Raw genomic sequence first — 57,671 nt, 5'->3', positions numbered from 1 at the left:
GCCGTTGACGGAGGTGACGACGCTGCCCTCGTCGGCACCGAGCAGTTTGTCGTGCGTGATTCCGCCCCGGTGGGTGTGGAACTCCTTGCCCGCCTCGAGCACCACCGTGTAGTGGCGGCCCTTCCCGTCGGTGAGCTGGACTCGATCTCCGACGCGGAACGGTCCGCTGCGGGCGGGTCCGGTCGGTACCGACTCGACCGGCACGTCGTCATCGGTCGCGAGAGCTTCGTCGAGTTCGATTTCGTCGACAGTTGCGGTGACCACTTCGTCCGCACCGATGACCGGGGCATCGACGATCGCGTCGACCTCGGGCCCGTCGGTCGACGCGGACGCGGAATCACCGAAGGACACAGCATCACCGGACGGCACAGCGGAACCTGCTTTCGTAGCTCTGTTCGGTGCCCGACCTGTTGCGGTCCGACACCCGGGACGACTCGACGTGCCAGACTACGGCCTTGACCGAAGATGTCGGACCAACGGCATAGGGTCGCAGTCGTGAGTATTTCCGCGTCGACGCCCGTCGACTTGCCTCTACTCGATCTCGGCGACAGCGAGCAGACGTCGCCGGCGACGTCCGGCTCCCGCAGTACACCGGCGTTGTCGCCTTCGCGCGCAGGTGATTTCAAGCAGTGCCCACTCCTCTATCGCCTGCGTGCCGTCGACCGGATTCCCGAGGTCTCCACCGAAGCTCAGGTGAAGGGAACTGTGGTGCATGCCGCATTGGAGGCCCTGTACGCGTTGCCCGCACAGGATCGTGTTCCGGCCACTGCGCGAGAACTCGTCGATCCTGCGTGGGAGCGAGTGGTCGCTCGGTCACCCGACATCGAGAGTCTGGTTCCGGCGGACGAAAGACCGGCGTTTCTCGACCGGGCTCGCGCGCTGGTCGCCGGGTACTACGAGCTCGAAGACCCCACTCGATTCGAGCCCGAGTCCTGCGAACAGCGCGTGGAGGTATTGCTGGACGACGGTACGCCGCTGCGCGGATTCATCGATCGGATCGACGTGGCACCGAACGGGATGATCCGCGTCGTCGACTACAAGACCGGCCGGGCACCGCGAGAGTTCACCGAGTCCAAGGCGCTGTTCCAGATGAAGTTCTACGCGTTGATGATCATGCGGATGCGCGGAGTCGTTCCGGCACAACTGAAGTTGATGTACCTCTCCGACAAGCAGGAGCTGACCTACACCCCGGACGAGGGTGAGTTGCGGAGGTTCGAGCGCATGCTCTCGGCCATCTGGAAAGCGATTCTGGCTGCGGGCGAGACCGGCGATTTCCGCGCCAAACGGGGCGCGTTGTGCAAGTGGTGCGACCACCAGGCGCTGTGTCCGGAATTCGGTGGTACTCCCCCGGCGTATCCGGGCTGGCCCACGGCCGCTGCCGAACCGGCGGGGGCCGAGCTGTGACGGTTCCGAATGCCTTCTTCGTTCCCGCCGGTGTCGGCAGCGAAGGCCACGAGCGGGTCACCGCTACCGAGCACACCGTCAGCCTGTGGGCACCGACGATGCAACACGGCGCTCCGCCGTCGGCCCTGTTGGTCCGGGCGCTCGAGCGAGTCGACGCCAGGGAGGACACCCGTATCAGTCGCGTGGCCGTCGACATCCTCGGACCGGTTCCGGTCGGGGACATCGAGATCCGGTCATGGACGGAGCGTCCCGGTGCCAATATCGAGCTCGTTGTCGCGGAACTCTGGGCGGACGGCACGTCGGGAACTGCCCGGGCGGTGGCCCGCGGCAGCGCGTGGCGTATGCGCACCACGCCGACCGACGACGTTGCACACTCCGGGGATCCGGTGATGCGATCGGTGAGCAACGGTGTCGATTACACCTTCGGTGGCACCTGGTCGTCGGGCTATCTCGACGCCGTCGAGTTCAGGACTCTCACCGGACTCGGCGAGCCGGGGCCGGGCCAGGTGTGGGCAAGACCCAGACCCGTTCTGGTGCAGGGTGAATCGATGACTCCGTTGGAGAGACTGTTCTCGATCGCCGACATCGCCAACGGAATCGGAGCCAAGCTCCCGATCGACGAATGGACGTTCCTGAACACCGATCTGACCGTGCACGTGTTCCGCGTGCCGCAGGGAGATTGGATCGGGGTGTCCGCCGAGACCTCCACCGGGCCGGACGGAATCGCAATGTGCGCGGGCACCCTCAGCGACGAACGAGGACCTGTCGGTCGCATCGCTCAGACGGTGTTGGTTCGACGTCGCAGCTGACGTCTCGTCCGATCGAGACGTCAGCGCTGTGACGACGTGAATTCGGATTCAGAACGCGCGGCAGGACCTGATGTCGGAGGCGAGGATCGCCTTGGCACCGAGCTCGGCGAGCTGGTCCATGACATTGTTGTGGACCTTACGAGAGACCATGGCGCGCACGGCAACCCAGTTGTCGTCGACCATCGGCGCCAGGGTGGGCGATTCGATTCCAGGAGTGATCTTGACGGCCTCGTCGAGGATCGACTTGGGGCAGTCGTAATCGAGCATCAGGTACTGCTGCGCGAAGACGACGCCCTGTACGCGGGCGATGAGTTGCTTGCGTGCGGAGTCGGTGCCCGGGGTGCCTGCTCGTTCGATCAAGACGCCCTCGGAATCGCAGAGAGATTCGCCGAATGCCACGAGGTTGTTCTGACGCAGCGAGCGACCCGACTCCACGACGTCGGCGATCGCGTCGGCGACCCCGAGCTGGATGGAGATCTCCACCGCACCGTCGAGGCGGATGACCGTTGCTTCGAGTCCTCTGGCGGCCAGATCCTTGCGCACCAGGTTGGGATAGGACGTCGCGATGCGCAATCCACCCAGATCCTCGGGTGCCCACTCCTTGCCCGCGGGTGCGGCATAGCGGAAGGTCGATCGGCCGAATCCGAGTGCCAGCCGCTCTTCGACAGCAGCACCCGAATCGAGAGCCAGGTCGCGTCCGGTGATGCCCAGATCCAGCTGCCCGGATCCGACGTAGATCGCGATGTCTTTGGGGCGCAGAAAGAAGAATTCGACGCCGTTCGCCGGATCGAGAACCGTCAGATCCTTGGAATCGCTTCGGCGTCGGTAGCCGGCTTCACTGAGAATTTCGGCGGCGGACTCGGAGAGAGCGCCCTTGTTGGGTACGGCTACGCGCAGCATGGAGTTTTCCTTGTTCGACGAGTTCGGGAGCGACATGCGGATCGAACTCACAGATGTTTGTAGACGTCCTCGAGTTCGAGGCCTCTACCCACCATCATCACCTGGACCCAGTAGAGCAGCTGCGAGATCTCCTCGGCGAGTGCCTCGTCGCTCTCGTGCTCGGCGGCGATCCACACTTCACCGGCTTCTTCGAGGACCTTCTTGCCCTGGAAATGAACTCCCGCGTCCAACGCTGCTACGGTGCCCGAACCCTCGGGGCGGGTCTTCGAGCGGTCGGTGAGCTCGGCGAACAGCGAATCGAAAGTCTTCACGGATGGATATTCTTTCACGTCGTCGCTCGGGGGTACGAATCGGTCGAGATCAGGATGCCCAGGCTCGCCGCACCTCGTCGGCGGTCAATCCGACGAGACCATCGCGGATGGTGTACCCCGGTGCGGCCGGCACCGCGATTTCGGACGGAACCACCAGCACCGGACAACCGGCGGTGTGCGCCGACAGCGAACCGGTGGGCGAGTCCTCGACCGCAAGGCACGAGGCTGCGTCGAGTCCGAGCAACGCTGCACCGCGCAGGTACGGGGCCGGGTGCGGTTTGCCTGCCTCGACCTCGTCGCCGGTGACCGTGATGTCGAAGTACTCGCGCCCCAGGGTGTCCAGAGCCCGCTCGACCAGACCCCGCTCGGTGTTGGTGACCAACCCGGTCGACAGACCCATCTCGCGCACGAGCGCAAGAGCATCCTTGGCACCGGGTCGCCACGGGATCCCCTCGGCGAACAGGTCTCCGACTCGCGTGGTCAGCCACTCGCGGCCCTCGACCAGGCGCTCGTCGGTGACCTCGACCCCGGCATTCGCCAAGACCTTCCGCAGTGCATCCCACATCGAGTTGCCGAGGGTGCTTTCACGCACCTCCGCGCTGAGTTCCGTTCCCAGTGAGCGGGAGTACTCACCGATGGCGACGTCCCAGATCTTCTCCGAGTCGAGCAGTGTGCCGTCCATGTCCCACAGGACACCCTGCAGGTGGGTTCTAGACATTGAAGTACTTGGCCTCCGGGTGATGAAGTACGAACGCATCGGTCGACTGTTCGGGGTGTAGCTGCAGTTCCTCGGAGAGCTTCACGCCGATTCGCTCGGGTTCCAGAAGTGCGGCGAGCTTGATGCGGTCCTCGAGATCGGGGCATGCGCCGTAGCCGAACGAGTAACGCGCACCGCGATATTCGAGTTTGAAGAAGCCCTCGGCCTCGGTGGGATCCTCCGAGGCGACGGAATTGCCGTCGGAGAGCTTCAGTTCCTCGCGTACCCGGCGGTGCCAGTACTCGGCCAGGGCTTCGGTGAGCTGAACGCCGATTCCGTGGACCTCGAGGTAGTCACGGTACGAGTCGGCGGCGAACAGCTCGTTGGCGAAGTCCGCGATGGGCTGGCCCATCGTCACCAGGTTCATCGGCAGAACATCGACCTTGCCCGATTCCCGTGCAGCCGAACGCGACCGAACGAAGTCCGATATGCAGAGGAAGCGGTCGCGGTGCTGCCGTGGGAAAGTGAACCGAAAACGTTCGGGCGCATCGGGTTCGGGTTCGGTGAGCACGACGACGTCGTCGCCCTCCGAGACCGCCGGGAAGTACCCGTACACCAATGCCGCGTGTGCGAGGATGCCGTCGGTGCTCAGTCGATCGAGCCAATACCGCAGGCGCGGTTTGCCTTCCGATTCCACCAGGTCCTCGTACGTGGCACCTTCGCCCTTGCGGGCACCGCGCAGACCCCATTGCCCCAGGAACAGGGCCCGCTCGTCGAGCAGCCCCGAGTACTCCGACAGTGACACGCCCTTGACGATGCGCGTGCCCCAGAACGGCGGCACCGGGATGTCGATGTCGGCAGCAACATCGGAACGTTCGGGCACGACCACCGGCGCTTCGGCGGCCTTGCGCTTCTCGGCGATGCGCTTGGACCGCTCGTGGCGTTCCTTGCGCTCGGCCGTCTTGGCCTTCGCAGCGAGTGCCTCGGGGCTGTCCGGGGCCGGTCCGCCACCACGCTTGGTGGTCATGATGGTGTCCATCAGGCGAAGGCCCTCGAATGCATCACGCGCATAGTGCACGTCGCCCTCGTAGACGTCCTGCAAGTCGTTCTCGACATACGACCGGGTCAGCGCCGCTCCGCCCAACAGAACCGGGAATTGCTCGGCGACACCCTTCGAGTTGAGTTCGATGAGGTTGTCCTTCATGACAACGGTGGACTTGACCAGTAGCCCGGACATGCCGATCACGTCGGCGCGCTTGTCGATCGCGGCTTCCAGAATGGTCGAAATCGGTTGCTTGATACCGAGATTGACCACCTCGTACCCGTTGTTGCTCAGGATGATGTCGACGAGGTTCTTACCGATGTCGTGCACATCGCCCTTGACGGTACCGAGCACGATGCGACCCTTGCCGTCGTCGTCGGTCGCTTCCATGTGCGGTTCGAGATACGCCACAGCAGCCTTCATCACCTCGGCGGAGGCGAGCACGAACGGCAGCTGCATCTGACCGGAGCCGAACAGCTCGCCCACGGTCTTCATCCCCGAGAGCAACGTCTCGTTGATGATTTCCAGCGGCGGCTTCTCGGCCATCGCGGCGTCGAGATCGACGTCGAGGCCGTTGCGTTCGCCGTCGACGATGCGTCGTTCGAGGCGCTCGAACAGCGGCAAACGGCCGAGTTCCTCGGCGCGAGATTCACGCGCCGACGCCGCGGAGACCCCCTCGAAGAGCTGCATGAGCTTCTGCAGCGGGTCGTAGCCCTCGCTGCGGCGGTCGTACACCAGATCGAGGGCCGTCTCGCGCTGCTCGTCGGGAATCTTGTTCATCGGCAGGATCTTCGACGCGTGCACGATGGCGGTGTCGAGGCCGGCCTGTGTGCACTCGTGCAGGAACACCGAGTTCAGCACCTGGCGTGCAGCGGGATTGAGGCCGAACGAGATGTTCGACAGCCCGAGGGTGGTGTGCACCTTCGGGTACTTCTCCTTGAGCTGCCGGATCGCCTCGATGGTCTCGATGCCGTCGCGTCGCACCTCTTCCTGGCCCGTGGAGATCGGGAAGGTGAGGGTGTCGACGATGATGTCCTCGTGGCGCAGGCCCCAGTTCTCGGTGATGTCGGTGATCAACCGGTCTGCGACGCGCACCTTCCACTCGGCCGTCCGCGCCTGTCCCTCTTCGTCGATGGTCAACGCAACGACGGCGGCGCCGTGCTCCTTGACCAGACGCATGATCTTCTGGAATCGCGAGTCGGGTCCGTCGCCGTCCTCGTAGTTGACCGAGTTGACCGCGCTGCGGCCACCGAGGTGCTCCAAACCTGCTTCGAGAACGGCAGGTTCGGTGGAGTCGAGCATGATCGGCAGGGTCGACGCCGTCGCCAGTCGGCTGGCCAGCGCGGCCATGTCCGCGGCGCCGTCGCGGCCGACGTAGTCGACGTTGAGGTCGAGCATGTGCGCGCCGTCGCGGGTCTGGTCCTTGGCGATGTCGAGGCACTTCTCGTAATCCTCGGCGAGCATCGCGTCGCGAAATGCCTTGGACCCGTTGGAGTTGGTGCGCTCACCGATCATCAGGATGCTGGCATCCTGCTCGAACGGAACGGCGGTGTAGAGCGAGGAGACGCCCGGCTCGGGCGCGGGCTGCCGTTCGAGTTTCGTTGCCCCGTGCACCATGTCGGCAACCTGGCGGATGTGATCGGGCGTGGTGCCACAGCAACCGCCGACCAGAGCCAACCCGTACTCGCTGACGAAACCGCTCAGGGCCTCGGCCAATTCGGGAGCGGTCAGTGGGTACTCGGCCCCTTTCGCGCCCAGGGTGGGCAGGCCGGCATTGGGCATCACCGACACCGGAAGACGCGAATGCTTGGACAGATGGCGCAGGTGCTCGCTCATCTCGGCCGGGCCGGTCGCACAGTTGAGCCCGATCATGTCGATACCGAGGGGTTCGAGTGCCGTCAGTGCGGCACCGATCTCGCTGCCGACGAGCATCGCGCCCGTCGTCTCGACGGTGACGTGGGTGATGATCGGGATGCGGACGCCCAGCTTGTCCATCGCGTGCTGGCTGCCGATGATCGCGGCCTTGACCTGTAGCAAGTCCTGGCAGGTCTCGACCAGGATGGCGTCGGCACCGCCGTCGATCATGCCGAGGGCGGCTTCGGTGTACGCGTCGCGCAGTCGGGCGAAGGGAGCGTGGCCGAGCGTGGGGAGCTTGGTACCGGGGCCCATGGAACCCAACACGAAGCGACCCATCCCGTCGCGGCCCGGGCCCATCTCGTCGGCGGTCTCACGCGCGAGCCGGGTGCCTTTCTCGGCCAACTCGCGGATGCGGTCCTCGATGTCGTAATCGGCCAGGTTGGGCAGATTGCAGCCGAAGGTGTTGGTCTCGACGGCGTCCGCACCGGCCGCGAAGTACTCGCGGTGAATCTCACGCAGCACGTCCGGCCTGGTGGCATTCAGGATTTCGTTGCATCCCTCCAGACCGAGAAAGTCGTCGAGAGTGAGGTCGGCGTCCTGGAGCATCGTGCCCATCGCTCCGTCGCCGATGACAACACGACGTGAAATCGCATCGAGCAGACTGGGCTTGTGTTGAGCGGGCATCACTACAGAGTAGTGGGCACCGAAGTTACGTCGGGTCGTAGGCTGTCGTGGTGAGTCCCCGAAACCTCGATGGCCAGTCCCCGATCGACGACGGAAACGAAAATACGGACATTTCAGGTGCCGGATCGGATGTGCCTCTGGATGCTGCATTGATCGAGGCCGTCCACGATGCTGTGGCCAATGCCACAGACCTCGACGACCTCGACGATCTCGACGACGTCATTCCCGAGTTGCGCTCCCCGATCCTGGTCGCTGCCTTCGAGGGCTGGAACGACGCGGGAGATGCAGCCAGCGGCGCGATCGAGCATCTGGAGCTGATCTGGGACGCCAGTCCGCTGGCCGAACTGGACTCGGAGGACTACTACGACTACCAGGTCAACCGCCCGACGGTCCGGCAGGTGGACGGTGTCACGCGCGAGATCGAGTGGCCGTCGACTCGGCTGTCGGTGTGTTCGCCTCCCGGCAGCTCGCGCGATGTGGTGCTGCTACGCGGCATCGAGCCGAACATGCGCTGGCGCAGTTTCTGCGACGACCTTCTCGAATTCGTCGAACAGCTCGGCGTCGAGACCGTGGTGATCCTCGGCGCACTGCTGGCGGACACTCCCCACACCAGACCCGTTCCGGTGACCGGCACCGCCTACAGCACCGAATCGGCCGAGCAGTTCAACCTGGAACAGACTCGCTACGAGGGACCGACCGGGATCACCGGTGTGCTGCAGGACGAGTGCGTCAAGGCCGGAGTGCCCGCGGTTTCCTTCTGGGCTGCGGTCCCGCACTACGTCTCCCAGCCGCCCAACCCCAAGGCCACCGTGGCGCTGCTGCAGCGGGTCGAGGACGTGCTCGACATCGAGGTACCGCTCGGCGAACTGCCCACCCAGGCCGAGGAATGGGAAGAGGCGGTGACCGAGATGACGAAGGAAGACGAGGAGATCAGCGAATACGTCCGCAGCCTCGAGGAACGCGGCGACGCCGAGGTGGACATGTCCGATGCGATCGCCAAGATCGACGGCGACGCCATCGCGGCCGAATTCGAGAAGTACCTGAGGCGACGCGGTCCGGGCAACTTCGGGCTCTGACCGACCGCACAGGAGGAGCCGGGGGCCGGTGAGGTCTTTCTGATCCCGACGTAACGTCACCGCAGCGGTGACGTCACCCCGACCCCGCAACCTCGTGGGTATGGCCAGCACACCGCGATTCCTGCAAGGCGTCTTCTCGTTCACCGGACACGGTCTGGACAAGCCCGAGCTGATCGATCCCAGCCTCAGCTTCGTCGTCCCCGAGGGTGCGACGGCTCAGCCGCTGTACTTTCGCGGCGGGAATTCGAGCGAGGAGCTGGTGGTCGTGACCTTGCTGCGCGACGGCAGTCCGATGCGCATGTTCCCGATGGGTGCCAAGAGCGGCGTGAACATTCCGCTGCGGGTGGTCGAGGACGTCGATCCGGACACGGTGCTCGAATTGGTCGTCGCCGCCCCTGCCGGAACCAGCGGAGAGGTCGTCGTCGATTTCGGTCTGGTGCTGATCTGATGACCGCGGGCAAGCAGCGGCTGTTGGTGGTCGGTAACGGGATGGCCGGTGCCAGGGCGGTCGAGGAGATCATCAAACGCGGCGGCAGTTCGTCGTTCGAGATCACCATGATCGGCGACGAGCCGTACGGCAACTACAACCGAATCATGCTCTCGCACGTGTTGTCCGGCGAGGCCACCGTCGACGACGAGGACCTGATCCTCAACCCGATGAGCTGGTACAGCGAGAACGGCGTCACGCTGCACGCCGGAGACCGCGCGATCTCACTCGACCGGTTCTCCAAGACAGTCGTCTGCGAGAGCGGTCGGTCCGTCGACTACGACGTGCTGATCATCGCCACCGGCAGCAACACGTTCTTCCCCAACATGGACGGTCTCCGCGAGTCCGACGGCAGGCTGGCGCGCGGCGTGTTCGGCTTCCGCACCATCGCCGACACCAACGGCATGCTGCAGATGGCGCAGTCGCGCGACGACGTCTGCGCCGTCGTCATCGGCGGCGGTCTGCTCGGACTCGAAGCCGCATACGGCTTGCGCACGCAGGGCCTGGAAGTGAACGTGGTGCACTCCCCCGGTCACCTGATGAATCAGCAGCTCGACGAGCGTGGCGGCCGCGTACTGCGTAACAAGATCGAGTCACTCGGCGTCGGCGTGCACACCTCCAAGCGAACCACCTCGGTGTTGCGCTCCGAGGACGGCGTCGTCACCGGCGTGGGGTTCAACGACGGCACCTCGCTCGCCGCTGACATGGTGGTGGTCACCGCGGGCATTCGTCCCAGCGTCGATTTCGCTCGCGCCGGCGGACTGGTGATCGAACGCGGAATCGTCGTCGACGACCAATTACGTTGCGAGGACGAGGGTTCCATCTATGCCGTCGGTGAATGCTGCCAACACCGCGGCGAGGTCTACGGCCTCGTCGCTCCGCTGTGGGAGCAGGCCGTCGTGTTGGCAGACGTGCTCACCGGAGCCGATCCCACTGCGGCGTACCACGGTTCGCGTCTGACCACCAAGCTCAAGGTCGCCGGTGTCGACGTGGCGTCGATGGGGATCACCGCCCCCGAACGCGACGACGACGAGTTCGTCCAGTTCTACGAGCCGCGCAGCGGTACGTACAAGTCGGTGATCGTGCGGAACAACAAACTCGTCGGTGCCACCCTGCTGGGCGACATCTCCAAGGCCAACTTCCTCACCCAGGCGTTCGACGAGAAAGTGCCGTTGCCCGACGAGCGCATCAGCATGCTCTTCGACATGGGAACCCCCTCTGCGGCAACAGGAGCCGCCGAGCTGGCCGACGACGTCCAGGTGTGCAACTGCAACGGCGTCACCAAGGGAGCCATCGTGGCCTGCGTACACGCAGGCGCGAAGAACCTCGGCGACGTGACCGCGAAGACCCGGGCGGGCAAGGGGTGCGGATCGTGCAAGGGACTGGTGAAGGACATCATCGCGTGTGCAGCAGGCGGTGCCGTCGAGGCCGACCCGACCGCAGACTGGTACGTGCCGTGTATCCCGATGACCAAGCCGGAGCTGATCGACGCGATTCGCGCGCAGGATCTTCGGGCGGTGTCTGCGGTCTTCGCCGCGTTGGCGACCGGTGGAGCGGAGGATGCCGCGGCCAAGATGCCGTTGGCGTCGTTGCTGCGGACGGTATGGGGCCCGGACTGGGTGGACGAGCGGGGCGCGCTGTTCATCAACGACCGAGTCCACGCCAACATCCAGCGGGACGGCACATTCTCGGTGGTGCCCCAGATGAAGGGTGGCGTCACCACCCCGGATCAGTTGCGCAAGATCGCCGACGTCGCGGACAAGTACCACGTTCCGCTGGTCAAGGTCACCGGCGGTCAGCGTATCGACCTCCTCGGCATCAAGAAGGAAGACCTGCCGAAGGTGTGGGGCGATCTGGACATGCCCTCCGGGTTCGCGTACGGCAAGAGCATGCGCACGGTGAAGACCTGCGTCGGCAGCGACTACTGTCGCTTCGGCCTCGGCGACTCGACGGCACTGGGCATCGCCCTCGAAGAACGGTTCCAGGGCTTGGAGACTCCGGCGAAGTTGAAGCTCGCGGTCGCGGGCTGCCCGCGCAACTGCTCGGAGGCACTGTGCAAGGACTTCGGCGTCGTCTCGGTGGGTGAGGACAAATGGGAGATCTACGTCGGAGGTGCGGCCGGTGCACACATCCGCAAGGGCGATCTACTGGCCACCGTGACGGGGGCCGAGGAGGTTCTGACCGTGGCAGGCAGGTTCATTCAGCATTACCGTGAGAACGCCCAGTGGCTCGAGCGAACGTACGCGTGGGTTCCGCGTGTCGGTCTCGAAGAACTGCAGTGCGTGCTGATCGACGACCGCGACGGCATCGTCGCCGGACTCGACGAACGAATGCAGGCATCGGTGGACGGGTACATCGACCCGTGGCAGGACCGCGCCGCACCGAAGTCACCCGCCCAGTTCACCCCATCGCTGCCCCTGCTTCCGCTGCCACAGGTGCCGGTCCGATGAGCGTGCCGGTCGGGGCCGTGGAGGACCTGACGCCAGGCGAGGGACGGGCCTACGTGGTGGACGGCAAACAGGTGGCGGTGTTCCTGCTCCGTGACGGCTCAGTCCGTGCGATGGATGCCGTGTGCCCGCACAAGGGCGGACCGCTGGCAGACGGTCAGATCGACGGATCCATCGTCGTGTGTCCGCTGCACCAGTACACCTTCTCGCTCGACGACGGCACCTGCCCCAGCGGCATCGACTCGGTGCGCACCTACCCCGCCGCAGTGGTGGACGGAAAAGTCACCGTGGAGCTGTAACCGGCACGGTTGAACGACCGAGAGCCTGACCCCCTACCCTGTTCCAGTGAGCGAATCAGGCGAGGAGGCACGGCAGGGAGCCGTGAATGCGTTCGTGGAGGAAGATCGCCTCGGTCTCTTCTCGTTCGCCGTTGCCGAGAAGCGTTCCGAGTACCTGGCTGTTCTCCGGGCATTCGACACCGCACGAGCCAACTACGTCGTCCTGCTGCACTCCGGAGACGTCGCCGACCTCATCGCACGCAGCTCCGGGCACCACGAAGCGCTGAGCACCCTCGACATCGCGCCTCTGCTCGATCAGCTCCACGCCTGGGGCCTGCTCGAACGCAGCTACGACGGCACCCGCGCCGCCACCCTCGCCGAGTACCGCAACCGTCACTTCGTCTACCAGTTCGGCCAAGCCGGCTACAAGGCCTACCGAGCGGTCGAGGACGTGCTCGGGGCCCGCCTGGACGACGCCGCCCTGTCGCGGCTGGTGCTGCCCGAGCTACTGGCCGACATGCACGAGCTGGCCGAGGCGAACCGTCAGGCCGACGGCGATCGCATCTACCGCAAGCTCAGTCGACTCGATTCGACGTTGTCGGAGATGGCGACCCGCGCCGCCCACTTCTACCTGGTGCTCGGCGACCTCGTGCGCACCACCGAGATCACGCCGGAGTCGTTCCTGGTCCACAAGGACGCCCTGCTGACGCACATGCGTGAATTCAGCTCCGACCTGACCCGCTACGCACCGAAGCTCGCCGAGGCGATAGCACTCGTCGAGAGCACCGGAATCGAGGAACTCGTCGAGCGAGCCGCGATCAGCGACGAACGAGTTTTCCTCACCGTCGCCGAACGCCGCGCCGACTGGACCGATCGCTGGGCCGGCCTCTCGCACTGGTTCGTCTCGGCCGAGTCCGAACTCAGCGAGTCCGAGCGACTCCGCGAGGGCACGATGAGCGCGATCGCCGCCGTGCTGTCGCTGCTGCGCCGGGTCACCGAGACCCGCAAGGGCGGAGTCAGTCGCGAGAGCCAATTGCGCCACCTGGCCGGTTGGTTCGCTGCCGCACCGACCGAAGACAGCGCGCACGCTCTGTTCCATGCCGTGTTCGGCCTGGGCAGACCGCGGCATCTGTCGATGGTGCATCCCGACGCCGACATCATCCCGACATCCCGATCGTGGTGGGAGGCACCTCCGGTCGAGATCTCGCGCACCCTGGCCGAGACCGGACGCACCCCGACCCCCGGTGTTCCGGGACGGGTGCAGCGCAACGACGGCGGCATCAGACGGCTTCGCGAGCAGCAACTCGAGTCGCAGCGATCACGCAGTGCCGCAGCGCAGTCGCTTGCCTCCGCCGGAATCCACGACCGGATTCTCGACGAGCAGGAAACCGAGGTGCTGTTGAGTCTGTTGAACGCTGCGTTGACCGCCCGGGTACGCGTGAGCGGACGCACCTCCGACTCGTCCGGATCGGACAGCGGCGTGCGCCTGACGCTCAGCGACAGCGACCGTTCGACGATCGTGCGGACCAGCAGAGGCCGGCTGCATCTGGACCGCCTCGCGCTCGAGGTCAGCGAGGTGGCACGCCGATGAGAGCTCGCGAGATCTCCACCCTCGCACTGGATTCCTACCAGCGGGCCGCCCGGGTCGCGCTGTCGAATCACCTGGTGACCACGACGTACCCCGATCGGATCGCGCTGCCACTGCTGCGCAGATGGGCCACCGAGTTGCGCGAGGATCTGCTCGAGCTGTTCGGATATCGCCTCGAGGTCACCGAGACCACGGCTCGCCTGTTCCCGGTGATCGACGCACTCGACGACAGTCAACCCGCGCGAACGCCCACCGACCGAATCTTCGACCGCCGCAGGTACGCGTACCTGGCGTTGGCGCTGGCGGCACTCGGCCGGGCGGGCAACCAGATCACTCTGTCCGAACTTGCCGATCATGTTGCAGCAGAGGCGAGTCAGGTCGACGGCGTCGAGCTGACAACCGACCGGGCAAGCGACCGAGACGCGTTCGTCGACGCGATCGGGTGGCTCGCGACACGCGGGGCCATCGCGTTGGCCGACGGTGACGCGAGCGGCTGGGCGAACAACCCGTCCGCAGGCGAGGCGCTCTACGACATCGACCGTCCCGTCGTCGTTGCCATGTTCAGGCCGCCCCGCGCCGTGCAGCATCTGCGGTCGATTCGCGGTTTGCTGGCCGGCTCGGACGCCGCGATCGACCCCGAGGAATCCGATTCGGGACAGACCGATTCCGGGCGTGAGGCAGATCCGAAGGAAACGCTGCGTGCGGTACGCCGTGCGTTGGTGGAGCAACCGGTCGTCTATTTCGACGATCTCGACCCGGACGGCCGCACGGCCCTCGCCGCGTCGCGCACCGTTGCCGACGTCGAGTTGCTGACCGGCCTCGTCGCCGAGCGTCGCGCCGAGGGAGTGGCCCTCATCGACACCTCGGGACGACTCTCGGACTACCGATTCCCCAGCACCGGAACCATTGCCCAGGTCGCATTGCTGATCGCTGGCGAGATCTCGGACCGGGTGATCGATCCGGATGCACCCGCGCTGGCGACCTACCCCCTTCCCGACGGTGACGCCCTGATCGAGCAGTTGGACGGTGCCATTCCCGACGGTGGAGTCTTCGGTGATCTCTCAGAATTCGGGTTCGGTTCCGATGCAACGGCATTCGACGATGCCGTGGACAAAAAGCAGTATCCGCTCATCGAGGACAGTTGGTTGGTCTCGGTGGTCGACGATCTCGTCGAACGGTTCGGGCGTACGTTCGCCGCGCAGTGGCAGACCGATCGCGACGGCCTACGGCTCCGAGCGATCGCGATGCTGCATCGTCTTCGACTGATACACAGCGTGTCCGGCGGCGTGCTGGTGCTACCTGTGATCGCGCGATACCGCGACGTGATGGTCAGCGTGCGCGATCGGACCCCGCAGGATTCGCTGTTCGGTACCGAACAGTCCCCCAGTACCGACCAGTCAAGCAGCACCGATGCATCCGAAGTAGAGGCTTGAGTAGATGACCGCACACTCGTCACGTTTCCGGCCGACGCGAGCAGGGATCGTCAACCTGTGGGACTACCGTGATCAGGAGTTCTCCTTCGCCGACGGTCGTCTGGTGTTGCGTGGGCCCAACGGTTCCGGCAAGACCAAGGCTCTCGAAGTGCTGTTCCCGTTCGTCCTCGACGGCCGTATCGAACCGCGCCGGCTCAATCCGTTCGCCGGAGAAGAGCGGACGATGAAGTCGAATCTTCTCTACCGAGGGCAGGAAAGCGCGCACTCGTACGTGTGGATGGAGTTCGGCCGCGGGTCACGCGAGGACCCCGAATCGGTGACGGTCGGAATCGGCATGCGGGCGAGCCGCCACAACGACAAGGTGACCCGCTGGTACTTCGTGGCCGACGGCCGAGTGGGCGTCGACTTCTCGCTGTTGGGTTCCGACGACCGTCCGTTGACGAAGAAGCAACTTGCGGAGCAGCTGGGCACCGACGCGTTGACCGACCGCCCGGTGGACTATCGCGCCGCGATCGACGCCCGCATGTTCGGGCTCGGTGCACAGCGCTACGACCAGTTGATCAACTTGATCTTGACGCTCCGCCGCCCACAGTTGGCCAAGAACCTCGACCCGAAGGGCCTCTCGCAGGCGCTGACCGACGGCCTGCGTCCGTTGGACGAGCAGCTGGTGCTCGAAGCAGCGCGCTCCTTCAGCGACATGGAAGAGGTGGGCCGGGCTCTCGAAGGACTGGCGCAGGCCGATCACGCCGCCAAGAACTTCGTCTCGGTGTACTCCAAATACCTTCGGGTGCAGACCCGTTCGGATGTCGAGCAGGTCTCGCGCCGGCTCGAGGCGGTCACTCATGCGACCACCGCACACTTCGCCGCTGCCGCTCTGAAGGACCGCCGTCTGCTCGAACGTGCCGCAGCGGAAACCCGATTCGACGAGGCCGAACGCGCACTGGATCAGGCCGTCGCAGACCGCGAGACCCTACAGCGCTCGAGCGCATACGAGGGCAAGCAGCAACTCGACGATCTGGCCGAATCCGCTGCGAAGCTGGAGATCTCGACCGCCCAGCAGGCCGACCGCGCCCGCAAGGCTCGAGGAGAACTGGAACAGCGCACCACCGAAGCGGCTCGGGCCGATTCCGCACTCCGGGATTCCGTTGCCGGGGTCACCCGCGCCGAGGAGGAACTGCAGACTGCAGCCGAGGACGCGGGCATCGTCTGGACACCTCTGCCGGGAACGGCCCGTAGCGACCAGATCAGCACCGCGCTGCGTGGCCATGCCGAGGAACGCGACGGAGACGTGCGGGCGGTTCGCGAGGCGCTGGGAACCGTCGAGAAGGCGTCGACGGAACGCACTCGTGCGGAGAAGGCCGCGTCGAAGGCCAGAGAGATGCTCGAGGCCGCGTCGGCCGCGGTCACCGAGGCCGAGGCGACCGTGGACCTGGAGAAGGCGCAGTTCGCTTCGGGACTACGAGCCTGGTGGTCGAACAATTCGGCGCTCTACTCTGCTGCGGGCATCACCTCCGCCGCGTTCGAGGCCCTCGACGCGGCGTTGGCACACGTCGGCGACGACGACGCCCCGAGCCTGGAATCGGTGCTGGCCGAACAGACCGCGGACGGTATCGACGCGCTTCGTGCCCGGCAGGCACAGGCCCGCGTGGACGTATCGACCCGCACGGCCGAGCTGAACGCGCTACGCGACGAACTGTCCCTGGTGCGAGCCGAGCACGATGACGCGCCGCCGCCGTTCGCCGCGCGGACCGACTCGCGTGCGGATCTGTCGGGAGCGCCGCTGTGGCAGCTGGTTCGGTTCGCGGATTCGGTCTCCCCTGCCGACGCCGCCGGAATCGAATCCGCGCTGCAGGCGGCGAATCTGCTCGACGGCTGGATCCATCCGATCGCGGATTTCCCCGTCGACTCGAACTCGGAGCAGTATCTGTCGCCGCTGCCGGAGGCCTCGAGGCCGACCGGAACCACGTTGGCTTCCGTCCTCGAACCCGAGCCCGGCACTGCCGTATCGGAATCGCGCATACTCGACGTGCTGAATTCGGTTGCACTGCAACAGGACCAAAGCGCAGTCTCCGGCGGTGCCGTCTCGGTGGGCGTCGACGGTCGGTACTGGCAGGGTGTGCAGCAGGGTCGCCACACCAAGGCCGATGCCGAGTACATCGGTGCGACGGCGCGGGCTCGTCGGCGCGAGCAACGCATCGCCGAGCTCGGTGCCGCGATCGATACCGCAACGGCCGCGCTGGAGACCGCGACGGCCGACGAACGATCTGCGCGCGAATCGGTGCAGGCACTGGGTGCGGCCGCCAAGCAGCTCCCCCGGGTCTCGGCCATCGTCAAAGCGCAACGCGCCGTCACCGCTGCTGCCGGAGCGCTACGCACGTCCACCGAAGGTGCTGCCGCGGCGGACCGTGAGTTCGACCAGGCGATCGCAGACCTGTCGGCGAAGGAGAAGCAGCTGCGCACCGTCGCCGTGGCTCATCGCACCCCCCACATCGGTCGCGACATCGATGCCCTCGCCGCGGCGATTCGGCATTTCGAGCATCAGGGCTCGGTGGTCATCCGCAAGCGTGGCGATCACACGCGTGAAGCAGAACGCGCCCGCGAAGCAGCCAACCGGCTCGAAGAGGCGACCGGCCTGGCCGAGGAGCTCGCCGAGGAAGCGGCGATAGCAGAAGAGAACTACCGACAGCAGGTGCAACGCCTCGAGCTCCTGAGCGAGAAGCTCGGTGCCACCGCCGAACAGATCGACACCGATCTCGAGAACGCACGCGAACGCATCGAGAAATGCCGCGCCGAGCAGCGGGCCGCGCGCAAAGCGGACAAGGAAGCCGGCGAAGCGATCGGCAAGGCCGAGGGTGCCTGCAACACCGCGCTGGAAAGCCTGCGCGGGGCCGTCACCGAAACCCTGGGCGACGCCGTGCGGCTGGCTCCCTACGCTCGCAAGGACCTGCTCGGCATCCTCGGTGTCCACGAGGCGTACGCCTGGCCGGCCAGTGATTCTGCCTGGTTGACCGTGGAGCAGATTCTGTATCGAGTTCAGCAGGCCGACGGTCCCGACGACGAGGTTCCGGTACTACCGCCGGTCGTGAGCGCACTGCATTCGGCACTCGACGCAGCGACGGCGTCGGTGAAAGTCAGTGACTCGAGCCGTAAGTCGACCCGGACGGCGCTGACGAGTGCGCTGCAGGAGTTCGACTCGCAACTCGCCGCATCGGGTCAGGACTACCGTTTGCAGTGGGATGCGCCGGACGGTTTGACCGTCGTACGAGTTCAGGACGAGCAGGGCTATTCGTCGGTCGGAGATTTCGCCGACCGCATCGGTGCGGCGAGGGCCGATCAGGAGTTGCTGCTGACCGAGCAGGAGCGCCGAATACTCGAAGATGCACTGCTGACCGGCCTGGCGCAGCAGATTCACGAGCGCACCGTCGACGCACGCGAGCTGATCGCCCAGATGTCTGCGGAGATGAAGCAGCGCCGCATGTCGTCGGGCAACACGATCGGTGTGCACTGGGTGCTCGCGGACAACCTCGACGACGGGGCCCGGGCGGTGTCCAAACTGCTCGACCGTGACGCCTCGGCGTTGAACCAGGACGATCTGGCCGCGATGCGCGCCCACTTCGCGTCGGAGATCAGGATCGCTCGCGCGGCGCATCCGGAACGGTCCTACCCCGAGATCCTGTCCACCACACTGGACTATCGCCGCTGGCGCGTGTTCGCCTTCACACTCATCAGCGGCGACGGCAACGAGGATCGTCTCACCGTCGCACGCCACAGTGCGCTCTCGGGTGGTGAGCAATCGGTGTCGCTGCACCTGCCGTTGTTCGCCGCGGCGCACGTGATGCTGTCCTCCGCCGATCCACATTCACCTCGGCTGCTGGCGCTGGACGAGGCGTTCGCCGGTGTCGACGACAACGGCCGCAGCGAATTGCTCGGCCTGAGTGTGCAATTCGATCTCGACCTGTTCATGACCGGATACGACCTGTGGATCACCTACGGGGACGTCCCCGGCTGCGCGCACTACGACCTGGCGCATTCGACGGCCGAGAACACCGTCAGCGCAGCACTTCTGGTGTGGGAGAACGGCGAACTGTTCGCCGAACACGACGGTACCGACCTCGCTGCCGCACTCGGTTCACCGCTGACGCGTCGTGTGCCGACCCGAACCGAAGGTGGGCTGGAGTTTGAACGGTAACAGCGAATGGCGCGGTAGCGCGGAACTGGATGCGTTGCTCGATGCGGCACGAAAGAAGTTGGAGTCCAACTGGCTTCGCGTCGGCGGCAACATCACCGTCGATCTGAGCGACGCCCAGGAGCTGTGGCGTCTGTGCAGCGCGATCTCTCGGTCCAACTCCAGTCTGCATTCTCGGGCGCGCAGCACAAGGCTCGACCTCGAGCGGTTCGACGCATGGTTGAGCCATCCACTCAACGGCGGGCTCGGACTGATCGACACCCTCACGCGGCAGGCCCCGTTGCAGGACAAGAAACGGATCGCCGCCGACAAGGCTCAGGTGCGTGCCGATGCACTCGATCGGGCCAGGGAGGTGCTCGGCGGCGGCACCGACCGAGAATGGATCGAGCACTGGATCGCATCGTTGCTCAACCAGGACGGCACCCTCGGCGGCCGCGTCGCGGTCGACGCGCTCGAGGTGGCCACGAAGGTCCTCGCAATGCTGCCGGTGGACGGAATGGAGCTCACGAAGCTTGCGGACCAGGCATGCGGGGACACCAAGGCGCTCTCGGCCGGCGGTGCCCCGAAACTTGTTCTGGATGCACTGTCGTTGCGCGAGAACGTCCCTCGGCCCGTCGATCCGGTCGGTATCAGGGCGCTGTGGGAGACCGCGGGTGTGTCGGTCGACGCAGTGTCCAGCCGGGTGCTGGTGCTCGGCTACCGAGTCGACGAGACCCACACGGTGGCGGGTTGGCTGAACGAGGCCGCCGACGAGGGCATCCCCTTCCCCGTCACCGTGAACATGCTCATGCGCGGGACGCTCACTAACACCTCATCCACGGTGTTTGTCTGCGAGAACGCCGCCGTGCTCTCTACCGCAGCCCGGATCCTCGGCTCGAACTGCGCGAGCCTGATCTGCACCGACGGTCAGCCCTCCGCCGCGGTACACCGGCTGCTGGCCTCCCGCGCGCCGGGGACCGCGATTCGCTGGCGAGCCGACTTCGACTGGGCCGGAGTGCACATGGTGAAAAACGCAGTGGACCGATACGACGCGACGCCGTGGCGCATGGACGTCGACACCTACCGACACGCGCTCGACACACGAAATTCCGAACCGCTGAAGGGCCATCCGACGGACAGTCCGTGGGACACGGAACTGGCTGTCGCCCTGCGTGACTCGGGCCGGGCAGTCATGGAGGAACGACTCGTCCCGGATCTGTTGATGGATCTGCGAGCGAGGGATTCGACCTAACGCAGCGGAACTCCGAGCAACGCGTCGACTGCATCGGCGAAGGCGGCGGGTGCACCCGCATCCGATCCGCCGCGCTCGACTGCGAAACTCGCCCACGCGTCGAGCGCATCGAGGGCCTTGGGGGTGTCCAGATCGTCGGCCAGATGCTGCCGCAACCGATTGATCACATCGTCGGCCGACGCTGCGTTCTCGAGCGCAGCGGCCCGACGCCACAGTGCGAGCCGAGTGTGAGCCCGTTCGAGAACCTCGTCGGACCACGGCCGATCCTGCCGGTAGTGCCCGGCCAGCAGACCGAGTCGCACGGCTGCGGGGTCGACGTTCTCGGCCCGGAGTTTGGAGACGAACACCAGATTGCCGCGGCTCTTGGACATCTTCTCGCCGTCGAGCCCGATCATGCCGGTGTGCACGTAGTGCCGCGCGAAACGCGGGTCACCGGTCGCCGCCTCCGCGTGGGCGGCCGAGAATTCGTGGTGCGGGAAGATGAGATCGCTTCCGCCGCCCTGGATGTCGAAGCCGGTACCGATGCGGTTGAGCGCGATGGCTGCGCATTCGATGTGCCACCCGGGTCGGCCGGGACCCCACGGCGACGGCCACGACGGCTCGCCCGGCCGCACCGCGCGCCAGAGCAACGCATCGAGCGGATCCCGCTTACCGACCCGATCGGGGTCACCTCCGCGTTCGGCGAAGAACGTGTCCATCGTGGCGCGGTCGTAGCCGGACTCGTAACCGAACTGCTCGGTGGCATCGGCACGGAAGTACACATCCGGGTACTCGGAATCGTCGACGACGTACGCGGCACCGGACGCGACGAGCTTGCCCACCAGTTCGACGACCTCGTCGACGGACTCGACGGCGCCGATGTAGTCGCGCGGAGGGAGCACGCGCAGCGCTTCCATGTCGGCACGGAAGAGCTCGATCTCACGCGCGCCCAGATCGCGCCAGTCCTCACCGTCGCGGTCGGCGCGCTCGAACAGTGGGTCGTCGACATCGGTGACGTTCTGGACGTAATGCACGTCCATGCCCGCGTCTCGCCACAGTCGGTTGATCAGGTCGAACGTCAGATACGTCGCTGCGTGTCCGAGGTGGGTGGCGTCGTACGGGGTAATTCCACAGACGTACATCCGAGCCGTCGAACCCGGGGTGACGGGTCGAACCTGACGGTCTGCGGTATCGAACAATCGAAGCGCTGGACCCTGTCCTGGAATTGTCGGGATCTCCGGGCTCGACCAAGAATGCATGCAACCGAGCCTATCCGAGCCCGATCAGAAGGCGGGCCAGGGTATGGGTCTGCTCGAGCGCGGCTCCGGCATGACCGGCCGCGCGATCAGCGCCTGCGCCCGATCGAGAACGGCGACCGTTTCGGCCAGGGTGATCTTGTCGACCAATCGTGGTGCGATGACCGCGTCGAACGTCTCGACGAACCGCACGACGTCGGTCATCAACGCGTCGTCCACCGCCTGGCCTGCCCACCCCCACAGCACCGTGCGCAGCTTGTTCTCGGCATGCAGGCAGATACCGTGATCGACTCCGTACACGTAGCCGTCCAGACCTTCGAGCGCGTGCCCGCCCTTGCGATCGGCGTTGTTGAGGATCACGTCGAGCACCGCCATCCGCTGCAGTCGCGGATCGTCGGCGTGGATCAGCGCGATCTCCTCGCCCTCGCCGTCGTACGCCTGCAGTACCGGAATCCATCCAGCCGGTACGAGATCGGGACGGCAGATATCGACGAGGTCGACGCGTCCCTCGGCGTGATCGTCGGGCGTGTCGATCCACTTCTGCACCATGCCGGGACCGAACGGCCCGTCGCGCAGAACCGTCGGCGGGATGACTCCCCAACCGAGGGCCTCGGAGATTTCGTAGGACGCCACTTCGCGGCCCGCGAGAGTGCCGTCCGGAAAATCCCACAGCGGAACCTCCCCGCGAACGGGTTTGTACACGCACCGCACGGCCGAGTCGCCCTCGCCCGCCTCGCACACCAGCGTGGCGTTGCTGGCCGACACCACCCGACCGACGATCGTCAGGTCGCCGGTCTCCATGGTTTCGCGGCCCTCGAACGGCGGCAGTTCGACGGTCAAGACTCGTCGACCTCGGTCACCGGTCCGAACGTCGCACCGCGGCGGTAGCCGTTGGTTCTGATGCAGACGTGTCCCTCGGGGGCCAAAGGCTGTCCGCACAGCGGGCACGGCGCACGGCCGGCCGCGATGACGCGCTCGGACCGCACCGCGAACTCGCGGGCCTGCACCGGAGTGAGGAACACCCGGACGGCATCCGGGCCCTCGTCGGTGTCGTCGAGAACGACCGATTCGTCCACCTCGACTTCGCTGACGGCGAGAAGTTCCACCACGACGGCGTTGGCGTCGGCATCCCAGCCGAGTCCCATCGTTCCGACGCGGAACTCGGTGTCGATCGGGGTCAGCAACGGACTGGTGTCGACCGAATCGGTCTCCTCGGCCTGAACGTCGGCTCCGAACCGGCGGTGCACTTCTTCGAGTAGCAGCCCCATCCTGTCTGCGAGTACCTGGACCTGCTGCTTCTCCAGCGCGACCGACACCACGCGGGCGTCGTGCACCGCCTGGAGGAAGAACGTTCGGTCGCCCGGTTCCCCAACGGTCCCGGCAACGAAACGATCAGGGGTGCGAAAAACGTGTATGGCGCGCGGCATTGCACCTCCTAACGACTCGAACAGCTCCGCGAAGTGATTCTCGGAACTTTCATTATCGGCCACGGATCGACCGTGGACGGTATTGCTTGCCCTCCAGCCTGCCACCGATAGGGGTGTCAGCGCCGAAAGGGCGCTCTAGCTGCCTGCCCCACCACCGACGACCGCGTCGGAAGAGTCCGCATCGACCGATTCCGGCGTGGCGGGCTCCTCGGCCTTCGGCACGAACGCACTCAGATCGGACCCGGTGTCGTTGGTCCGTAGTACGAACGGCCGCGTCGAGGTGTAGCGGACGACGCTGATCGAGGCCGGGTCGGCGACTATCCGCTGGAAGGAATCGAGGTGGGCCCCCATGGCGTCCGAGAGCACCGACTTGATGACGTCACCGTGCGAGCACGCCACCCACAGCACGTCGCGGCCGTGCTGCGCGGCCAACCGGGCGTCATGTTCGCGCACGGCCTGCACCGCGCGTTGCTGCACCGTCGCCAAGCCCTCGCCCTCCGGGAACACCGCAGCCGACGGGTGCTGCTGCACCACCTTCCACAGCGGTTCGGCCAGCAACTCCTTGATCGTCCGGCCGGTCCACTGTCCGTAATCGACCTCGACCAACCGATCCTCGACCACCGGCGAGAGCCCGAGCTTGGCGGCCAACGGCTCCACTGTCTGCTCGCACCGCAGCAGCGGCGAGCGCACGATCTCGGCCACGGGAAGCTCGCCGAGACGATCCGCCACCGCCTGCGCCTGCTCACGCCCCCGATCATCGAGCTCGACTCCCGCGCTTCGACCCGCGAGCGTGCCTGCGGTGTTCGACGTCGAGCGGCCGTGCCGAAGCAAGATGACTGTCATTGCATCGAGCCTAGCGGGACTCAGGTGGCCGACACGACCCCGCCGGCCAGCAGCCCGAGCACGACGACACCCAGCACGATGCGATATCCGACGAACCAGTACAGCGAGTGGTTCGCGACGAACTTCAGCAGCCAGGCGATCGAGGCGTAGCCGAGACCGAAGGCGACGATCGTGGCGACCAGCAGCTGCGGGCCCGACGCGGCCAGCCCCGTGCCGACCGGCTCGAAGGCGTCGGGCAGCGAGAAGAGACCGGAGGCGGTGACCGCCGGGATGGCGAGCAGGAACGAGAATCGCACAGCCGCTTCGCGTTCGAGTCCGAGAAACAGGCCTGCGCTGGTCGTCGCCCCGGAACGGGACACTCCGGGGATCAACGCGAGGCACTGCGCCAGACCCATGACGATGCCGTCGCGGGTGGTCAGCTTCTCGATCGGACGTTCTTTGCGGCCGACCTTCTCGGCGATCGCGATGACGACGGCGAACGCGATCAACATGAACGCGATGAGGTACAGGTTCCGGGCACCGGTTCGGATCTGATCCTTGAACAGCAGGCCGAGAACGCCGATGGGGATGGTGGCGATGATCACGTACCACCCCATTCGGTAGTCGAGTCCGCGTTCGTCCTTGTGCTTCAGTCCGACGAACCAGGCCTTGACGATTCTGACGATGTCGCGCCAGAAGAACAGCAGCACAGCGGCTTCGGTGCCGAGCTGGGTCACCGCGGTGAAGGACGCGCCCGCGTCCTCGTTCCAGAACACGCTGGACACGATGCGCAGGTGCCCGGACGAGGAGATCGGCAGGAATTCGGTGAGGCCCTGCACTGCGCCGAGGATGATCGCCTGCAGCCACGTCATGTCGATCATGCGGGGCCACCCTCCGAGACGAGCGTCGATGGACTGTCCACTGTCGATGCGCGGCCGCCGGCCTGCCCCCTGAATTCGCGATTCACGGGCACGACCGTACCCGGCGCGGCACGTACGCACCGAGCGGCGCGGCGCACTACTGTGCACTGGCGGCAGTGCAGTTCGACACCGACGATCACACGTAAAAGGACATTCGGCACATATGAAGCAGAGATCGGTCGGCACCAGCGGACTTCGAGTCTCGAGACTCGGCCTCGGCACCCTCGGATGGGGTAGCGGAACCGACGGTGACGACGCCGCAGCGCAGTTGTCGGCGTTCGCCGAGGCCGGCGGCACGCTCGTCGACACGTCTCCGGCGTACGGCGATGGACGGGCGCAACGAGTGCTCGCCGAGTTGCTCGACGACGTCGTCCCGCGGCACGAATTGGTGATCAGCAGCGCAGCGGGCCTCAGTTCACGCTACGGCCGCTATCACGTGGATTGCTCGAGGCGCGGACTGCTCGGTCAACTCGACGCCACGCTGCGCGAACTGGGAACCGACTACCTGGACCTGTGGCAGGTTGCGACCTGGGACCCGATGACGCCGGTCGACGAGGTCGCCGCAACGCTCGACTACGCGGTGACCAGCGGACGGGTTCGCTACACCGGAGCCCGCGGATACCTCGGCTGGCAACTGGCGACGGCAGCGGGCGCAGCCGGTACCGGGCGCATCGTGGCCACTCAGGCGGAGTACTCACTGCTCGCGCGCGGAATCGAGGACGAGCTGGTTCCCGCCGCGCACCACCACGGCATCGGCATCCTCGCGGCGGTACCCCTGGCAGGCGGCGTCCTGACGGGCAAGTACCGCAGCGGCGTACCCGCGGACTCCCGCGGGGCCGACGAGCTGCACGCCGAGGCCGTGCACGCGTACCTGACCGATTCCGCCGTGGGCGTCGTCGACGCGGCCGTCACCGCTGCAGACGGTCTGGCCACCTCTCCCCTGGTGGTCGCACTCGCGTGGGCGCGGGACCGACCGGGAGTGAGCAGCGCGATCGTGGGAGCGCGGGACCTCGCGCAATTGATGGGCGCACTGATGGCCGAGGAACTCGAGCTGCCGCCAGCGATCGCGTCGGCCCTGGACGACGTCAGCGCCTGATCACGCACCAACATCGGACAGGCTAACCTTCTGTGGTGACCGTCAACCGTCTCGCCGCCGTGCTCCTCGTCGCCGGAGTCCTGGTCGCCTGCTCGGCGAACACCCCCGGCACCGCATCCTCGGACTCCGTCGGCCCCCGCACTGCCGTCGTCGACGATCCGAATCCGGAACCCGTCGTCGACGATCCGGCGGAGGTAGTACCCGTGACCGTGACCGGATTCGACGGCGTCCCCGTCACGGTGACGGACAACAGCCGCATCGTCGCTGCGGACCAGTACGGCACGCTGGCCGAGACCGTCTTCGCGCTCGGACTCGGCGACAACCTCGTCGGTCGTGACACCTCGGCTGCATTTCCCGCGGCCGAGAACGTGCCCGACGTCACCCCGACCGGCCATTCGCTGAGCGCCGAGGGAATTCTGGCGCTGTCGCCGACCGTCGTACTGACCGATACCAGCATCGGTCCACGTGCCGTGCAGGATCAGATCCGAGCCGCGGGCATTCCGCTCGTGTACTTCGATCCCACGCGCACTCTGGCCGGCGTCGCCCCTCAGATCGAGGCCGTCGCAGCTGCCCTGGGTGTGCCCGACGCCGGTGCCGCACTCGCCGAACGAACGAACACCGAGATCTCGGCAGCGGAGGACGCCGCACCCGAGTCCTCGGAACCGCCGAAGATCGCGTTCCTGTACATGCGCGGCCCGGCGATCAAGATGCTCGCCGGACCCGGCTCGGGAGCGGACGCACTGATCGAGGCTCTCGGTGCCAGGGACGCCGGTGTCGAATCGGGTCTGACCGAACAGTTCGTGCCGGTCACCAGCGAGGCGTTGATCGCCGCGGCACCCGACGTCATTCTGATGATGACCAAGGGCCTGGAATCGATCGGCGGAATCGAGGGGCTCGAGCAGATCCCCGGAATCGCGCAGACCCCGGCAGGCCGAGATCGCCGGGTGGTGGACATGGACGACGGCACCATCCTCAGTTTCGGCCCGAACACGGGAAAGGTGTTGGGCGCACTGTCGAAGGCCGTGTACGACCCGGCGTCATGACCGACCGCGCACTCGCCGAAACGCGCACGGGCGGAGGGCGGGTCCTTGCCACATTCGGAGCCCTCGTCGTGGCACTGGTGTGCCTGGCCCTGATCTCGGCCGTCGTGGGGCAAGTGCCGACGACACCGCTGGAAGTGTTGGGCAGCCTCGCACATCGGGTGGGAGTCGACATCGGCCCGATGCCAGCACACCCCAGCGGCGAGGTGACGTTGTGGCAGGTCCGATTCCCGCGCCTGACTCTGGCGATCGTCGTCGGCGCGTGTCTGGGGTGCGCGGGTGCGTTGCTCCAGGGGGTGTTCGCCAATCCGTTGGCCGAGCCGGGTGTCGTCGGGGTCTCCTCGGGCGCTGCCGTCGGTGCCAGCTCGGTCATCGTGCTCGGCGGCAGCTTCGCCGGAGTCTGGAGTGTGGCGTTCGCAGCATTCGTCGGCGGGCTCGTCACCACGATCGCCGTGTATTTCCTGGCCCGCAACGCAGGACGCACCGAGGTGGTGACGCTCATCCTCACCGGCGTTGCAGTCAATGCATTCGCCGGCGGTGCCATCGCGTTCTTCACGTTCGTCGCCAGTCCCGCAGCCCGCGATCAGATCGTGTTCTGGCAACTGGGGTCACTCGCGGGCGCGACCTGGCAGTCGGTGGCCGTGGTCGGCCCGCTCGCACTGCTCGGAATCGGAGCATCCCTGGCGATCGCGCGCCGACTCGACCTGCTTGCGCTCGGAGAGAACGTCGCACGCCATCTGGGAGTGAACGTCGAACGCCTCAGACAGTTCGCCATCGTCGTCGTCGCCCTGCTTGTCGCGTCCGGCGTCGCCTTCACCGGAATCATTCTGTTCGTGGGGCTGGTGGTTCCGCACGCCATGCGGATGGTGCTCGGTCCCGCCCATCGACTCCTGATCCCGGCCAGCGCCGTCGCCGGCTCCGTCGTGCTGCTCGCTGCCGATCTCGTCACCCGCACCCTCGTCGCGAACGTCGACCTGCCGCTCGGCATGGTGACCTCACTGGCGGGTGCCCCGTTCTTCTTCTGGCTGCTCCGCCGTACCCGTGCTCGCCAGGGCGGCTGGGCGTGACGAAGCGAATCGGCACGGCACGCAACGACATCCCGGTAATCCCGAAACCGGGTTCGAAGACCCTCGTCGCCCGCGGAGTCTGCGCACGACGCGGGGACGCGACGGTGTTGTCCGACGTCCACCTCGACGTGGTGGCCGGCGAGATACTGGCGCTGGTGGGCCCCAACGGCGCGGGCAAATCGACGCTGCTGTCGGTCATGGCGGGAGACACCGAGCCCAGCGCAGGGTCGGTTCTACTGGACGAGAAACCGCTGAACCGCCTCCGCACGGTCGACGTGGCCAGGCGGCGTGCGGTGCTGCCTCAGCAACACAGCGTCGGGTTCGCGTTCACGGCCGGCCAGATCGTTCGAATGGGTCGAGCCCCCTGGGTCGGTACGTCGGCGGCGCGCAACGACGACGAACGCGTCGCCGCAGCCATGTCCGCGTGCGACGTAGCGGACTTCTCTGATCGACCGTTCGCGTCGCTCTCCGGTGGCGAGCAGGCCAGAGTTGCGCTGGCCCGCGTCATAGCCCAGGACACCGCGACGATCATGCTGGACGAGCCCACTGCCGCACTCGACCTGGGACATCAGGAGTCGGTCATGGCTGTGGTGCGCTCACTCGCGGCCGCCGGCCGCGCCGTAGTCGTCGTGCTGCACGATCTCGGCCTCGCGGCGGCCTACGCCGACCGCGTCGCGATCCTGGACTCGGGTGAACTTGTCGCAACCGGTCCGCCGCGGGAGGTGCTCACCGCCGAACGGCTGGCCCGGGTCTACCGACACCCCGTCGACGTGTTCGACCATCCCGTGACGGGCGAACAGCTGGTGGTTCCCCACCGTGTCAGAAACCCTCCAGCACGGAATTGACCCGGTTGAAGAAGGCTCGAACTGCGGTGGTGTCCCGCTGTGACGCATCGGACAGCTGCTGCGCATGGGCGACCGCGTCACGAACCACACCGACGATGCTGCGCTCGTCCGTCAGATCGACCTCGGTGACCGAATGCTCGGCAACCGCTTCGACCTCGGACCGGTCCGGTACCGGAGATTGCACATCGGCGCGGTATATCTCCACGTACAGGGTGCTTCGATGCACACGAAAAGCGAACGCCCGACCGTCGTCGGTGCGTCCGAAGCCGTTCGGGTGCGTTCCCGCGTTCACTTCCTCGACGACGAAGTGTGTTTCCTCGGTTCCCACGTCCACTCCCATGTCGTGTACTCACCTCGCCCGATCACGCTACCGCCTGTTCGGGCGAGACCGAACGACAACCGATCCGGCGCGGTCGATTTCGCCGAGGTCGCTGCACGCTGGTACAGATGTGGCAACGCCTCCACAGGCAGCGTCTTCTCGAGGAAGTAGGTTCGGCCTCATGCGAACACCGTCGGCTCGTTCCGTTCGAGCGGCAGTCGCGTCCGCGCTCGCCGTCGTCACAGTCCTGTCGGTCGGCGGGTGTTCCAGCGACGACGAGAACGCCGACGACATCTCCGTCGACCCCCGACCGCCGGCCGAGTCCCCCGAAGCCACTGCCACCCCCGCCGGAACCGTCAGCGCGTTCGCGCCCGTGGACGCCCTCACGTTCGACCCCGTCACCCGCACCCTCGTGGCGCTGACCGACGCATCGACAACCGTGACCCTGGCCCGCGACGGTGCCGCAGCGCAGACCCAGGTGGTCGATCTGGGCGCCACGGGAGCAGCACTCGTCGCCGGACGGGACTCGACAGTGCTGGTGCCCATGGACGGTTCCGTCGCGAGGATCTCCGTGGTGGACGGACAGCGGACTGCCCTGCCTGTCGATGGCGACGCGCTGTCCGCAGCAGACCTACCCGACGGCACGACGGCTGTCGGGGACGACACCGGAGCGGTCCGTGTACTCGACACGAACGGTGACGTCACCACCACGGTCTCCGGCGGCAGCGTGACCTCTGCCGATGCTCTGTCCAGTACACCGAACGGGGTCTCGGTTCTCGATCGTCGCCAGACGTCGGTGACCGACCTGAATCTGGACGACGGCACACTCGGAGTGGCCTTGCGCGCAGGCGAAGGTGCCGCGGAGATGACCAGCGACGAGTTCGGCCGCTTGCTGGTCACCGATTCGACGGGGACCGAGTTGCTCGTCTTCACCTCGCACGATCTGCTGATGCGGCAACGCTTTCCGGTCGGGTCGCAGCCGTGGGCGATCGCCTACGATGAGCAGTCCGGTGTCGTATGGGTGACGCTTCCGGCTCTCAACGAGGTGGTCGGGTACACACTCGATACCGGAATTCCGGTCGAGGCCGGGCGGTTGGCCACTGTGCGGCAGCCGAATTCGGTTGCTGTCGACGCCGACACCGGCGACCTGTACGTGGGATCGGCCACCGGCGACGGACTGCAGCGCATCCCCGCTGCCGGTCGTTGAACCGTATAGACGGAGGAGGCATATGAACGCGCATGACAGTTCGGTACCCGGTCGCGCGAAGATGCCCGTCGGATGGGAAGTGTCTGCGTCCGACGATTGGGAGTACGTGCCGTTGCGGCTGCCGCCGGACGTGACCCGGGTGACGGCCTCGATGCGGCTGGCGATTCAGGCGGAGTTCGGCGGCTGGGAACTGTCGCGGGTTCGGCTGTACACCGATGGCAGCAGGCGTGTGTTGCTCAAACGCAAGAAAACCGCGCATCACATCCCCGAGCCCGGAATCTGAGCCCGTCGCAGTACTGTTCGACCGCACGATCGTTGACACCACCGCATGAGTTCGACCGAGCCAGATCGACCGGAGAGAAGACCGTGGGAGACCGCCTGTACCGAGTTCTGTTGCGCCTGATGTTCCTCGTGCCACCGGAGAGGATCCATCACCTGGCGTTTCGGGTGCTCCGCGTCGTCGCCGTCGTGCCGCCGCTCCGCTACCTGGCCGAGAAGGCGTTCGTGGTCGACGATCCACGACTGCGCTCGACGGTGTTCGGCGTCGACTTCCCGGCTCCGCTCGGCCTCGCGGCCGGCTTCGACAAGAATGCCGACGGAATCGACGCGTGGGGGCCGATCGGATTCGGTTTCGCCGAGATCGGCACCGTGACAGCGCAGAGCCAGCCGGGCAATCCGACGCCGCGCCTGTTCCGATTGCCTCAGGACCGCGCCATCGTCAACCGCATGGGCTTCAACAACCACGGTGCCGAGCACGCCGCCCAGCGTGTCCGCGCCAGGCGCACGGGTATCCCGATCGGTGCCAACATCGGCAAGACCAAGATCGTGGAGCCGGTGGATGCCGCCGCGGACTACACGGCCAGCGCCCGGCTTCTGGGCCCGTTGGCGGACTTCGTGGTCGTCAACGTCAGCTCCCCCAACACCCCTGGGCTACGTGACCTTCAGGCCGTCGAATCGCTGCGGCCGATCCTCGAGGCGGTTCAGTCCGTGGTGACGGTGCCGGTATTGGTCAAGATCGCCCCGGACCTGTCCGACGAGGACATCGACGCCGTGGCCGATCTGGCCGTCGAGCTCGGTCTCGACGGGATCGTGGCCACCAACACGACGATCTCCCGCACCGGCCTGCGCACCGACGCCGACGTGGTCGCCGCAGCAGGAGCAGGTGGCCTGTCCGGTGCTCCGCTGGCAGACCGCTCGCTCGAGGTGCTGCGACGTCTGTACCGCAGAGTGGGCACCCGGCTGACGCTGATTTCCGTCGGCGGAATCGAGACCGAGGCGCAGGCGTGGGAACGCATCACTGCGGGCGCGTCACTGGTGCAGGGTTACACCGGATTCATCTACGGCGGCCCGCTGTGGATCAAGAACATTCACCGGGGACTGGCTACTCGGCTCGAGGCACACGGCTTCGCCACGATCACCGATGCGGTGGGCTCGGCGAACAAGCCCTGAACCGTCGGGTGTCGGAACCAGTGTTTCGACACCCGACGATCGAGCTCAGGCCTCGTAGATGCCGGTGAGGACCGCACGACCGATGGCGTGCGAGAACAGATTGAAGCCGAGGTAGGCCGGGGTGGCCGTCTCGTCCACTTCGAGCCGTTCGACGTCCACCGCGTGAACCACGATGAAGTAGCGGTGCGGGCCGTGGCCTGCGGGCGGAGCAGCACCGATGTAGCGGAACAGGCCGGCGTCGTTCTTGAGCGTCACCGCGGTGCTCGGTACCCCGGTCCCGCCGTCGTCGCCCGCGCCCGACACCAGCGATGTCGTCTCGACGGGGATGTTCGCCACTGCCCAGTGCCAGAAGCCGGATGCCGTCGGCGCGTCGGGGTCGTAGACGGTGACGGCGAAGCTCTTGGTGCCCTCGGGGAATCCGGACCAGGACAGCTGCGGAGAGTTGTCGTGCCCACCGGCTCCCATGATTCCACTGACCTGCTGAGCGGCCAATGTCTGGCCGTCCTCGACGTCCTCGGACGTCAACTCGAAGGATGGTAGGTCCGGAAGCGAGTCGTATGGGTTGTACGCCACGATGGTTCCTTTCGTATCAGCTGTGCAGCAAGAAGTGTTCGAGTACCTGTGTACCGAACTCCAACGATTCCACGGGTACTCGTTCGTCGATGCCGTGAAACAACGCCGCGAAATCCAGTTCCGGTGGCAACTTCAGCGGAGCGAAGCCGAAGCAGCGAATACCGATGCGCGCGAATGCTTTTGCGTCGGTTCCGCCGGACAGCATGTAGGGAACGGTTCGACCGTTCGGGTCGTGTGCCAGGACTGCGTCGTTCATCGCGTCGACGAGATCGCCGTCGAACGTGGTCTCGTACGGTTCGAGTTTCGTGATCCATTCGCGTTCGACGTTCGGGCCGATCAACTCGTCGACCTCCTTCTCGAAGGCCGCCTGCCGCCCCGGCAGCACTCGGCAGTCCACCACTGCCGTCGCCGTCTGCGGAATCACGTTCGCCTTGTAGCCGGCCGAGAGCATCGTCGGGTTCGCGGTGTCGCGAAGGGTCGCTCCGACGATGCGGGCGATGCTGCCGAGTTTGAGCAGGGTGCCGTCGATGTCCGGTGACGTCGGGTCGAAATCGAGACCCGATTCCTCCGAGACCGCCTGCAGAAATTGCGAGACCGATTCGGTGAGCACCAGCGGAAACGTGTGATTGCCCAGTTTGGCCACTGCCTCGGCGAGGTACGTCACGGCGTTGTCGTCGTGCAGGAAGGATCCGTGTCCGGCGCGGGCCTTGGCCGTCAGCCGCATCCACGCCAGGCTCTTCTCCGCCGTCTCGACCATGTAGAGCCGCTTCTCGGTGCCGTCCGGACGAGCGACGGTGAGCGAGAACCCGCCGACCTCGCCGACCGCCTCGGTGACGCCCTCGAACAGATCGGGTCGGTTGTCGACCAACCAGTGCGATCCGTACTTACCGCCCGCCTCCTCGTCCGCCAGGAACGCGAACAGGATGTCGCGGGGTGGGACGGTTCCGTTGGACTTGAACTGGCGGGCCAGCGCGAGAGCCATGCCGACCATGTCCTTCATGTCCACCGCGCCTCGGCCCCACACGTAACCGTCCTCGACGGCCCCGGAGAACGGATGCACGCTCCAGTCGGCGGGTTCGGCCGGTACGACATCCAGGTGTCCGTGGACCAGCAGCGCGCCGCGAGAGGAGTCCGCTCCGCGCAGCCACGCGAACACGTTGCCTCGACCCGGGGCACCGGACTCGACGTACTCCGTCTCGTAGCCCACCTCTTCGAGCTTGCTCGCCACCCACTCGGCGCATTCCTTCTCGCCGACGGTCGTGTCGAGCTCCCCCGTGTTCGAGGTATCGAACCGGATGAGGGAACTGACGAGATCCACGACTTCGTCGAGGGCAACGGTGGCGTCGATATCGGTTGTGTTTCCGGGATTGCTCACATCGTTGGGCACACGTCGTTCCTACCACCAGAATCCGCTCCGGGCACCATGAGAAACGGCCTCGAGCATGAACTGACGTGGGGATTTGGGTTATCGGGAACCCGTCGGATAATCTTACGCAGCACACAGCGGCCGGCTGTGAAAGCAACAAATGAATATGCGGCAGAGGTCGCACTTGTCCGAGTGGCGGAATGGCAGACGCGCTAGCTTGAGGTGCTAGTGTCCTATTAACGGACGTGGGGGTTCAAGTCCCCCCTCGGACACCGTCTGAAAGATGTAGTCAGACAAAGATTTTCACAGATCTGAGTTGAGACAGACGAAACTGACCCTGATTCTTCGGAATCGGGGTCTTTTTCGTTCTGCACTCGCTTTCGTTCGGCTCGAAGGGGCCGATGCTAGGAGACCGACGATGGACGCGATCGACCCGACCGATCTCGAGACGTGCCTGCGCGTGCTGAAGCAGGCCGCAGAGCTGGACAAGAACCATCCGGATTCGATCGCTGTGCAGCGCGCATCCGGTGCCATGTTCAAAGATCTCAAGCGTGCTCGACGCGTCGCGGCGCGCAACGCCGTCAACGCGGCCGACCGTGCCGTCGTCGCCGCCACCGCAACCGGATCCCCGGACCGGATCGACGACGAGACCGCAGGACTGTCCCTGACCTCCCGCGCCGAGGGAGACATCGCAGGCACGTTGATCAAGGCTCGTCCCTGCTACATCTGCAAGCAGCGCTACACCCACGTCGACTCGTTCTATCACCAGCTGTGCCCGGAGTGCGCGACGCTCAATCGAGGCAAGCGCAACGCTCGAACCGATCTGTCCGGCCGGCGGGCGTTGCTGACCGGTGGTCGGGCGAAGATCGGGATGTACATCGCACTTCGACTGCTGCGCGACGGTGCACACACGACCATCACCACCCGATTCCCCAACGATGCCGTGCGTCGCTTCGCCGCGATGGACGACAGTGACCAGTGGCTGCACCGTCTGCGCGTCGTCGGCATCGATCTTCGCGATCCGGCTCAGGTTGTGGCGCTTGCCGATTCGGTCGCGGCCGAGGGACCTCTGGACATCCTGATCAACAACGCCGCACAGACCGTCAAACGCTCCCCCGGTTCCTACAGCGCACTGGCCGATGCGGAGGCCGAACCATTGCCCGCAGCCCTGACCGAGGGCGCAGGACCGGAGCGGATCACGTTCGGCAAGACCAGTGATGCGCACCCCGCGTCACTGGCGAGCTCGTTGCCCGCCACCGCGATCGGCGGCCGATCGACTGCTGCCCTGAGCGCGGACGACGTGGCCTCGCTCGCCATGGTCGCCGGCTCGGTCACGGCCGAGAGGATCGAGAGCGGACTCGCCATCGATGCCGGCGGCCTGGTACCCGATCTCGCCGAGACCAACAGCTGGATCCACACCGTCGAGCAGGTCGACCCGGTGGAACTGCTCGAGGTGCAGCTCTGCAACTCCGTCGCACCGTTCATCCTGGTCTCGCGGCTACGCACCGCGATGGAGGCCTCGGACGCGCGGCGCAAGTACGTGGTGAACGTCTCGGCCATGGAAGGCCAGTTCGGCCGCGCGTACAAGGGGCCGGGCCATCCTCACACCAACATGGCCAAGGCCGCGCTGAACATGCTGACGCGCACCAGCGCGAAGGAGATGCTCGAGAGCGGAATCCTGATGACGGCCGTCGACACCGGCTGGATCACCGACGAACGGCCACACCCCACCAAGATGCGGCTCGCCGACGAAGGTTTCCACGCTCCACTCGACCTGGTCGACGGTGCCGCCCGGGTGTACGACCCGATCGTGCAGGGCGAACTCGGAGTCGATCTGTACGGCTCGTTCCTCAAGGACTACCAGCCGTCACCCTGGTGATTTTCGCGTGCGTGCCCGTCGGCGAACGTGGGCTGCGATACTCGTAAGCCGAAGTCGTTGCGCGCGAGCGAACGGCCCTTCTTCACGCACCGATAGGCGGGCACCATGGGCGAGGACGTCGAGCGCCGTAAGTTCACCAGGCAGGACCGGCACGAGTTTCGCCAGAAGGTGCAGGACTGTCTCGATGCCCTCGCGATCATGCTGGCCGACGAGACCTTCCACGTCGGTGAACCGCAGATCGGCATGGAGATCGAACTCAATCTCGTCGACGACGACATGGAGCCGTCGATGGCCAACGCGGCGGTGCTCGACGCCATCGCCGATCCCGACTATCAAACCGAGCTCGGCCAGTTCAACATCGAGATCAACGTCGACCCTCGGCCACTGCGCGGTGCCTCGATCGCCGAGTTGGAGACGGACCTGCGTAGGTCGCTGAACGCAGCGGACGAACGCGCCCGCACCTCGGGTAGTCGCCTCGCCATGATCGGCATGCTCCCGACTCTGGACGAGGAGCACTTCGAGCACCGGTGGCTCTCGGCGAATCCGCGCTACGACCTGCTCAATCAGCAGATCTTCGCCGCGCGGGGCGAGGACATCGAACTGAAGATCGGCGGAGTTCGGCTGCCGGGTGCCGCTGCCGCCGAGGACCTGGACATCGTGACCGACACGATCCTGCCCGAGGCGGCCTGCACGTCGGTTCAGCTGCACCTACAGGTGGCTCCGGACGAGTTCGCGTCGTATTGGAATGCAGCGCAAGCTCTTTCGGGTGTACAGGTGGCACTCGCCGCCAACTCGCCGTTCTTCGCCGGTCGCGCGCTGTGGCACGAGACCCGTATACCGTTGTTCGAGCAGGCCACCGACACCAGGCCGCAGGAGCTCAAGAATCAGGGAGTTCGGCCGCGGGTGTGGTTCGGCGAACGGTGGATCACTTCGATCTTCGATCTGTTCGAGGAGAATTCGCGCTACTTCCCTGCGTTGCTGCCCGTCTGCAGCGAGGAGGATCCCAAAGCTGCGCTGGCCGAGGGCAAAACACCGTCGCTGTCCGAACTGCGCATGCACAACGGAACCGTCTACCGGTGGAACCGGCCGATCTACGACCGGTCCGGCGACGGCCACCACATCCGGCTCGAGAATCGCGTTCTCCCGGCCGGACCGTCGGTGGTCGACACTCTCGCCGACGCGGCGTTCTACTACGGAACCGTCCGCGCGCTGGCCGATGCCGACCGCCCGTTGTGGTCGCAGATGTCGTTCGACGCCGCCGAGGAGAACGTGCACTCCGCCGCACGCGGCGGATTCGATTCGATGCTCTACTGGCCCGAGGTGGGCTGGGTGAGTCCGCAGGAACTGGTGCTGCGTCGGCTGCTGCCCCTGGCCGACGCCGGATTGGCCGCCTACGGCGTGGACGCGGCGGTCCGCGACCGCTATCTGGGGGTGATCGAAGCGCGGTGCCTGGCCAAGCAGTCCGGCTCGGTGTGGCAGCGCAACGCCGTCGTCGCCCGTGAACGCGCCGGTGAGAAGCGCGATCGCGCACTCGCAGGAATGCTCGGCGATTACGTCACCCTCATGAATGCCGGAGAACCCGTGCACACCTGGACGAACTGACGTCGCGTCGACTCGCCGGGGTGACCCGCGTTAGTGTCGCTGGTATGAATTCGCCTGCATCCGACTCGACCATCGGCCCCGATCGCACTCACGACATCGTCGTCTACGGCGTCACCGGCTTCGTCGGGAAATTGACGGCGAAGTACCTCGCCGAGCATGCACCGGCAGACACCCGCATCGCCCTAGCAGGGCGCTCGACGGCGAGGGTGGAGGCCGCCAGGAAAGAACTGGGCTCCAGGGCTCAGCAGTGGTCCGTTCTCGAGGCCGACGCAACCGACCTCGCATCGCTCGAGGCCATGGCCCGATCGACCCGAGTCGTCATCACCACGGTCGGTCCCTACGCCAAGTACGGCTTGGAATTGGCAACGGCGTGCGCCGAGGCCGGGACGGATTACGTCGACCTCACCGGCGAGGTCCTGTTCGCTCGCGAGAGCATCGATGCCAACCACGAGATCGCTCAGCGCACCGGGGCCCGCATCGTTCACTCGTGCGGCTTCGATTCCATCCCTTCCGACATCGGCGTACACGCGCTGTACGAGGCCGTCACCGCAGACAACGCCGGTGAGCTGACCGACACGACCCTGGTGGTGACGTCGATGTCCGGTGGGGTCAGCGGCGGCACCATCGACTCGCTGCGCGGGCAGATCGAGGCGATGAAGAAGGACAAGCGGGCCCGACGCATCGCCGCGCGGCCGTACTCACTCAGTCCCGATCGCGGCCTCGAGCCGCAACTCGGTCGCCAACTCGACACCGTGCTGATCGACGGCAAGAAGATCGACCCGAGCCTGCGTGGCTGGAAAGCTCCCTTCGTAATGGCCTCGTACAACACACGAGTCGTCCGGCGCACCAATGCACTCCGCGACTGGGCCTACGGCAAGCAGTTTCGCTACAGCGAGGTGATGAGCGTCGGCTCGTCGTTCGCCAGCCCTGTCCTCGCCGGTGCTCTGTCTGCCGGGCTGTTCGTCGGCGTGTCTGCGATGACTGTGCTTCCGGCCAAGGTGCTCGACCGCATTCTGCCCAAGCCGGGCACCGGCCCCAGTGAAAAAGCCCGCGAGAAGGGACATTTCACGGTCGACCTGTACACCCTCACCACGTCGGGGGCTCGCTACCGGGCCCGGGTCAAAGCCTCGGGAGACCCCGGCTACAAGGCCACCGCGATCATGCTGGCGGAGTCGGCACTCGCACTCGTGTACGGCGGCGACGCCCTGCCGAAGGCCGCAGGAGTTCTCACCCCTGCCACCGCGATCGGCGACGTTCTCGTCGATCGTCTCAATGCTGCCGGAATGGAGATCTGGGCCAAGCGGAACTGATCGACCGCGAACTACGACCGCGGGGAGGCCGAGGACAGCTCGGAGTAGAGCTCCTCGGCCTCCGCGGTCGAGTCGACCTGTGGCGGTGAGCCTTCCAACGGTTGGGTGGCGGACTCGCGCAGAAACCCGACCGCGACGAGGCCGACAACACCGCTCACGACGAGGTAGTACGCAGGGATCATCGGGCTACCCGTTGCGCTGACCAACGCAGAGGTGACCAGTGGCGTCGTACCGCCGAAGATCGACACCGACAGATTGAACCCGATCGACAGCGCCGCGTAGCGAATTCGGGTGGGAAACAGGGCCGGTAGCGTCGATGCGCTCGGTGCCGCGAAACATGCCAGGACGAGGCCCAGCAGCACGCATGCGATCAGAGGCCCCAGCCACCCGCTGCTGCGCAGCAACAGGAAGCAGGGCACGGCCAGAACGATCTGTCCGACGGCACCGAAGACGAACACCGGTTTGCGGCCGATTCGATCGGTCAGCCTGCCGACACCCACGATGACGCTCACCACGACGACCATCGCCGACAGGACGAGCAAGTCGGCGCTGAGCTGACTGCGGCCGACGACCTCGGTGAAGTACGTGGGTAGATACGACGTCACCATGTAGTTGGTCACGTTGTACAGCAATACGATTCCCATGCAGATCAACAGAGCCCGCCAATGGTCGGTGAAGATCTTTCCGATCGACCTCCGACCGCTCTCCTGCGCCTTGACCTTGCTGTCGTGTTCGTCGAGTTGTTTGCGGAACGCAGGGGTGTCTTCCAGCTTGAGCCGCAGGTACAGCCCGATCAGACCCATCGGTCCTGCGACGAAGAACGGTATGCGCCAGCCCCATTCGACCATCGTGGCGTCACCCAACACCGCGTTGAGGATCGTCACCAGGCCCGAGCCCATGGCATAACCGACGAAAGTGCCGAAGTCGAGCCAACTACCGAGAAAACCACGACGCTTGTCCGGGGAGTACTCGGCGATGAACGTCGTGGCACCGCCGTACTCGCCGCCGGTGGAAAAGCCTTGGACCAGGCGCGCGACGAGTAGAAGAATCGGTGCCCAGATCCCGATGGTCGCGTAACTGGGGATGAGTCCGACGGCCAGCGTGCCGATCGCCATCATGATCATCGTCGCGGCGAGTACCTTCTGCCGCCCGATTCGGTCCCCCAGTGGTCCGAAGAACAGGCCTCCGAGTGGACGGACGACGAACGCTGCCGCGAACGTGGCGAATGTCGAGATGAGCTGCACTGCGGGCGTGGCGTCGGGGTAGAACACCTTGCCCAATGTCGCGGCCAGGTAGCCGTACACACCGAAGTCGAACCACTCCATCGTGTTGCCGAGAGCAGCTGCCGACACCGCACGCTTGAGCATCGGCTGATCGACGACGGTGATGCTCTCCTGCGACAGCGCCGGCTTCCTGCGCATTCGGTTCGTGAACGCGTCGCGTCGAAGAAGCTGGACGTGTCGATGTCCCCACCGCGTGTGCTGCGGGGTTGTCTCAGGCTCTCGGGCTACGGTCATTCCAGCAACGTTAGCCAGACAAACGATGTGATTTCAAACGACCGAACTCGGTCTACCGATGTTCCTCCAGGTGAACGGCAGGACGTCGAATGTGCCACACCACGTTGACAATTGGAGCAATTCGGCCAATCCGGACAGAGACCGTCGCGGGGCAACGACACCGATCGACGCACAGCTGGCAGGATGGACCCGTGCCGAACCACAACTACGGACTCACGGTGAACTGGACGGGCAACCGCGGCGTCGGTACCACCGGTGCCGCCGCCTACGACCGCGATCACATCGTCTCGGCACCCGGCAAGCCCGACCTCCACGCGAGCTCCGATCCGAGCTTTCGCGGCAACCCCGCACGCTGGAATCCCGAGGAGATGCTCGTCGCCTCGCTGTCCAGTTGCCACATGCTGTGGTACCTCGGGCTCGCCGCCGCCTCGGGAGTGGTCGTCACCGACTACACCGACTCCCCCACCGGAGTGATGACCGAGCAATCCGACGGTTCGGGTCAGTTCGTCGAGGTCACCCTCGCTCCGGTCGTGACCGTCGTGGACCCGTCGATGGTGCCGCGCGCCGAGAAACTGCACGCATCGGCGTCTTCGAAGTGCTTCATCGCGCGATCGGTCAACTTTCCGGTGCGGCACACCCCGACGACGGAGGTGGCGTCGTGACCGTCCCCTTGATCGTCGACGTGGACACCGGAATCGACGATTCTCTCGCCTTGCTCTACTTGCTCGCCAGCGAGGATGCCGAGGTCCTCGGCATCGCATCCACCGCGGGCAATGTGCCGGTGAACCAGGTTGCCGCGAACAATCTCGCCTGGCTCGACCTGTGCCGCGCGGGCGATGTCGAGGTCTCGCTCGGCGCACAGGTACCCCTCGTGGCACCACTGATGACCACCGAGGACACCCACGGTCCGCAGGGCATCGGGTACGCGGAGCTTATGGTGTCGACGCGGCCGCTGTCCGACCGGGACGCCACCACGATGTGGGTGGAGCTGGTTCGTTCGCGGCCGGGCGAGATCACCGGACTGGTCACCGGTCCGCTGACCAATCTCGCTCTGGCGATCCGTCGGGATCCCGAGCTACCTCGACTGTTGAAGCGACTGGTGTTGATGGGCGGCGCATTTCAGCACCAGGGCAACACGACGCCGACCAGCGAGTGGAACATCGCCGTCGACCCCGAGGCCGCCGCGGAGGTGTTCGCGGCCTTCTCCGGACTACCGCCGGAACGCCATCCCATCGTCTGCGCGCTCGACATCACCGAGACCGTCGAAATGACCCCCGAACACATCCGGCGTCTTGCCGAACGCGCCGGAAGCGTTCCGGCCGAATCGATCTCGTCGAGCGATGCTCCGGGTGTCCGATCGATCGCGTCGAACCCGATCGTGCGGCACTTCTCCGACGCGGTGCGGTTCTACCTGGAATTCCATCGCGATCACGATCAGGGATTCCTGGCGCACATGCACGATCCCTTTGCGGCCGCTGTCGCGCTGGACGCGGACATCGCCACCTACCGACACGCGACCGTCGACGTCGAACTCGTCGGGACTCTCACGCGCGGAACGACAGTGGCCGACTGGCGCGGGATGTGGGGCAAGGCCCCCAATGCCGCGATCGCCATGCACACCGATCCCGAGGCATTCTTCGACCGCTTGATCGAACGGGTCGGAGCGCTCGCCGCCCGGCTCTACCCCGCGGTATCGGCGGGCGGAGGAGATTCAGGAATCGAAGGCGTCGAGTAGTTCCTGCGCGGCCAACGCGGCGGTCAGCGAACCGTCTCGCACCCGGGCCTCGACGTCGCCGCGTATCGCCTTGACGGAGGGATTCTGCGCCAGCCTTCGTAGCAGTTGGTCGTTGACCATCGTCCACGTCCAATCGACCTGCTGCTTGCGACGCTTCTCGGCGAATTCGCCTGCGTCACTGAGTACTTGCTGATGACGCAGCACGGTGTCCCAGTACTCGTCGAGTCCGGTGCCCTCGATGGCACTCATCGTCAACACCGGGGGCTTCCAGATCGCGTCGTGCGGATAGATCAGCCGCAGCGCGCCCGCCAGTTCCCGCGCCGCGTTCTTCGCGTCGGTCGCGTGCTTGCCGTCGGCCTTGTTGACGGCCACCAGATCGGCGAGTTCGAGAACGCCCTTCTTGATGCCCTGCAACTGATCTCCGGTGCGCGCGAGCGTCAGGAACGTGAAGCAGTCGACCATGTTCGCGACCGTCACCTCGGACTGCCCGACGCCCACCGTCTCCACCAGAATGACGTCGAAACCTGCCGCTTCGAGGAGCACGATCGTCTCTCGCGTCGCACGTGCGACCCCGCCCAGGGTTCCCGACGTCGGAGACGGCCGAATGTATGCGTTCTCCTGCACGGCGAGACGCGACATCCGGGTCTTGTCACCCAGGATGGAACCACCGGTCCGCGTCGACGACGGATCGACGGCCAGCACCGCGACTCGGTGCCCCTTCTCGATCAACCGCATTCCGAGCGCGTCGATGAAGGTCGATTTGCCGACCCCCGGCACGCCGGTGATGCCGACTCGATGGGAGCCACCGGCATCGGGCAGAACCCGCAGCAGCAACTGCTGAGCCAGGTCTCGATGATCCGATCGGGTCGACTCGACCAAGGTGATAGCACGCGCCAAACCGGATCGCTCGTTCGCTCGGACAGCGTCGGCCACCGCATCGATGTCGATGATTCGGCCTCTCGGCGACGCTGCACCGGTCGAGGAACTCGTGTTGCCGTTCGGAGAACCCATGCTCAGGCGTTGGCCTCGCGTGGTGCGTGCCCGAGCGCAACGGACAGCTTCTCCACCAGGCCGATCGCTGCGTCGGCGATGACGGTGCCCGGAGGGAAGATCGCCGCGGCACCCGCGGCGTACAGCTCGTCGAAATCGCCGGGCGGGATGACGCCACCGACGACGATCATGATGTCCTCGCGCCCGACGTCGGCCAAGGCCTGCCGCAGGGCGGGCACCAGCGTCAGGTGGCCTGCCGCCAGTGACGACACTCCGACGACGTGAACGTCGTTGTCGGCGGCCTGGCGGGCCACCTCCTCGGGGGTCTGGAACAGAGGGCCGACGTCCACGTCGAAGCCGATGTCCGCGAACGCCGTGGCGATCACCTTCTGACCGCGGTCGTGTCCGTCCTGACCCATCTTGCACACCAGGACGCGAGGCCGACGGCCCTCGTCCTCGGCGAACTGCTCGACCAGCGCGGTGGCGCGGGTGATGTTCTCGGATTTGCCTGCCTCGTCGCGATACACACCACTGATTGTCCGGATTTCGGCCTGATGGCGCCCGTAGACCTTCTCGAGCGCGTCGGAGATCTCGCCGACGGTGGCCATCTTGCGTGCCGCGTCGATGGCGAGGGCCAGCAGATTGTTCTCCATACCCGGCTGATCCGACGCCGCAGCTCTGGTCAGGTTCGCCAGAGCGGCTTCGACCTCGGCGGTGTCCCGCTCGGCCCGCAGCCGCTCGAGCTTCTCGATCTGCTCACGTCGAACTTTGGAGTTCTCGACCTTGAGCACCTCGATGGTGTCGGGCTCGTCGGGCACGTACTTGTTGACGCCCACCAGGGGCTGACGACCGGAGTCGATGCGCGCCTGCGTGCGGGCCGCGGCCTCCTCGATGCGCAGCTTGGGGATGCCCTCGCCGATGGCCTGAGCCATGCCGCCTGCTTCCTCGACCTCGGCGATGTGTGCCCGGGCCCGATTCGCGAGCTGGTGGGTGAGCCATTCGACGTAGTGCGAGCCGCCCCACGGATCGATCGGGCGAACGGTGTTGGACTCCTGAGCGATGAGCAGCTGGGTGTTGCGGGCGATTCGCGCCGAGAAGTCCGTCGGCAGGGCGAGTGCCTCGTCGAGGGCGTTGGTGTGCAGCGACTGAGTGTGGCCCTGGGTTGCGGCCATCGCCTCCACACAGGTGCGGGCGACGTTGTTGAACACGTCCTGTGCCGTCAACGACCAACCCGACGTCTGCGAATGAGTGCGCAGCGAACGGGATTTGGCGCTCTTGGGCTCGAACTGTTGGACGAGCTCGGCCCACAGCAGACGCCCGGCCCGCAGCTTGGCGACCTCCATGAAGAAGTTCATTCCGATGGCCCAGAAGAACGACAGACGCGGTGCGAACGTATCGATGTCCATGCCCGCATCCAGACCGGCCCGGATGTACTCCACACCGTCCGCGAGGGTGTACGCGAGTTCGAGATCGGCTGTGGCACCTGCTTCTTGGATGTGGTAGCCCGAGATGGAGATCGAGTTGTACTTGGGCATCTTCTCGCTGGTGTACGCGAAGATGTCCGAGATGATGCGCATCGACGGCTTGGGCGGATAGATGTAGGTGTTGCGCACCATGAACTCTTTGAGAATGTCGTTCTGGATGGTGCCGGCGAGCTTCTCCGGCCCGACGCCCTGCTCCTCGGCGGCCGCGACGTACAGCGCCAGGATCGGCAGCACCGCACCGTTCATGGTCATCGAGACCGAGACGCTGCCCAGGTCGATGCCGTCGAAAAGCTGACGCATGTCGTAGATGGAATCGATGGCGACACCGGCCATTCCGACGTCGCCCTGCACTCGCGGGTGATCGGAGTCGTAGCCGCGGTGGGTGGCCAGGTCGAACGCAACCGACAGACCCTTCTGGCCGGCCGCGAGGTTCCGACGGTAGAACGCGTTGGACTCGGCGGCGGTGGAGAAGCCCGCGTACTGACGAATCGTCCACGGCTGGTTGACGTACATCGTGGGATACGGCCCGCGAAGGAACGGCGGGGCACCCGGGTAACTGTGCAGCGGGTAGCCCTCGGCCTCGGCGGCGGCTCGATCGGCCTCGGTGAACACGGGCTTGACGTCGATGCCCTCGGGGGTGGACCACACCACCTGCTCGGGTGTGTAGAAGTTGGCCTTCGCACCCTTCTCCACGTGAGCGGCGACGTCCTCGGCCGACGGCGGCGGCGGAGTCGGCTCGTCGGGATCGACCAGTGGCACCTCGGCGAAACTGCCGATGGTGTGCGAGATTCTGCGCTCGTCGGTATTCACTTCAGGCTCGCTCATCTCAGGCTCCCAGGGTGTCGAGAAGTTCGGTCAGCACGGCGACGGCGTCGACCTTCGCGGTCAGGAATCCATCGGGACGCGAGTCACCCTCGACGCCGGTGAAGATCTTCTCGGGGCCGGCGAGCAGCACCTGCGTGACGCCTGCTGCCCGCAGTGCCTCCACGGCAGTGGCGGCCTCGTCGGTGTACCTCTTGTCGGTTCCACACACCACCGCTATGTGAGTTCCGGACGCCTCCACTGCTCCGGCAACAGCCTCGACGGTCAGCGGACCCGGGTTGACGGCCTCGATCCCGCCCGACGCCAACAGATTCGACGCGAATGTCGTCCGGACGTTGTGTTCGGCAACGCTGCCCAGCGGTACCAGAAGCACGGTCGGCCTTGAATCATGCTGAGCCAGATGAGCATCCGAGCGATCCCGCAAAGCTTCGAAAGCCCTGGCGTACCTGTACACGGTTGCCGAATCCTGCGGCTCGGTCTGCTCCGGGGTCAGTGGTGCCTCGGCCAGGTTGGGAAATTCGTTGACGCCGGTCAGCGGGGTCACTCGGTGAGCGATGTCGGAATCGCGTTCGGCGCGGGTCTTCTCGATCGCGGCCACGAGCGAACCGTCGGCGACAGCGGCACGGAATCCGCCCGACGCTTCGATGGTCTGGAAGAACTCCCAGGCCTTCGCGGCGACCGCAGCGGTCAGTTCTTCGATGTACCAGGACCCGGCACCCGGATCCAGGACCCGTCCGAGATGCGCCTCTTCGAGCAGCAGCAGCTGGGTGTTCCGGGCGATGCGTGCCGCGAACGTCTTCGACACCCCGGCTGCGCCGCCGTCGAGTGCCGCATCGAACGGGAGCACGGTCACCGCATCGGCACCGCCGACTCCCGCGCCGAACGACGCCAGCGTGGTCCGCAGCATGTTCACCCACGGATCCCGCTGCGACATCATCGCCTCCGAGGTCACCGCGTGCTGAGGAGCGTCACCGGCGTCGGGGGCTCCGCAGACCTGCGCGATGCGCGCCCACAACGTGCGAGCGGCCCGGAACTTGGCGATGGTCTGGAACTGGTCGTCGGTGGCGGAGAATCGGAACTCGATCTGTCTCAGGGCATCCGAGATGCCGATACCGGCATCGGTCATGGACCGGAGGTACTCGAGGCCTGCGGCGATCGCAGCACCGAGCTCCTGCGCGTCGCCGCCTCCGAGATTGTGGAACACGGTGCCGTCGACGGTGATCGCACGAACTGTCTCGGTGCGACCGATCGATTCACGAACCAGTTCGAGTGCCTCGTCCATCTCGATCGACTCGGTTCCACCCAACGGCGCTGTGAGAGTGGCCGCGCCGAGTCGGATGTCGACTGCGGCGCGATCGTCGATATCGGCCGAGTCGAGCACCCCGAACACTGCTGCAGCTGCTGCCCGAACATCCCCGCGCGCATCGAGCGTCAGCGGTGCGAGCTCGAGAAACACTCCACCGAGAACCTCCGGGAGCGCAGTCGGATCCACACCACCGGTGCCGACCGTCAACCACAGAGCGCTGGTGCCGTTGGAGAGGGAATCGAGTATCTGCGTGTTGAGGGTCGACGCGTCGTCGGCACCGTCGCCGCGGACCGAGCCGTGGCGGGTGCACACCTTCCAGCCGGCGTTGACGTCGCGGTGGGGGTCGCGGCCCCGCAAGTAGGGAAATTGCCCCGGCAGTGGACCTTCCGGGCGCTCGTCGAACGCGGTGTACAGCGGGGACACGGTGACCCCGTCGTACGTCGTCGAATCGAGTAGATGTTCGGCGTCGGCGGGCAGATCGGCCACCTCGACCCGACGAGATTTGGCCAGGACACCGGCCACTGCCTTCTGCCAGGCCGCATGAGCGCTGCGTGCGGCATCTTCGTGCGACGCGATGGACACGTGTGCTGCTCCCTCGGTTCGGCGGGTAGTCCTGCGCCCGACTTGAAGTGATGCTAACCCCACCGCCTTGCAGGTTATCGTGAGGATCACCTCACGTTCGGTAGGACGGCTCAGCTCTCGCACTCGCCGAAACACCGAGGTGTCGTCTCGCGCCGGTACGCTGGTCTCTCGTGACCCGGCACCTGCGTGACGTTCGACTGATCGCGCTGCTGGCGGTTGTTGCCGTCTTCGCTCTCGTGGCGGTGTTCGCTCCCCATCCGAGTGTCGAACAGATTCGCGATTGGGGCGTCTCAGTCGGCCCGGCATTCCCGCTCGTGTTCTTCGGCGTGCACGCGATCGTGACCGTCGCACCCGTCCCGAGAACACTGTTCACGCTCAGCGCAGGAGTGCTGTTCGGGCCCCTGACCGGATTGGCGGTCACCATCGGCGCGTCGACGGTCAGTGCGATTCTGGCTCTGCTGTTGGTCCGCGCGATAGGTCGAGAAGCCGTGGCAGCGCGGATGTCGCACTCGGTCCTGGATTCGGTGGACGAGAGTCTGCGGCGGCGCGGATGGCTGGCCGTCGGCTCTCTGCGCCTGATAGCGCCGGTGCCGTTCTCGGTGGTGAACTACGCGTGTGGCGTGTCGGCGGTTCGGCCCGTCCCGTTCGCGCTGGCGACGGCCGTCGGGATGCTGCCGGGCACTCTCGGAATCGTCGTGATCGGCGGAGCGATCGGGGGCGAGACACATCCGGCGCTGCTGGTGCTGTCCGCGGTCTGTATCGCGATCGGCCTCAGTGGGCTGGTCGTGGATTGGCGTCTGTCGCGCGGTTCGCGACCCGAGCCCACACCCGCTGGCAGTCGACAGGCCGGGAACCTTGATTCTGACTAATCAAGCCTTGAAGCTTGACTGGGTCACATCAACGATCTAGCCTTGTCCGATGTTCGTACTGACCGTGGACCAGCGCCGCAGTAGGCGCGATATCGATCGCGTACCCGAACTGCTCGATCGCTACCGCGACCACGAGCTGATCCGTCCCTTCGAGCGAACCGCAGGAGACGAAGTGCAAGCCGTCTGCGAGGAGGCCGCCATCGTCGTCTCGATCGCCCTCGAACTGGTATCCACCCCGCACTGGAGCGTGGGCATCGGCATCGGCTCCGTCGAACTCCCGCTGCCCGAGACCACGCGCGCCGGACGCGGACCGGCGTTCGAGGCAGCCCGGGAAGCCGTGACCAGAGCCAAGAACGCACCGGCTGCACTCGCCGTCAGCGGCCCCGACGCCGCTGCCGCCGAGGATGCGGAGACCGCATCGACCCTGGTTGCGCTGCTCGTCGGCAGACGCTCGGACCAGGGCCGAGAAGCAGTCGAACTCATGGCTCGCGGGTTGTCGCAGACCGACGCGGCCGAACGACTGAAGATCAGCAAACAAGCCATGTCGCAACGACTCTCGGTAGCCGGCTGGCACGTCGAGAACGCGGGCCGCATCCTGGCGACTCGCTTGCTCGACACCGCGAACACGACGGAAAGCCATCGGTCATGATCGTCGCCACCCTCGTACTGCTTGCACTGACCGCAATCGCCGCTACGGTCCCCGCCGGCACCGGAATTCGCCGATGGTTGCCCACCGCCGCCGCGTCGAGTCTGCTCGCGGCAGCGGCAGTCCTGGCCACTGTCGCCGGACCGGCCTACGGTCTCGGCCACGCCATCGGAGTGGTCCTGAGCGTCGTCGCTGCGGCCTTGGGTGGAACAGCGATGGTGCCCACCGTTTTTCGCGTCGCACGACGACGAAGCGACTCGACCGGAGAAGATCCGGTCGAGCCGCTTCGTGGTGGACTGACCATCGGCATCCTCGAACGCGTGGCCGTTGCCGTGTCGATTCTCGCCGGTTGGCCGGAAGGGATCGCCATCGTGCTGGCAGTCAAGGGACTCGCGCGCTATCCCGAACTGCGCGAATCCCATGCCTCCGAACAGTTCATCATCGGCACCTTCGCCAGCGTGCTGTGGGCCCTGGCCGCTGCCGGCGTCGGAACTGCCCTGATCAGCTGATCAGGGCGGACCTCAGCGCTGTTCCGGCTCCGCCTCGGGTGACGCCGCCAGGGCACCGAGGTCCAGCCCTTTGGAGAGTTCGGGAGACGCAGCCAGCGACGTGTCGACCGGCTTGCGCGCCACTGCTTCTGCCGCCTTGACCGCCTCGGCGACCGCCGGATCGGTCTTGGTCTCGAACCATTCGGCGACCTCGTCGGAGTCGTCCTCCGGCTTGGGCTCGTTGCCCGCCGACTCGTTGGGCTCGTAGCGGAAGACACCGTCCTCGCCGGGCGCACCGAGGGTCTTGGCGAAGCCCTTGAGCGCATCGCCGAAATCGCTCGGAATCATCCACACCTTGTTCGCATCGCCCTGCGCCATCTGCGGCAGGGTCTGCATGTACTGGTACGCGAGCAACTCGGGGGTCGGCTTGCCGGCCTTGATGGCACCGAACACCTTCTCGATGTCCTTGGCCTGGCCCTGGGCCTCGAGATACTTCGCAGCTCGATCACCCTGCGCCCGCAGGATGCGGGACTGCCGCTCACCCTCGGCGGTGAGGATGGACGCTTGCTTGCCACCCTCGGCCGCGAGAATCCGACTCTGCTTGTCGCCCTCGGCGGTCTTGATCGCCGATTCACGATGGCCCTCGGCGGTGAGGATGGTCGCTCGCTTCTCGCGATCGGCCTTCATCTGCTTCTCCATCGATTCCTGGATCGAGGGCGGCGGATCGATGCTCTTGAGCTCCACTCGGGCCACTCGCAGGCCCCAGCGGCCGGTCGCCTCGTCCAGCACGACGCGGAGTTGACCGTTGATCGAATCACGCGAGGTGAGCGTCTCCTCCAGCGTCATTCCGCCGACGACGTTACGCAGTGTGGTGGTCGTCAACTGCTCGACGCCGACGATGTAGTTGTTGATCTCGTACACGGCCGATTGCGGGTTCGTCACCTGGAAGTACACGACGGTGTCGATCGACACGGTCAGGTTGTCCTTGGTGATCACCGGCTGCGGGGGAAACGACACGACCCGCTCGCGCAGGTCGACCTTGGCGCGGATGCGGTCGACGAACGGCACGAGGAACGTGAGCTGTCCGGACACGGTGCGTGTGTAGCGGCCCAGCCGTTCGATGACGGCGGCCTCGGCTTGCGGGACGATCGAGATGGACTTGGCCATCAACACCGCAACGAACGCGACGATGACAGCCAGTGCGATGAGTGCTTCCACTGGCTACGGTCCCTTCCATACGACGGCAGTAGCGCCGTCAATTTCCATCACGGTCACGGTGGTGCCAGGGGCATAGACCTCGGTCTCGTCGAGAGGACGAGCCGTCCACACCTCACCACCGAGCTTGATCTGGCCTTCGTGGGCAGTGACCTGTTCGAGAACGACCGCACTCTTACCGGTGAGCGCCGCCATGCCCATCGGGGTATCGGGCGGATTCGCGAAGCGCCGCAACAGAATCGGCCTCAACCCGAGCACCAACGCCAGTGACAGGACACCGAAGACGATCGCATCGGCCCACACCGGGAAATCCGTCAGAGCAGAGACACCGGCAGTGCCGAGCGCACCGCCGGCAATCATCAGAAGAAAGAAGTCGCCCGTCAGTGCCTCGGTACCGGCGAGCACCACTGCCGCTATGAGCCAAATGATCGCTGCCACAGCCTCCATACAATCATGAATCGGACAATTGCCGGTGCGTTGCTGGACACAGCCCTACTCGGTCACGAAGTCGACCAATTGTTCGACGGCACCGATCAACGGTGCCTCGAGATCCCGAAAGCTCGACACCGACGAATACACCCGACGCCACCCCTCCCTGGGAGTACCCCACCCCAGCTCTCGGCAGATCCCGGTCTTCCAATCCTCGCCGCGCGGAATCTTCGGCCACGCAGCGATTCCCACGGCCGCAGGCTTCACCGCTTCCCAGACGTCGATGAACGGATGACCGGTGACCAACACGTGCTCACCCAGCGACCTCGTCAGCTTCGACTCCTTGGACCCGGTCACCAGATGATCCACCAGCACTCCGACGCGACGGCCGGGGCCAGGACCGAAATCGGCCAACCGCTCCCCCAGATTGTCCAGACCCTCCAGATGTTCGACGACCACGCCCTCCACCCGAAGATCGTGTCCCCACACACTTTCCACCAGGGCCGCGTCGTGCACGCCCTCGACCCAGATGCGGCTGGCACGGGCCGTCCGTGCCCGCAGCCCCTCGACTTTTGTCGACCCGGACGCGGAGCGCGTCTGCTGCGGCGTTGCAGCGGCAGGCTTCGGACGCACCAGAGTCACCCGGCGTCCGTCGATCAGGAATGCCGCCTCGCGCAGGGCGAACAGCCGCGTCGTTCGGGCACCGTCCTCGAGACGGACGAAATCTCCGTCGTAGGTGCGCTCGAAGCCGACCACGGCACCGCAGTACCCGGTACCGGCATCTTCGACGACCAATCCACGGTCGGCCGACACCTCCGGTGCCGGAACCTTGCGCATGCGACTGTGCCCTCTGAGAATGTCTCCGCCGTACATGTCGTTCACGGCGACCAACGCTAGCGACACCGGCGTCTCCAGCACGGTTCGCCACGCCGACCTATGCTCGTGAGTCGTGTGTTCCTCTAGCGCAAGTCTCGCCCTGTGGGCCGGTTCCTGGCTGGCCGGTTCCAGCTCGCCCGACGACGTCATCGACGCGATGTCCGATTGGGCGCCGATGCATCTCGTCGGTGCGGGTGATGTGGCCGCAGCCAACGATTTCGGGCTGCAGTACCCCGGCTACGCCGAGGGAATAGCGGGCTTGCTGCCTGCGATCAGAGCGGCCGCAACTGCGTCGACGCCCACGGCCGGGGACGATCGGATCAAGCTCGTTCTGCCCGCCCCGGGCGCGGTGAGCGGCCTCCCCGCCAACACGGACTTCTCCCGAGCTGCCCTGAACACCGGTCAAGCGGTGGTGATCGGTACCTCGGGCAACACCGGGATCGGGTTGGTACCCGTCGTCGAGGGGCCGGATGTGTTGCGCTGGACCGTCTACTCGATCGTCGTCCCCGAGCACGGTCATCGGGATCGGGGGTTGGGTGAGGCCGAGTACGAGATGCGTGAGGCCGTCCGCGGTGCGGCCGACGCTCTCGCACGGATGCAGTCGCTACCCACCCGAACCCTCGACGCCGATCCGCGCACTCGTATCGCCGAGTTGATCGCCGACGCGGCGCGGCATCGCTACCCCGCAGACATGTCCGACAGGGCGTTCCGCGTCCTCGAATCGGCGGATCGGGTGGCCGCCATTCTGACGGTCGCGGCGGGATCGGCTCCGTCGGAGGCACCGACCGCGTCGGCAGCTGCAGCACGGGAAGAACTCGTTCGACCGCTCTGGGCTGCGGTGCGCACCGCACGAACCATCGCGGTCGCGACGAGCATCGAAGCGGCGATGCATTCCGCCTGACACCGACGTCCGGACGCGGTGTCAGGCGGCAACGTTCACGACGTGGCAGCGGCGGGCCGGGAGGGCCTGGTGGGCTGCTCACAGCAACCGACGGCGCAGCGACTGCCGTCCAGTGTCGAGCCGTAGCCGGGCACACTGCCGAGACCGCGGCATCGGCCGCCTACTCGGTATTCGTCCACCAGCTCGCGGATCATCCGTGGGAAACGCGCGTCGGATCCGGGAGTGCCTGCGCGCGCGAAGGCCATGCCGAGTTCGCGGGCCTTCTCCTCCGCTTCGGTGTCCAGATCCCACACGACCTCGAGATGGTCGGACACGAATCCGATCGGACACACGATCACGGCGTCGACGGACTTCTCCGACAGCGCTTCGACATGATCACAGATGTCGGGGTCGAGCCACGGCACCTGCGGGGGCCCGGAGCGGGACTGCCAGACCAGGTCGTAGTCGTCGACGCCCGACGCGGCTGCGACCAGCCTCGAGGCCTCTGCCACCTGACGGCTGTAGAGGTGACCGCCGTCCTCGGGCGGGCCGGCGTTGGCGTCGGCGGCCGAGGGAATGGAGTGTGCGGTGAACACCAGACGCGCGCCGGCGCGGTGTTGCTCGGGCAGTGTGGCTCGCGCCGATGCGACGGCGTCGCTGAACGCGTCGACCATCAGCGGGTGGTCGTAGTACTGCCGGATCTTGAGCAGATGCGGCGCATCGTCACCGACGGCGGCGCGGGCCCGGGCGATGTCCTCGTGGTACTGCCTGCATCCGGAGTATCCGCCCCACGCGGAGGTGGGAAACACGAGTGCGTTCCTGATTCCGTCCGACTTCATGGTCGCGACGGTGTCCTCGATCATCGGATGCCAGTTGCGGTTTCCGAAGTAGATCGGCAGATCCACTCCGGCGGAATCGAATTCGACACGGAGGGCGTCGATGATGTCTCGGTTGAGCCGGTTGATCGGCGAGACGCCCCCGAAGTGCATGTAATGCTCGACGACCGTGTCGAGCCGCTCGGGCGGCACTCCACGTCCGCGAGTGACGTTCTCCAGGAAAGGGCGTACGTCGGCGGGCTGTTCCGGCCCGCCGAACGAGAGCACCAACAATGCGTCGAAGTCTCCAGGGGTGGTCATGTGTCCATTGTGCCCCCGTCGCCGACCGGCCCCGGTGGGGGTCCGATCGGCGATCGAAACCTCTAGGTGGGCGAAACCACGTGCGGTTCCGCCCACCGCGGTGTCACATGTTCTCGGGGAGGTACGTGTTGTGGCTGGCTCCACCGTCGACGTACACGATGGATCCGGTGGTGCCGGGCAGCCAATCGGACAGCAGCGCGACGATCGACTTCGCGACGACAGTGGGATCGTTGACGTCCCAACCGATGGGAGCGGCGCCGTCCCAGTAGACGTTGAGCTGGTCCATCTTGGCGGCATCACCGGTCGCAGTACCCGCGATTGCCTTGGCGGCAAGAGTCCTGATCGGCCCTGCTGCAACAAGATTGGAGCGGATGCGCTTGGCTGCGCCCACTTCCCGTGCCACGTAACGGTTCACGGACTCGAGGGCGGCCTTCGCCACACCCATCCAGTTGTAGTACGGCATCGAGGTGCGCGGATCGAAGTCCATTCCGACGATGGAGCCACCCTCGTTCATGACCGGGAGCACGGCGCGCGCCAGCGACGCGTAACTCCACGCAGAGATCTCGAATGCCCTCGCGGCATCGGGTCCGGGGCCGTCGAGGAACGGCTTCGCATCGGGGCCCATGAGGGTGCGGGGCGCGAATGCGATCGAGTGCAGAACCCCGTCGATACCTTCCGGTGCCACTTCGCGTACGCGGTCGGCCAGCGCCGCGAGGTGCTCCTCGTTGGTGGCGTCGAGCTCGATCGCCGGGGGCACCTCCTTGGGCAGACGCTGCGCGATGCGGTCGATGAGTCGGAGTCGATCGAACCCGGTGATGATCACCTTGGCACCCTGCTCCTGCGCCATGGCTGCAGCGTGAAAAGCGATCGAGGCGTCGGTGATGATGCCGGTGATGAGAATGGTTTTGCCTTCGAGCAATCCGCCCATAGTGCTGTATTCCTTAATTCGGAGGTGTACGTCTGTCGAAATCGTTGTGCGAGTAGGACTTCAGTGCCCCATGCCCATACCACCGTCGACGGGAATGACCGCACCGGACACGTACGACGAGTCAGGTCCGGCAAGGAAGCTCACCACTGCCGCAACGTCCTCGGGCTGACCGAGACGCTGGAGGGGGATGTATTCCTTCGCCTTGCCGCGCAAGTCGTCCGAGAGTTCTGCCGTCATGTCGGTTTCGATGAAACCCGGGGACACGACGTTCGCCGTGATGGAACGCGAACCCAGTTCCCTCGTGATCGATCGAGCCATTCCGATGACGCCCGCCTTGGACGCTGCGTAGTTGATCTGCCCCGGTCCGCCGGCCATGGCCACGACAGAACTCAGGAAGATCATCCGACCCCAGCGCGCGCGCAACATGGCTCGGTTGGCGCGCTTGGCGACGCGGAAGGCTCCGGTCAGGTTCGCGTCGATCACACGCTGGAACTGGTCCTCGGTCATACGCATCAGCAGCGTGTCGTCGGTGATGCCGGCGTTGGCCACGAGCACCTCGACCGGTCCCTGCTTCTCTTCGACCTCCTTGAAGGCCGCGTCCACCGAGGCGGAGTCGGTGACGTCGCAGACGACTCCGAACAGCCCGTCGGGAGCGCCGGAGCCACGGTGGGTGACGGCCACCTTGTGGCCGTCGGCTTGGAGCCGCTGGGCGATGGCAAGACCGATTCCCCGGTTACCTCCGGTGACGAGTACCGATCGCGCGATGAAGTCAGGTGTGGACATGCCTAGCAACCTATCTGTTCGTCCTGGAATGACAAAGCGAAACTTACTGGTGAGTAAGAACAACGATCACGGGAGACGTTGCCGCATCACCAATGCCGAACCGAGGCCAGCCGATATGCACAGGACGCCGAGTATCAGCCACGGACGCGACGCGTCTCCGCGGGTGATCTCGAACCCGATCTGTTCCTCGAGGGTGTCGTAGACGTCTCTGAGATCCTCGAGCGACGACGCGGAGAAGAAGCTGCCGCCGGACAGATTCGCGATCTCCCGCAATGACGGATCGTCGACCGGTACGGGTACACGTTCGACGCCGTTCTCGTCCTCGATCTCGACGGAGCCGTAGCTCGTGCCGAACGAGATGGTCGAGATGGGCACGTTCTTGTCCTTGGCGGCACGCGCCGCGGTGTACCCGCCGCGGGGGTCGTCGAGGTTCTGCGGAACGGTCTGCTTACCGTCCGAGAGCAGCACGATGCGCGCAGGCGGCGCCGCGTCGCCGCCGCCGAGTATCGCGCCGAGAGTGTCGATCGACTGGAGCGAGGTGAAGATCGACTCGCCGGTGGCCGTTCGTTCGCTGAGTTGCAACCTGTCGATGGCGGATTTGGTGGCCTCGCGGTTGGCCGTGGGCGAGACCAGGACGGACGCCGTTCCGGCGAACGCGACCAACCCGAGATTGATGCCGGGCGTCAGACCGTCGGCGAAGGATTTGGCTGCTTCCTGCGCGGCTGCCAACCGAGTCGGCTCCACGTCGGTGGCCTCCATCGACAGCGACACGTCGATGACGAGCATGACGGTCGCTCGGTTCCGTGGCACCCGCTGGTCCGCCGTGGGACCGGCCAACGCGACGGTCAGGAACATCAGGCCGACCAGAACCAGTGCCGTCGGCAGGTGTCGCAGTCGATTGGGCCGATCCGGCGCAACGGACTCGAGCAGTTCCATGTTGGAGAACCGCAGCACGTGCTTCTGCTTGCGCCGCTGGATCACGACGTAGCCGACCGTCAGTGCGATAACGACGAGGAGAAAGCCCAGCCACCACGGCGAGGCGAAATCGGTCAGGCTCATCGCGGTGCCCGCGCAGTGTTGGTGAACCCGGACCCGATGGTGTGCCTGCGTGCGGTCACGAACCGAACGACGTCTGCGATCCAGTCACCGTCGGTGCGGAGCGTCAATCGGGGTGCACCGCACCGACGTAGCGCCTTCTCGACATCGTCGCGGTGTGCTGCAGCTGCGCGCGCGAAATCTGCACGCAGCCGAGGCGTGGTACTGAATTCGCGAGTGCGGCCGGATTCCGGATCGTGGAGAACCACGTCACCGACGTCGGGCAGTTCCAGATCACGTGGGTCGAGTACCTCGACGGCCAGCACGTCGTGTCGAGCGGAGATGGCCCGAAGCGAGCGCTCCCAATCGATCGGCCCGAGGAAGTCACTGATAACCACAGCCATACCGCGGCGGCGTTCGGGCCGTCGCAGCGCCTCGATGGCAGCGCGCAGGTCACCGCGCACACCGTCGGCCGCAGCCGGCGTCGTGGCAATGGCACGGAGCATCGACTGAGTGTGCACGCGGCCGCCGCGTGCCGGAATGCGGTTGGTCTCGGAACCGGTGGCCACCACCGCGCCGATTCGATTACCGCCGCCGCCGGAAAGATGAGTGATGGCGGCCGAGGCCGCGACCGCGAGATCGCGCTTCTCGCACCCGGTGGTGCCGAAGTCGAGGCTGGCCGACAAGTCGACGACGAGCCAGGTCTCCAGCTCGCGGTCGGCCACGGACTGCCGCACGTGCGGATGCGTCGTACGCGCGGTGACCGACCAGTCCATTTGGCGGACGTCGTCGCCCGGCTGGTATTCCCTGGCGTCGCCCGGTTCCGAACCGGGACCGGGAATCAGCCCGAGATGATCGCCGTGCAGCACCCCGTCCAATCGGCGGCGGACGGTCAGCTCCAAGGTCCGCAGCGCGGCAGCCAGTTTCGGATCGCGCAGTTCACCCGATCGGAAGGACGGCGGCCGAGAGACGACGGTACGGGATGCGGTCACGGGAGCGGTGTCGGATCCGCTCACTGCCCCGGCGTACCGATCGCCGATCCGTCACCCGACGGCTTCTGCAACGACGGTGCCGACTGACCGTACTGACCGCCCTGTGGCTGCTGAGATCCCGGCTGCTGCTGGGGTCCCGGCTGCTGCTGGGGTCCGGGCTGCTGCGACTGAGGCATCTGGCCCTGCGCGGGAAACTGCCCCGGAGCGGGAAACTGGCCAGGATGCTGACCCTGGCTCGGGTAGGGACCCTGTGGCTGACGTCCGTCGAAGTGTGGGCCGTCCGGACCGGCTCCGTTGCCCTGCGGCACCGGTACCGCCTGCGGTGACACCTGCGGCAACCCGACGGTCTGCAGCACCCGGGAGATGACCGT

52 protein-coding genes and 1 tRNA gene (2 of these 53 only partly in view) are annotated in these 57,671 nt (G+C 66.0%); 27 read left to right on the top strand and 26 right to left on the bottom strand.

What is annotated here, in order from left to right; all coding sequences use genetic code 11:
• A protein-coding gene (locus R3P95_RS03560) for a tRNA (adenine-N1)-methyltransferase (protein WP_149406013.1) crosses the window boundary here: on the bottom strand, window positions 1-204 show its 5' portion. It extends 663 nt beyond the left edge of the window; the window shows 204 of its 867 coding nt (coding positions 1-204); it begins with the start codon at window positions 202-204; its stop codon lies off the left edge, out of view.
• Window positions 205-501: 297 nt separating this feature from the next.
• Between R3P95_RS03560 and R3P95_RS03555 the strand changes: the two genes are divergently transcribed.
• Together R3P95_RS03555 and R3P95_RS03550 are read left to right on the top strand one after the other, a co-directional pair.
• Window positions 502-1,404 carry a RecB family exonuclease gene (locus tag R3P95_RS03555; protein WP_394855383.1) on the top strand — a complete coding sequence of 301 codons (903 nt, stop codon included), beginning with the start codon at window positions 502-504 and terminating at the stop codon, window positions 1,402-1,404.
• Entirely contained in the window at window positions 1,401-2,213 is an 813-nt protein-coding gene (locus R3P95_RS03550) for a thioesterase family protein (RefSeq protein WP_149405784.1), read from the top strand. Before R3P95_RS03555 ends, R3P95_RS03550 begins: the two co-directional genes overlap by 4 nt.
• 48 nt (window positions 2,214-2,261) lie before the next feature.
• Here R3P95_RS03550 and hisG read toward each other — a convergent pair whose 3' ends face one another.
• Genes hisG through metH form a run of 4 tightly spaced genes read right to left on the bottom strand, consistent with a single transcriptional unit; the run spans window position 2,262 to window position 7,704 of the window.
• On the bottom strand, window positions 2,262-3,113 hold the full coding sequence (gene hisG / locus R3P95_RS03545; protein ID WP_037190018.1) for an ATP phosphoribosyltransferase: 852 nt from the start codon (window positions 3,111-3,113) through the stop codon (window positions 2,262-2,264).
• 47 nt (window positions 3,114-3,160) lie between these two features.
• A complete protein-coding gene (locus R3P95_RS03540; protein WP_032398466.1) occupies window positions 3,161-3,424 on the bottom strand; it encodes a phosphoribosyl-ATP diphosphatase in 264 nt (87 codons plus the stop codon).
• A 49-nt stretch (window positions 3,425-3,473) separates the two neighbouring features.
• A complete protein-coding gene (locus R3P95_RS03535; protein WP_149405786.1) occupies window positions 3,474-4,142 on the bottom strand; it encodes an HAD family hydrolase in 669 nt (222 codons plus the stop codon).
• Window positions 4,135-7,704, bottom strand: coding sequence for a methionine synthase (gene metH, locus R3P95_RS03530; protein ID WP_317547282.1), 3,570 nt, complete (start codon window positions 7,702-7,704; stop codon window positions 4,135-4,137). Before metH ends, R3P95_RS03535 begins: the two co-directional genes overlap by 8 nt.
• Window positions 7,705-7,877: 173 nt before the next feature.
• Here metH and R3P95_RS03525 point away from each other — a divergent pair, with 173 nt between their 5' ends.
• From R3P95_RS03525 to R3P95_RS03490, 8 genes are all read left to right on the top strand, one after another.
• Window positions 7,878-8,780 carry a PAC2 family protein gene (locus tag R3P95_RS03525; protein ID WP_068050790.1) on the top strand — a complete coding sequence of 301 codons (903 nt, stop codon included), beginning with the start codon at window positions 7,878-7,880 and terminating at the stop codon, window positions 8,778-8,780.
• A 100-nt stretch (window positions 8,781-8,880) separates the two neighbouring features.
• Entirely contained in the window at window positions 8,881-9,228 is a 348-nt protein-coding gene (locus R3P95_RS03520; RefSeq protein WP_269594114.1) for a molybdopterin oxidoreductase, read from the top strand.
• Window positions 9,228-11,717: a nitrite reductase large subunit NirB gene (gene nirB / locus R3P95_RS03515; RefSeq protein WP_317547281.1), complete on the top strand. Its 2,490-nt coding sequence runs from the start codon at window positions 9,228-9,230 to the stop codon at window positions 11,715-11,717. Before R3P95_RS03520 ends, nirB begins: the two co-directional genes overlap by 1 nt.
• Entirely contained in the window at window positions 11,714-12,013 is a 300-nt protein-coding gene (locus R3P95_RS03510; protein WP_149405790.1) for a Rieske (2Fe-2S) protein, read from the top strand. Before nirB ends, R3P95_RS03510 begins: the two co-directional genes overlap by 4 nt.
• Before the next feature lie 82 nt (window positions 12,014-12,095).
• Window positions 12,096-13,583 carry a TIGR02677 family protein gene (locus R3P95_RS03505; protein WP_373557664.1) on the top strand — a complete coding sequence of 496 codons (1,488 nt, stop codon included), beginning with the start codon at window positions 12,096-12,098 and terminating at the stop codon, window positions 13,581-13,583.
• Entirely contained in the window at window positions 13,580-15,013 is a 1,434-nt protein-coding gene (locus tag R3P95_RS03500) for a DUF2398 family protein (protein ID WP_317547280.1), read from the top strand. Before R3P95_RS03505 ends, R3P95_RS03500 begins: the two co-directional genes overlap by 4 nt.
• A gap of 4 nt (window positions 15,014-15,017) precedes the next feature.
• Window positions 15,018-19,202 (top strand): TIGR02680 family protein, encoded by a 4,185-nt coding sequence (locus tag R3P95_RS03495; protein WP_317547279.1) that lies wholly within the window; start codon window positions 15,018-15,020, stop codon window positions 19,200-19,202.
• Window positions 19,192-20,430: a DUF2399 domain-containing protein gene (locus R3P95_RS03490; protein ID WP_317547278.1), complete on the top strand. Its 1,239-nt coding sequence runs from the start codon at window positions 19,192-19,194 to the stop codon at window positions 20,428-20,430. The genes R3P95_RS03495 and R3P95_RS03490 overlap by 11 nt, the downstream gene beginning before the upstream one ends.
• Here the strand turns inward: R3P95_RS03490 and mshC are convergent.
• The 5 genes from mshC to R3P95_RS03465 all read right to left on the bottom strand — a co-directional run bounded on the left by mshC (window position 20,427) and on the right by R3P95_RS03465 (window position 24,786).
• Complete coding sequence (mshC, locus tag R3P95_RS03485) at window positions 20,427-21,668, bottom strand: cysteine--1-D-myo-inosityl 2-amino-2-deoxy-alpha-D-glucopyranoside ligase (RefSeq protein ID WP_317547277.1); 1,242 nt, start codon at window positions 21,666-21,668, stop codon at window positions 20,427-20,429. The genes R3P95_RS03490 and mshC overlap by 4 nt on opposite strands.
• Before the next feature lie 24 nt (window positions 21,669-21,692).
• A complete protein-coding gene (locus R3P95_RS03480) occupies window positions 21,693-22,466 on the bottom strand; it encodes an SCO1664 family protein (RefSeq protein ID WP_188078640.1) in 774 nt (257 codons plus the stop codon).
• 35 nt (window positions 22,467-22,501) lie between these two features.
• Complete coding sequence (locus tag R3P95_RS03475; protein ID WP_149405797.1) at window positions 22,502-23,092, bottom strand: DUF3090 domain-containing protein; 591 nt, start codon at window positions 23,090-23,092, stop codon at window positions 22,502-22,504.
• 135 nt (window positions 23,093-23,227) lie between these two features.
• Complete coding sequence (locus tag R3P95_RS03470; RefSeq protein WP_149405798.1) at window positions 23,228-23,935, bottom strand: histidine phosphatase family protein; 708 nt, start codon at window positions 23,933-23,935, stop codon at window positions 23,228-23,230.
• Between the two features lie 20 nt (window positions 23,936-23,955).
• Window positions 23,956-24,786 (bottom strand): undecaprenyl-diphosphate phosphatase, encoded by an 831-nt coding sequence (locus R3P95_RS03465; protein WP_149406016.1) that lies wholly within the window; start codon window positions 24,784-24,786, stop codon window positions 23,956-23,958.
• A gap of 211 nt (window positions 24,787-24,997) precedes the next feature.
• Between R3P95_RS03465 and R3P95_RS03460 the strand changes: the two genes are divergently transcribed.
• From R3P95_RS03460 to R3P95_RS03445, 4 genes are read left to right on the top strand one after another with little or no spacing between them, the layout of a single operon-like run.
• Entirely contained in the window at window positions 24,998-25,930 is a 933-nt protein-coding gene (locus tag R3P95_RS03460) for an aldo/keto reductase (RefSeq protein WP_094641830.1), read from the top strand.
• A gap of 35 nt (window positions 25,931-25,965) precedes the next feature.
• Window positions 25,966-26,973 (top strand): heme/hemin ABC transporter substrate-binding protein, encoded by a 1,008-nt coding sequence (locus R3P95_RS03455; RefSeq protein ID WP_188078617.1) that lies wholly within the window; start codon window positions 25,966-25,968, stop codon window positions 26,971-26,973.
• The gene (locus tag R3P95_RS03450; RefSeq protein ID WP_149405799.1) at window positions 26,970-28,037 is read left to right on the top strand and encodes a FecCD family ABC transporter permease; all 1,068 of its coding nucleotides are present in this window, start codon (window positions 26,970-26,972) and stop codon (window positions 28,035-28,037) included. Before R3P95_RS03455 ends, R3P95_RS03450 begins: the two co-directional genes overlap by 4 nt.
• Window positions 28,028-28,882, top strand: coding sequence for a heme ABC transporter ATP-binding protein (locus tag R3P95_RS03445; protein WP_394855382.1), 855 nt, complete (start codon window positions 28,028-28,030; stop codon window positions 28,880-28,882). Before R3P95_RS03450 ends, R3P95_RS03445 begins: the two co-directional genes overlap by 10 nt.
• Here the strand turns inward: R3P95_RS03445 and R3P95_RS03440 are convergent.
• Window positions 28,857-29,222, bottom strand: a complete 366-nt coding sequence (locus tag R3P95_RS03440) for a hypothetical protein (protein ID WP_149405801.1) — start codon at window positions 29,220-29,222, stop codon at window positions 28,857-28,859. The two genes, R3P95_RS03445 and R3P95_RS03440, sit on opposite strands and share 26 nt — an antisense overlap.
• 160 nt (window positions 29,223-29,382) lie before the next feature.
• Here R3P95_RS03440 and R3P95_RS03435 point away from each other — a divergent pair, with 160 nt between their 5' ends.
• The 3 genes from R3P95_RS03435 (at window position 29,383) to R3P95_RS03425 (ending at window position 31,857) form a co-directional block, all read left to right on the top strand.
• Entirely contained in the window at window positions 29,383-30,408 is a 1,026-nt protein-coding gene (locus R3P95_RS03435) for a YncE family protein (RefSeq protein ID WP_149405802.1), read from the top strand.
• Window positions 30,409-30,430: 22 nt separating this feature from the next.
• Complete coding sequence (locus R3P95_RS03430; RefSeq protein WP_149405803.1) at window positions 30,431-30,691, top strand: DUF5703 family protein; 261 nt, start codon at window positions 30,431-30,433, stop codon at window positions 30,689-30,691.
• A gap of 95 nt (window positions 30,692-30,786) precedes the next feature.
• Window positions 30,787-31,857 (top strand): quinone-dependent dihydroorotate dehydrogenase, encoded by a 1,071-nt coding sequence (locus tag R3P95_RS03425; RefSeq protein ID WP_149406018.1) that lies wholly within the window; start codon window positions 30,787-30,789, stop codon window positions 31,855-31,857.
• Between the two features lie 45 nt (window positions 31,858-31,902).
• Here the strand turns inward: R3P95_RS03425 and R3P95_RS03420 are convergent, their stop codons facing one another.
• Window positions 31,903-32,430 carry a YbhB/YbcL family Raf kinase inhibitor-like protein gene (locus R3P95_RS03420; RefSeq protein WP_068050809.1) on the bottom strand — a complete coding sequence of 176 codons (528 nt, stop codon included), beginning with the start codon at window positions 32,428-32,430 and terminating at the stop codon, window positions 31,903-31,905.
• Window positions 32,431-32,446: 16 nt separating this feature from the next.
• The gene (locus R3P95_RS03415; protein WP_082898618.1) at window positions 32,447-33,778 is read right to left on the bottom strand and encodes a M20/M25/M40 family metallo-hydrolase; all 1,332 of its coding nucleotides are present in this window, start codon (window positions 33,776-33,778) and stop codon (window positions 32,447-32,449) included.
• Window positions 33,779-33,982: 204 nt separating this feature from the next.
• Here R3P95_RS03415 and R3P95_RS03410 point away from each other — a divergent pair.
• The 4 genes from R3P95_RS03410 to R3P95_RS03395 all read left to right on the top strand — a co-directional run bounded on the left by R3P95_RS03410 (window position 33,983) and on the right by R3P95_RS03395 (window position 38,587).
• Window positions 33,983-34,068: transfer RNA gene (locus R3P95_RS03410), tRNA-Leu, on the top strand.
• Window positions 34,069-34,214: 146 nt separating this feature from the next.
• Window positions 34,215-35,675 carry an SDR family NAD(P)-dependent oxidoreductase gene (locus R3P95_RS03405; protein WP_149405804.1) on the top strand — a complete coding sequence of 487 codons (1,461 nt, stop codon included), beginning with the start codon at window positions 34,215-34,217 and terminating at the stop codon, window positions 35,673-35,675.
• A 105-nt stretch (window positions 35,676-35,780) separates the two neighbouring features.
• Window positions 35,781-37,277 carry a glutamate-cysteine ligase family protein gene (locus R3P95_RS03400; protein WP_094670049.1) on the top strand — a complete coding sequence of 499 codons (1,497 nt, stop codon included), beginning with the start codon at window positions 35,781-35,783 and terminating at the stop codon, window positions 37,275-37,277.
• Between the two features lie 44 nt (window positions 37,278-37,321).
• On the top strand, window positions 37,322-38,587 hold the full coding sequence (locus R3P95_RS03395) for a saccharopine dehydrogenase family protein (RefSeq protein WP_149405805.1): 1,266 nt from the start codon (window positions 37,322-37,324) through the stop codon (window positions 38,585-38,587).
• Between the two features lie 11 nt (window positions 38,588-38,598).
• Here R3P95_RS03395 and proP read toward each other — a convergent pair whose 3' ends face one another.
• The gene (gene proP / locus R3P95_RS03390; RefSeq protein WP_262498331.1) at window positions 38,599-40,008 is read right to left on the bottom strand and encodes a glycine betaine/L-proline transporter ProP; all 1,410 of its coding nucleotides are present in this window, start codon (window positions 40,006-40,008) and stop codon (window positions 38,599-38,601) included.
• 287 nt (window positions 40,009-40,295) lie between these two features.
• On the opposite strand from proP, the gene R3P95_RS03385 reads away from it, so the two are divergent.
• Window positions 40,296-40,766, top strand: coding sequence for an OsmC family protein (locus R3P95_RS03385; protein ID WP_149405807.1), 471 nt, complete (start codon window positions 40,296-40,298; stop codon window positions 40,764-40,766).
• On the top strand, window positions 40,763-41,839 hold the full coding sequence (locus R3P95_RS03380; protein WP_149405808.1) for a nucleoside hydrolase: 1,077 nt from the start codon (window positions 40,763-40,765) through the stop codon (window positions 41,837-41,839). Before R3P95_RS03385 ends, R3P95_RS03380 begins: the two co-directional genes overlap by 4 nt.
• Here the strand turns inward: R3P95_RS03380 and meaB are convergent.
• The 3 genes from meaB to mutA are packed head-to-tail and all read right to left on the bottom strand — an operon-like array spanning window position 41,816 to window position 47,023.
• Window positions 41,816-42,850 carry a methylmalonyl Co-A mutase-associated GTPase MeaB gene (meaB, locus tag R3P95_RS03375; RefSeq protein ID WP_262498332.1) on the bottom strand — a complete coding sequence of 345 codons (1,035 nt, stop codon included), beginning with the start codon at window positions 42,848-42,850 and terminating at the stop codon, window positions 41,816-41,818. The genes R3P95_RS03380 and meaB overlap by 24 nt on opposite strands.
• A gap of 2 nt (window positions 42,851-42,852) precedes the next feature.
• Window positions 42,853-45,138, bottom strand: a complete 2,286-nt coding sequence (gene scpA, locus R3P95_RS03370) for a methylmalonyl-CoA mutase (RefSeq protein ID WP_149405809.1) — start codon at window positions 45,136-45,138, stop codon at window positions 42,853-42,855.
• A gap of 1 nt (window position 45,139) precedes the next feature.
• A complete protein-coding gene (mutA, locus tag R3P95_RS03365) occupies window positions 45,140-47,023 on the bottom strand; it encodes a methylmalonyl-CoA mutase small subunit (RefSeq protein WP_149405810.1) in 1,884 nt (627 codons plus the stop codon).
• A 170-nt stretch (window positions 47,024-47,193) separates the two neighbouring features.
• On the opposite strand from mutA, the gene R3P95_RS03360 reads away from it, so the two are divergent.
• Genes R3P95_RS03360 through R3P95_RS03350 form a run of 3 tightly spaced genes read left to right on the top strand, consistent with a single transcriptional unit; the run spans window position 47,194 to window position 49,047 of the window.
• Window positions 47,194-47,892 (top strand): TVP38/TMEM64 family protein, encoded by a 699-nt coding sequence (locus R3P95_RS03360; protein ID WP_149405811.1) that lies wholly within the window; start codon window positions 47,194-47,196, stop codon window positions 47,890-47,892.
• A gap of 49 nt (window positions 47,893-47,941) precedes the next feature.
• Entirely contained in the window at window positions 47,942-48,541 is a 600-nt protein-coding gene (locus R3P95_RS03355) for a hypothetical protein (RefSeq protein WP_149405812.1), read from the top strand.
• Window positions 48,538-49,047: a hypothetical protein gene (locus tag R3P95_RS03350; protein WP_149405813.1), complete on the top strand. Its 510-nt coding sequence runs from the start codon at window positions 48,538-48,540 to the stop codon at window positions 49,045-49,047. The genes R3P95_RS03355 and R3P95_RS03350 overlap by 4 nt, the downstream gene beginning before the upstream one ends.
• Window positions 49,048-49,059: 12 nt before the next feature.
• Here R3P95_RS03350 and R3P95_RS03345 read toward each other — a convergent pair whose 3' ends face one another.
• The 3 genes from R3P95_RS03345 to R3P95_RS03335 are packed head-to-tail and all read right to left on the bottom strand — an operon-like array spanning window position 49,060 to window position 51,543.
• Window positions 49,060-50,244, bottom strand: a complete 1,185-nt coding sequence (locus tag R3P95_RS03345; protein ID WP_317547276.1) for an SPFH domain-containing protein — start codon at window positions 50,242-50,244, stop codon at window positions 49,060-49,062.
• Window positions 50,245-50,247: 3 nt separating this feature from the next.
• A complete protein-coding gene (locus tag R3P95_RS03340) occupies window positions 50,248-50,679 on the bottom strand; it encodes an NfeD family protein (RefSeq protein WP_188078618.1) in 432 nt (143 codons plus the stop codon).
• A gap of 54 nt (window positions 50,680-50,733) precedes the next feature.
• On the bottom strand, window positions 50,734-51,543 hold the full coding sequence (locus R3P95_RS03335; RefSeq protein WP_149406020.1) for a DUF3097 domain-containing protein: 810 nt from the start codon (window positions 51,541-51,543) through the stop codon (window positions 50,734-50,736).
• Between the two features lie 76 nt (window positions 51,544-51,619).
• Between R3P95_RS03335 and R3P95_RS03330 the strand changes: the two genes are divergently transcribed.
• Entirely contained in the window at window positions 51,620-52,447 is an 828-nt protein-coding gene (locus tag R3P95_RS03330; protein WP_188078619.1) for a hypothetical protein, read from the top strand.
• Between the two features lie 35 nt (window positions 52,448-52,482).
• Here the strand turns inward: R3P95_RS03330 and R3P95_RS03325 are convergent, their stop codons facing one another.
• From R3P95_RS03325 to R3P95_RS03300, 6 genes are all read right to left on the bottom strand, one after another.
• Window positions 52,483-53,562, bottom strand: coding sequence for a ferrochelatase (locus R3P95_RS03325; protein WP_149405815.1), 1,080 nt, complete (start codon window positions 53,560-53,562; stop codon window positions 52,483-52,485).
• Between the two features lie 103 nt (window positions 53,563-53,665).
• Window positions 53,666-54,490 carry an NADH-dependent enoyl-ACP reductase InhA gene (gene inhA, locus R3P95_RS03320; RefSeq protein ID WP_032377850.1) on the bottom strand — a complete coding sequence of 275 codons (825 nt, stop codon included), beginning with the start codon at window positions 54,488-54,490 and terminating at the stop codon, window positions 53,666-53,668.
• 60 nt (window positions 54,491-54,550) lie between these two features.
• Window positions 54,551-55,273, bottom strand: a complete 723-nt coding sequence (gene fabG1 / locus R3P95_RS03315) for a 3-oxoacyl-ACP reductase FabG1 (protein WP_068050494.1) — start codon at window positions 55,271-55,273, stop codon at window positions 54,551-54,553.
• 66 nt (window positions 55,274-55,339) lie between these two features.
• Complete coding sequence (locus tag R3P95_RS03310) at window positions 55,340-56,332, bottom strand: VWA domain-containing protein (protein ID WP_068050495.1); 993 nt, start codon at window positions 56,330-56,332, stop codon at window positions 55,340-55,342.
• Window positions 56,329-57,324 (bottom strand): DUF58 domain-containing protein, encoded by a 996-nt coding sequence (locus R3P95_RS03305; protein ID WP_262498333.1) that lies wholly within the window; start codon window positions 57,322-57,324, stop codon window positions 56,329-56,331. Before R3P95_RS03305 ends, R3P95_RS03310 begins: the two co-directional genes overlap by 4 nt.
• On the bottom strand, window positions 57,321-57,671 hold the end of the coding sequence (locus R3P95_RS03300; RefSeq protein ID WP_262498334.1) for an AAA family ATPase. It continues 1,020 nt past the right edge of the window; only the last 351 of its 1,371 coding nucleotides appear in the window; its start codon lies off the right edge, out of view; it ends in the stop codon at window positions 57,321-57,323. Before R3P95_RS03300 ends, R3P95_RS03305 begins: the two co-directional genes overlap by 4 nt.

This window comes from Rhodococcus cercidiphylli (genome assembly GCF_033042225.1).
Taxonomy (GTDB): Bacteria; Actinomycetota; Actinomycetes; order Mycobacteriales; family Mycobacteriaceae; genus Rhodococcoides.
The sequence above is the reverse complement of the archived record's forward strand: the minus strand, read 5'-3'. Positions and strand labels throughout refer to the sequence as shown.

Coding starts and splice junctions, on each gene's coding strand:
- mshC (WP_317547277.1), bottom strand. CDS start 21,668: ATGCATTCTTGGTCGAGCCCGGAGATCCCGACAATTCCAGGACAGGGT.
- meaB (WP_262498332.1), bottom strand. CDS start 42,850: ATGGGTTCTCCGAACGGCAACACGAGTTCCTCGACCGGTGCAGCGTCG.
- scpA (WP_149405809.1), bottom strand. CDS start 45,138: ATGAGCGAGCCTGAAGTGAATACCGACGAGCGCAGAATCTCGCACACC.
- R3P95_RS03350 (WP_149405813.1), top strand. CDS start 48,538: ATGATCGTCGCCACCCTCGTACTGCTTGCACTGACCGCAATCGCCGCT.
- R3P95_RS03335 (WP_149406020.1), bottom strand. CDS start 51,543: ATGTACGGCGGAGACATTCTCAGAGGGCACAGTCGCATGCGCAAGGTT.
- R3P95_RS03520 (WP_269594114.1), top strand. CDS start 8,881: ATGGCCAGCACACCGCGATTCCTGCAAGGCGTCTTCTCGTTCACCGGA.
- nirB (WP_317547281.1), top strand. CDS start 9,228: ATGACCGCGGGCAAGCAGCGGCTGTTGGTGGTCGGTAACGGGATGGCC.
- R3P95_RS03430 (WP_149405803.1), top strand. CDS start 30,431: ATGAACGCGCATGACAGTTCGGTACCCGGTCGCGCGAAGATGCCCGTC.
- R3P95_RS03440 (WP_149405801.1), bottom strand. CDS start 29,222: ATGGGAGTGGACGTGGGAACCGAGGAAACACACTTCGTCGTCGAGGAA.
- R3P95_RS03325 (WP_149405815.1), bottom strand. CDS start 53,562: ATGACCACCCCTGGAGACTTCGACGCATTGTTGGTGCTCTCGTTCGGC.
- R3P95_RS03475 (WP_149405797.1), bottom strand. CDS start 23,092: ATGCCGCGCGCCATACACGTTTTTCGCACCCCTGATCGTTTCGTTGCC.
- R3P95_RS03465 (WP_149406016.1), bottom strand. CDS start 24,786: ATGACGTGGCTGCAGGCGATCATCCTCGGCGCAGTGCAGGGCCTCACC.
- R3P95_RS03510 (WP_149405790.1), top strand. CDS start 11,714: ATGAGCGTGCCGGTCGGGGCCGTGGAGGACCTGACGCCAGGCGAGGGA.
- R3P95_RS03310 (WP_068050495.1), bottom strand. CDS start 56,332: ATGAGCCTGACCGATTTCGCCTCGCCGTGGTGGCTGGGCTTTCTCCTC.
- R3P95_RS03450 (WP_149405799.1), top strand. CDS start 26,970: ATGACCGACCGCGCACTCGCCGAAACGCGCACGGGCGGAGGGCGGGTC.
- R3P95_RS03460 (WP_094641830.1), top strand. CDS start 24,998: ATGAAGCAGAGATCGGTCGGCACCAGCGGACTTCGAGTCTCGAGACTC.
- R3P95_RS03500 (WP_317547280.1), top strand. CDS start 13,580: ATGAGAGCTCGCGAGATCTCCACCCTCGCACTGGATTCCTACCAGCGG.
- R3P95_RS03470 (WP_149405798.1), bottom strand. CDS start 23,935: ATGACAGTCATCTTGCTTCGGCACGGCCGCTCGACGTCGAACACCGCA.
- R3P95_RS03395 (WP_149405805.1), top strand. CDS start 37,322: ATGAATTCGCCTGCATCCGACTCGACCATCGGCCCCGATCGCACTCAC.
- R3P95_RS03400 (WP_094670049.1), top strand. CDS start 35,781: ATGGGCGAGGACGTCGAGCGCCGTAAGTTCACCAGGCAGGACCGGCAC.
- metH (WP_317547282.1), bottom strand. CDS start 7,704: ATGCCCGCTCAACACAAGCCCAGTCTGCTCGATGCGATTTCACGTCGT.
- fabG1 (WP_068050494.1), bottom strand. CDS start 55,273: ATGTCCACACCTGACTTCATCGCGCGATCGGTACTCGTCACCGGAGGT.
- R3P95_RS03405 (WP_149405804.1), top strand. CDS start 34,215: ATGGACGCGATCGACCCGACCGATCTCGAGACGTGCCTGCGCGTGCTG.
- R3P95_RS03480 (WP_188078640.1), bottom strand. CDS start 22,466: ATGGAGACCGGCGACCTGACGATCGTCGGTCGGGTGGTGTCGGCCAGC.
- inhA (WP_032377850.1), bottom strand. CDS start 54,490: ATGGGCGGATTGCTCGAAGGCAAAACCATTCTCATCACCGGCATCATC.
- R3P95_RS03355 (WP_149405812.1), top strand. CDS start 47,942: ATGTTCGTACTGACCGTGGACCAGCGCCGCAGTAGGCGCGATATCGAT.
- R3P95_RS03435 (WP_149405802.1), top strand. CDS start 29,383: ATGCGAACACCGTCGGCTCGTTCCGTTCGAGCGGCAGTCGCGTCCGCG.
- proP (WP_262498331.1), bottom strand. CDS start 40,008: ATGCGCAGGAAGCCGGCGCTGTCGCAGGAGAGCATCACCGTCGTCGAT.
- R3P95_RS03495 (WP_317547279.1), top strand. CDS start 15,018: ATGACCGCACACTCGTCACGTTTCCGGCCGACGCGAGCAGGGATCGTC.
- hisG (WP_037190018.1), bottom strand. CDS start 3,113: ATGCTGCGCGTAGCCGTACCCAACAAGGGCGCTCTCTCCGAGTCCGCC.
- R3P95_RS03535 (WP_149405786.1), bottom strand. CDS start 4,142: ATGTCTAGAACCCACCTGCAGGGTGTCCTGTGGGACATGGACGGCACA.